60 protein-coding genes and 1 pseudogene (1 of these 61 running past the window's edge) are annotated in these 52,733 nt (G+C 69.3%); 37 read left to right on the top strand and 24 right to left on the bottom strand.

The genetic code is table 11. The features are described 5' to 3' along the window. Positions 1-113: 113 nt before the first annotated feature. From Q5H91_RS11630 to ribH, 4 genes and pseudogenes are all read left to right on the top strand, one after another. Positions 114-392: pseudogene (locus Q5H91_RS11630) on the top strand (dihydrofolate reductase family protein); the annotation flags it as partial. Then, positions 365-973, top strand: coding sequence for a riboflavin synthase (locus Q5H91_RS11625; RefSeq protein WP_305173570.1), 609 nt, complete (start codon positions 365-367; stop codon positions 971-973). The pseudogene Q5H91_RS11630 and the gene Q5H91_RS11625, both read left to right, overlap by 28 nt. Further along, a complete protein-coding gene (gene ribB / locus Q5H91_RS11620; RefSeq protein ID WP_370655258.1) occupies positions 957-2,108 on the top strand; it encodes a 3,4-dihydroxy-2-butanone-4-phosphate synthase in 1,152 nt (383 codons plus the stop codon). The genes Q5H91_RS11625 and ribB overlap by 17 nt, the downstream gene beginning before the upstream one ends. After that, positions 2,108-2,521, top strand: coding sequence for a 6,7-dimethyl-8-ribityllumazine synthase (gene ribH, locus Q5H91_RS11615; RefSeq protein WP_305173569.1), 414 nt, complete (start codon positions 2,108-2,110; stop codon positions 2,519-2,521). The genes ribB and ribH overlap by 1 nt, the downstream gene beginning before the upstream one ends. A 115-nt stretch (positions 2,522-2,636) precedes the next feature. On the opposite strand, the gene Q5H91_RS11610 is transcribed toward ribH, so the two are convergent. Beyond that, on the bottom strand, positions 2,637-3,725 hold the full coding sequence (locus Q5H91_RS11610) for an alkene reductase (protein WP_305173568.1): 1,089 nt from the start codon (positions 3,723-3,725) through the stop codon (positions 2,637-2,639). A 112-nt stretch (positions 3,726-3,837) separates the two neighbouring features. Here Q5H91_RS11610 and Q5H91_RS11605 point away from each other — a divergent pair, with 112 nt between their 5' ends. From Q5H91_RS11605 to Q5H91_RS11580, 6 genes are all read left to right on the top strand, one after another. Then, positions 3,838-4,746 carry a DMT family transporter gene (locus Q5H91_RS11605; protein WP_305173567.1) on the top strand — a complete coding sequence of 303 codons (909 nt, stop codon included), beginning with the start codon at positions 3,838-3,840 and terminating at the stop codon, positions 4,744-4,746. Further along, positions 4,743-5,423 carry a COQ9 family protein gene (locus tag Q5H91_RS11600; RefSeq protein WP_305173566.1) on the top strand — a complete coding sequence of 227 codons (681 nt, stop codon included), beginning with the start codon at positions 4,743-4,745 and terminating at the stop codon, positions 5,421-5,423. Before Q5H91_RS11605 ends, Q5H91_RS11600 begins: the two co-directional genes overlap by 4 nt. A gap of 70 nt (positions 5,424-5,493) precedes the next feature. Then, positions 5,494-5,748: a FeoA family protein gene (locus Q5H91_RS11595; RefSeq protein ID WP_305173565.1), complete on the top strand. Its 255-nt coding sequence runs from the start codon at positions 5,494-5,496 to the stop codon at positions 5,746-5,748. Position 5,749: 1 nt separating this feature from the next. Then, the gene (gene feoB, locus Q5H91_RS11590; RefSeq protein WP_305173564.1) at positions 5,750-7,612 is read left to right on the top strand and encodes a ferrous iron transporter B; all 1,863 of its coding nucleotides are present in this window, start codon (positions 5,750-5,752) and stop codon (positions 7,610-7,612) included. 15 nt (positions 7,613-7,627) lie between these two features. Next, the gene (ssb, locus tag Q5H91_RS11585) at positions 7,628-8,179 is read left to right on the top strand and encodes a single-stranded DNA-binding protein (protein WP_305173563.1); all 552 of its coding nucleotides are present in this window, start codon (positions 7,628-7,630) and stop codon (positions 8,177-8,179) included. 54 nt (positions 8,180-8,233) lie between these two features. Then, positions 8,234-9,709, top strand: a complete 1,476-nt coding sequence (locus Q5H91_RS11580; protein ID WP_305173562.1) for a sensor histidine kinase — start codon at positions 8,234-8,236, stop codon at positions 9,707-9,709. A gap of 50 nt (positions 9,710-9,759) precedes the next feature. On the opposite strand, the gene Q5H91_RS11575 is transcribed toward Q5H91_RS11580, so the two are convergent. The 4 genes from Q5H91_RS11575 to metX are packed head-to-tail and all read right to left on the bottom strand — an operon-like array spanning position 9,760 to position 12,359. After that, on the bottom strand, positions 9,760-10,161 hold the full coding sequence (locus Q5H91_RS11575) for a response regulator (protein ID WP_305173561.1): 402 nt from the start codon (positions 10,159-10,161) through the stop codon (positions 9,760-9,762). Between the two features lie 55 nt (positions 10,162-10,216). Further along, the gene (gene metW, locus Q5H91_RS11570) at positions 10,217-10,804 is read right to left on the bottom strand and encodes a methionine biosynthesis protein MetW (protein WP_305173560.1); all 588 of its coding nucleotides are present in this window, start codon (positions 10,802-10,804) and stop codon (positions 10,217-10,219) included. Positions 10,805-10,815: 11 nt separating this feature from the next. Next, on the bottom strand, positions 10,816-11,247 hold the full coding sequence (locus tag Q5H91_RS11565) for a GNAT family N-acetyltransferase (protein WP_305173559.1): 432 nt from the start codon (positions 11,245-11,247) through the stop codon (positions 10,816-10,818). Beyond that, positions 11,244-12,359: a homoserine O-acetyltransferase MetX gene (gene metX, locus Q5H91_RS11560; protein ID WP_305173558.1), complete on the bottom strand. Its 1,116-nt coding sequence runs from the start codon at positions 12,357-12,359 to the stop codon at positions 11,244-11,246. The genes Q5H91_RS11565 and metX overlap by 4 nt, the downstream gene beginning before the upstream one ends. Before the next feature lie 108 nt (positions 12,360-12,467). Here metX and hisC point away from each other — a divergent pair, with 108 nt between their 5' ends. The 7 genes from hisC to Q5H91_RS11525 all read left to right on the top strand — a co-directional run bounded on the left by hisC (position 12,468) and on the right by Q5H91_RS11525 (position 19,960). Next, complete coding sequence (gene hisC / locus Q5H91_RS11555) at positions 12,468-13,571, top strand: histidinol-phosphate transaminase (RefSeq protein ID WP_305173557.1); 1,104 nt, start codon at positions 12,468-12,470, stop codon at positions 13,569-13,571. Beyond that, on the top strand, positions 13,571-14,515 hold the full coding sequence (locus Q5H91_RS11550) for a prephenate/arogenate dehydrogenase family protein (RefSeq protein ID WP_370655257.1): 945 nt from the start codon (positions 13,571-13,573) through the stop codon (positions 14,513-14,515). Before hisC ends, Q5H91_RS11550 begins: the two co-directional genes overlap by 1 nt. Positions 14,516-14,522: 7 nt before the next feature. Then, positions 14,523-15,578, top strand: a complete 1,056-nt coding sequence (locus Q5H91_RS11545) for a type III polyketide synthase (RefSeq protein ID WP_305173556.1) — start codon at positions 14,523-14,525, stop codon at positions 15,576-15,578. Continuing rightward, positions 15,575-16,258, top strand: a complete 684-nt coding sequence (locus Q5H91_RS11540) for a methyltransferase domain-containing protein (protein WP_305173555.1) — start codon at positions 15,575-15,577, stop codon at positions 16,256-16,258. The genes Q5H91_RS11545 and Q5H91_RS11540 overlap by 4 nt, the downstream gene beginning before the upstream one ends. Continuing rightward, positions 16,237-17,325, top strand: coding sequence for an NAD(P)/FAD-dependent oxidoreductase (locus Q5H91_RS11535; protein WP_305173554.1), 1,089 nt, complete (start codon positions 16,237-16,239; stop codon positions 17,323-17,325). Before Q5H91_RS11540 ends, Q5H91_RS11535 begins: the two co-directional genes overlap by 22 nt. A gap of 31 nt (positions 17,326-17,356) precedes the next feature. Next, positions 17,357-17,758, top strand: a complete 402-nt coding sequence (gene msrB, locus Q5H91_RS11530; RefSeq protein WP_305173553.1) for a peptide-methionine (R)-S-oxide reductase MsrB — start codon at positions 17,357-17,359, stop codon at positions 17,756-17,758. 69 nt (positions 17,759-17,827) lie between these two features. After that, positions 17,828-19,960 (top strand): transglycosylase domain-containing protein, encoded by a 2,133-nt coding sequence (locus Q5H91_RS11525; RefSeq protein ID WP_305173552.1) that lies wholly within the window; start codon positions 17,828-17,830, stop codon positions 19,958-19,960. On the opposite strand, the gene Q5H91_RS11520 is transcribed toward Q5H91_RS11525, so the two are convergent. The 3 genes from Q5H91_RS11520 to Q5H91_RS11510 are packed head-to-tail and all read right to left on the bottom strand — an operon-like array spanning position 19,936 to position 21,652. Beyond that, a complete protein-coding gene (locus Q5H91_RS11520) occupies positions 19,936-20,628 on the bottom strand; it encodes a M48 family metallopeptidase (protein ID WP_305173551.1) in 693 nt (230 codons plus the stop codon). The two genes, Q5H91_RS11525 and Q5H91_RS11520, sit on opposite strands and share 25 nt — an antisense overlap. After that, the gene (locus tag Q5H91_RS11515; protein WP_305173550.1) at positions 20,625-21,074 is read right to left on the bottom strand and encodes a YcgN family cysteine cluster protein; all 450 of its coding nucleotides are present in this window, start codon (positions 21,072-21,074) and stop codon (positions 20,625-20,627) included. The genes Q5H91_RS11520 and Q5H91_RS11515 overlap by 4 nt, the downstream gene beginning before the upstream one ends. Beyond that, positions 21,071-21,652, bottom strand: coding sequence for an SCO family protein (locus tag Q5H91_RS11510; protein ID WP_305173549.1), 582 nt, complete (start codon positions 21,650-21,652; stop codon positions 21,071-21,073). Before Q5H91_RS11510 ends, Q5H91_RS11515 begins: the two co-directional genes overlap by 4 nt. 69 nt (positions 21,653-21,721) lie before the next feature. Here Q5H91_RS11510 and Q5H91_RS11505 point away from each other — a divergent pair, with 69 nt between their 5' ends. After that, positions 21,722-22,312 carry an ankyrin repeat domain-containing protein gene (locus Q5H91_RS11505; RefSeq protein WP_305173548.1) on the top strand — a complete coding sequence of 197 codons (591 nt, stop codon included), beginning with the start codon at positions 21,722-21,724 and terminating at the stop codon, positions 22,310-22,312. 57 nt (positions 22,313-22,369) lie between these two features. Next, the gene (locus Q5H91_RS11500; protein WP_305173547.1) at positions 22,370-22,639 is read left to right on the top strand and encodes a hypothetical protein; all 270 of its coding nucleotides are present in this window, start codon (positions 22,370-22,372) and stop codon (positions 22,637-22,639) included. A 38-nt stretch (positions 22,640-22,677) separates the two neighbouring features. Here Q5H91_RS11500 and uvsE read toward each other — a convergent pair whose 3' ends face one another. Then, entirely contained in the window at positions 22,678-23,832 is a 1,155-nt protein-coding gene (gene uvsE, locus Q5H91_RS11495) for a UV DNA damage repair endonuclease UvsE (RefSeq protein ID WP_305173546.1), read from the bottom strand. A 162-nt stretch (positions 23,833-23,994) separates the two neighbouring features. Here uvsE and Q5H91_RS11490 point away from each other — a divergent pair, with 162 nt between their 5' ends. The 8 genes from Q5H91_RS11490 (at position 23,995) to Q5H91_RS11455 (ending at position 31,875) form a co-directional block, all read left to right on the top strand. Next, a complete protein-coding gene (locus tag Q5H91_RS11490) occupies positions 23,995-25,077 on the top strand; it encodes an extracellular catalytic domain type 1 short-chain-length polyhydroxyalkanoate depolymerase (RefSeq protein WP_305173545.1) in 1,083 nt (360 codons plus the stop codon). Positions 25,078-25,391: 314 nt separating this feature from the next. Further along, positions 25,392-26,798 carry a DUF4153 domain-containing protein gene (locus Q5H91_RS11485; RefSeq protein WP_305173544.1) on the top strand — a complete coding sequence of 469 codons (1,407 nt, stop codon included), beginning with the start codon at positions 25,392-25,394 and terminating at the stop codon, positions 26,796-26,798. 17 nt (positions 26,799-26,815) lie between these two features. Next, positions 26,816-27,532: a response regulator transcription factor gene (locus tag Q5H91_RS11480; RefSeq protein WP_305173543.1), complete on the top strand. Its 717-nt coding sequence runs from the start codon at positions 26,816-26,818 to the stop codon at positions 27,530-27,532. Continuing rightward, positions 27,529-29,073 carry a sensor histidine kinase gene (locus Q5H91_RS11475; protein WP_305173542.1) on the top strand — a complete coding sequence of 515 codons (1,545 nt, stop codon included), beginning with the start codon at positions 27,529-27,531 and terminating at the stop codon, positions 29,071-29,073. Before Q5H91_RS11480 ends, Q5H91_RS11475 begins: the two co-directional genes overlap by 4 nt. Positions 29,074-29,082: 9 nt before the next feature. Further along, a complete protein-coding gene (locus Q5H91_RS11470) occupies positions 29,083-29,637 on the top strand; it encodes a septal ring lytic transglycosylase RlpA family protein (RefSeq protein WP_305173541.1) in 555 nt (184 codons plus the stop codon). A gap of 315 nt (positions 29,638-29,952) precedes the next feature. Next, positions 29,953-30,627 carry a PEP-CTERM sorting domain-containing protein gene (locus tag Q5H91_RS11465; RefSeq protein WP_305173540.1) on the top strand — a complete coding sequence of 225 codons (675 nt, stop codon included), beginning with the start codon at positions 29,953-29,955 and terminating at the stop codon, positions 30,625-30,627. Positions 30,628-30,658: 31 nt separating this feature from the next. Next, the gene (locus tag Q5H91_RS11460) at positions 30,659-31,267 is read left to right on the top strand and encodes a L,D-transpeptidase family protein (protein WP_305173539.1); all 609 of its coding nucleotides are present in this window, start codon (positions 30,659-30,661) and stop codon (positions 31,265-31,267) included. Positions 31,268-31,350: 83 nt separating this feature from the next. Next, a complete protein-coding gene (locus tag Q5H91_RS11455) occupies positions 31,351-31,875 on the top strand; it encodes a CAP domain-containing protein (protein WP_305173538.1) in 525 nt (174 codons plus the stop codon). 7 nt (positions 31,876-31,882) lie between these two features. Here Q5H91_RS11455 and Q5H91_RS11450 read toward each other — a convergent pair whose 3' ends face one another. The 12 genes from Q5H91_RS11450 to Q5H91_RS11395 all read right to left on the bottom strand — a co-directional run bounded on the left by Q5H91_RS11450 (position 31,883) and on the right by Q5H91_RS11395 (position 40,026). Beyond that, positions 31,883-32,539, bottom strand: a complete 657-nt coding sequence (locus Q5H91_RS11450; protein ID WP_305173537.1) for an RBBP9/YdeN family alpha/beta hydrolase — start codon at positions 32,537-32,539, stop codon at positions 31,883-31,885. 108 nt (positions 32,540-32,647) lie between these two features. Next, positions 32,648-33,145, bottom strand: coding sequence for an MmcB family DNA repair protein (locus Q5H91_RS11445; protein WP_305173579.1), 498 nt, complete (start codon positions 33,143-33,145; stop codon positions 32,648-32,650). 36 nt (positions 33,146-33,181) lie between these two features. After that, positions 33,182-33,874, bottom strand: coding sequence for a cell wall hydrolase (locus tag Q5H91_RS11440; protein WP_305173536.1), 693 nt, complete (start codon positions 33,872-33,874; stop codon positions 33,182-33,184). A gap of 153 nt (positions 33,875-34,027) precedes the next feature. Next, entirely contained in the window at positions 34,028-34,351 is a 324-nt protein-coding gene (locus Q5H91_RS11435; RefSeq protein ID WP_305173535.1) for a DUF1491 family protein, read from the bottom strand. Continuing rightward, positions 34,348-34,800, bottom strand: coding sequence for a PaaI family thioesterase (locus Q5H91_RS11430; RefSeq protein WP_305173534.1), 453 nt, complete (start codon positions 34,798-34,800; stop codon positions 34,348-34,350). The genes Q5H91_RS11435 and Q5H91_RS11430 overlap by 4 nt, the downstream gene beginning before the upstream one ends. Then, positions 34,790-35,260: a PTS sugar transporter subunit IIA gene (locus tag Q5H91_RS11425; RefSeq protein ID WP_305173533.1), complete on the bottom strand. Its 471-nt coding sequence runs from the start codon at positions 35,258-35,260 to the stop codon at positions 34,790-34,792. Before Q5H91_RS11425 ends, Q5H91_RS11430 begins: the two co-directional genes overlap by 11 nt. 93 nt (positions 35,261-35,353) lie before the next feature. Continuing rightward, positions 35,354-35,965 carry a ribosome hibernation-promoting factor, HPF/YfiA family gene (gene hpf, locus Q5H91_RS11420; RefSeq protein ID WP_305173532.1) on the bottom strand — a complete coding sequence of 204 codons (612 nt, stop codon included), beginning with the start codon at positions 35,963-35,965 and terminating at the stop codon, positions 35,354-35,356. A gap of 48 nt (positions 35,966-36,013) precedes the next feature. Beyond that, positions 36,014-36,709 (bottom strand): DNA polymerase III subunit epsilon, encoded by a 696-nt coding sequence (dnaQ, locus tag Q5H91_RS11415; RefSeq protein ID WP_305173531.1) that lies wholly within the window; start codon positions 36,707-36,709, stop codon positions 36,014-36,016. Positions 36,710-37,024: 315 nt separating this feature from the next. Beyond that, entirely contained in the window at positions 37,025-37,618 is a 594-nt protein-coding gene (coaE, locus tag Q5H91_RS11410) for a dephospho-CoA kinase (RefSeq protein WP_305173530.1), read from the bottom strand. 10 nt (positions 37,619-37,628) lie between these two features. After that, on the bottom strand, positions 37,629-38,441 hold the full coding sequence (locus Q5H91_RS11405) for a shikimate dehydrogenase family protein (RefSeq protein ID WP_305173578.1): 813 nt from the start codon (positions 38,439-38,441) through the stop codon (positions 37,629-37,631). A 167-nt stretch (positions 38,442-38,608) separates the two neighbouring features. Further along, on the bottom strand, positions 38,609-39,202 hold the full coding sequence (locus Q5H91_RS11400) for a Maf family protein (protein WP_305173529.1): 594 nt from the start codon (positions 39,200-39,202) through the stop codon (positions 38,609-38,611). Next, positions 39,199-40,026, bottom strand: a complete 828-nt coding sequence (locus tag Q5H91_RS11395) for a pyruvate, water dikinase regulatory protein (RefSeq protein ID WP_305173528.1) — start codon at positions 40,024-40,026, stop codon at positions 39,199-39,201. Before Q5H91_RS11395 ends, Q5H91_RS11400 begins: the two co-directional genes overlap by 4 nt. Positions 40,027-40,356: 330 nt before the next feature. On the opposite strand from Q5H91_RS11395, the gene hemE reads away from it, so the two are divergent. The 4 genes from hemE (at position 40,357) to Q5H91_RS11375 (ending at position 44,405) form a co-directional block, all read left to right on the top strand. Further along, positions 40,357-41,373: a uroporphyrinogen decarboxylase gene (gene hemE / locus Q5H91_RS11390; RefSeq protein ID WP_305173527.1), complete on the top strand. Its 1,017-nt coding sequence runs from the start codon at positions 40,357-40,359 to the stop codon at positions 41,371-41,373. 1 nt (position 41,374) lies between these two features. Beyond that, complete coding sequence (locus Q5H91_RS11385; protein ID WP_305173526.1) at positions 41,375-41,827, top strand: CopD family protein; 453 nt, start codon at positions 41,375-41,377, stop codon at positions 41,825-41,827. Between the two features lie 280 nt (positions 41,828-42,107). Further along, positions 42,108-43,364, top strand: a complete 1,257-nt coding sequence (rho, locus tag Q5H91_RS11380) for a transcription termination factor Rho (protein WP_305173525.1) — start codon at positions 42,108-42,110, stop codon at positions 43,362-43,364. 306 nt (positions 43,365-43,670) lie between these two features. After that, complete coding sequence (locus tag Q5H91_RS11375) at positions 43,671-44,405, top strand: TerC family protein (RefSeq protein ID WP_370655256.1); 735 nt, start codon at positions 43,671-43,673, stop codon at positions 44,403-44,405. A gap of 63 nt (positions 44,406-44,468) precedes the next feature. On the opposite strand, the gene Q5H91_RS11370 is transcribed toward Q5H91_RS11375, so the two are convergent. Then, complete coding sequence (locus Q5H91_RS11370; protein WP_305173524.1) at positions 44,469-45,191, bottom strand: dienelactone hydrolase family protein; 723 nt, start codon at positions 45,189-45,191, stop codon at positions 44,469-44,471. Between the two features lie 72 nt (positions 45,192-45,263). On the opposite strand from Q5H91_RS11370, the gene Q5H91_RS11365 reads away from it, so the two are divergent. Genes Q5H91_RS11365 through Q5H91_RS11340 form a run of 6 tightly spaced genes read left to right on the top strand, consistent with a single transcriptional unit; the run spans position 45,264 to position 50,973 of the window. After that, the gene (locus Q5H91_RS11365) at positions 45,264-45,500 is read left to right on the top strand and encodes a DUF6489 family protein (RefSeq protein ID WP_305173523.1); all 237 of its coding nucleotides are present in this window, start codon (positions 45,264-45,266) and stop codon (positions 45,498-45,500) included. 4 nt (positions 45,501-45,504) lie between these two features. Then, the gene (mnmE, locus tag Q5H91_RS11360; RefSeq protein ID WP_305173522.1) at positions 45,505-46,785 is read left to right on the top strand and encodes a tRNA uridine-5-carboxymethylaminomethyl(34) synthesis GTPase MnmE; all 1,281 of its coding nucleotides are present in this window, start codon (positions 45,505-45,507) and stop codon (positions 46,783-46,785) included. 54 nt (positions 46,786-46,839) lie between these two features. After that, positions 46,840-48,675, top strand: coding sequence for a tRNA uridine-5-carboxymethylaminomethyl(34) synthesis enzyme MnmG (gene mnmG / locus Q5H91_RS11355; RefSeq protein ID WP_305173521.1), 1,836 nt, complete (start codon positions 46,840-46,842; stop codon positions 48,673-48,675). Further along, positions 48,672-49,277, top strand: a complete 606-nt coding sequence (gene rsmG, locus Q5H91_RS11350) for a 16S rRNA (guanine(527)-N(7))-methyltransferase RsmG (protein WP_305173520.1) — start codon at positions 48,672-48,674, stop codon at positions 49,275-49,277. The genes mnmG and rsmG overlap by 4 nt, the downstream gene beginning before the upstream one ends. Continuing rightward, positions 49,274-50,059, top strand: a complete 786-nt coding sequence (locus tag Q5H91_RS11345) for a ParA family protein (protein WP_305173519.1) — start codon at positions 49,274-49,276, stop codon at positions 50,057-50,059. Before rsmG ends, Q5H91_RS11345 begins: the two co-directional genes overlap by 4 nt. Then, positions 50,056-50,973, top strand: coding sequence for a ParB/RepB/Spo0J family partition protein (locus Q5H91_RS11340; RefSeq protein ID WP_305173518.1), 918 nt, complete (start codon positions 50,056-50,058; stop codon positions 50,971-50,973). The genes Q5H91_RS11345 and Q5H91_RS11340 overlap by 4 nt, the downstream gene beginning before the upstream one ends. Before the next feature lie 280 nt (positions 50,974-51,253). On the opposite strand, the gene holA is transcribed toward Q5H91_RS11340, so the two are convergent. Both holA and lptE read right to left on the bottom strand, forming a co-directional pair. Beyond that, positions 51,254-52,273 (bottom strand): DNA polymerase III subunit delta, encoded by a 1,020-nt coding sequence (holA, locus tag Q5H91_RS11335; protein WP_305173517.1) that lies wholly within the window; start codon positions 52,271-52,273, stop codon positions 51,254-51,256. Continuing rightward, positions 52,270-52,733: the 3' portion of an LPS assembly lipoprotein LptE gene (gene lptE / locus Q5H91_RS11330; protein WP_305173516.1), read on the bottom strand. The gene runs 91 nt beyond the window's last position; the window shows 464 of its 555 coding nt (coding positions 92-555); its start codon lies off the right edge, out of view; the stop codon is at positions 52,270-52,272. The genes holA and lptE overlap by 4 nt, the downstream gene beginning before the upstream one ends.

Below are 52,733 nucleotides of genomic sequence, written 5' to 3'. Positions count from 1 at the left end.
GGGGCTGGAAGACCGGTCGCCGCAGCGTGTCGTGTTGAGTACGGCGACCACATACTGTTCACCGGCGGAGGCCGGGGAACAGGGAAGTGGGCGACTGGATCATCCTGCCCTCGCCCACCGCCATTGCCGAACTCCCCGGCGACCATCTCCTCGTCGAGGGGGGCGCGCAAACCGCCGCCGCGTTCCTTGCCGCCGATCTGGTCGACCGGCTGCTCCTCTACCGCGCGCCGATCCTGATCGGGGGCGGCGTGGCGGCGCTGGGGGACATCGGCCTTGCCCGGCTCGGCGACGCGCACGGGCGGTGGCGGGCGGTCGATGCGCGTCAGCTTGGCAGCGACCGACTGGAAGTCTACGAGCGTGCGCCATGTTCACCGGCATCGTCAGCGATATAGGCACCATCCGCAGCGTCGAGCACCGCGGCGACGCGCGGGTGACGATCGCCACCGCCTATGACACGGGCACCGTCGACCTGGGCGCGTCGATCGCCTGCTCGGGCGTGTGCCTGACCGTGGTCGAGAAGGGGTCGGGCTGGTTCGCGGTCGATGTGTCCGCCGAGACGGTCCGCCGCACCGCCGACCAGTGGCAGGCGGGCCGCGCACTCAACCTGGAGCGCGCGCTGAAGCTGGGCGACGAGCTGGGCGGGCATATCGTCACCGGCCATGTCGACGGCGTCGCCGCCGTGCTGGGCGTGTCGCCGGAGGGCGATTCGAAGCGGATCGGCTTCGCCCTGCCCGCCGACCTCGCCCCCTTCGTCGCGCCGAAGGGATCGGTGACGGTCGACGGCGTCTCGCTAACCGTCAACACGGTCGAGGATCGTGGGGACGTGACGCATATGAGCGTCAACGTCATCCCCCACACGCAAGGTGCGACGACGCTGGGCGCCCTGACCCAGGGCGACACCGTCAACATCGAGATCGACGTCCTCGCCCGCTATCTGCAACGCATGGAGCAACATCGTGCCCATTCCCGCTAAGGTGTCCCCCGCTGAGGTGTCCCGCCTGCGCCACGCGTTCCTGTCGACGCCCGAAGAGATCATCGACGAGGCGCGCAACGGCCGCATGTTCCTGCTGGTCGACGACGAGGATCGCGAGAATGAAGGCGACCTGGTCATCCCCGCGCAGATGGCGACGCCCGAGAAGATCAACTTCATGGCGCGCCACGGCCGCGGGCTGATCTGCCTGGCGCTGGCCAAGGCGCGGGTCGACGAACTGGGCCTGGACCTGATGAGCCGCAACAACGGCACCCGTCACGAGACCGCCTTCACCGTCTCGATCGAGGCGCGCGAGGGCGTGACGACCGGTATTTCCGCCGCCGACCGCGCGCGGACGGTGGCGGTGGCGATCGACTCGACCAAGTCGCGCGCCGATATCGTCACCCCGGGCCATGTCTTTCCGCTGATCGCCAAGGACGGCGGCGTGCTGGTGCGCGCCGGCCACACCGAGGCGGCCGTCGACGTGTCGCGGCTGGCGGGCCTGAACCCCGCGGGCGTGATCTGCGAGGTGATGAACGAGGACGGGACGATGGCCCGGCTGAACGACCTAGTCGCCTTCGCGCAGCTGCATGGCCTCAAGATCGGCACGATCCGCGACCTGATCGCCTATCGCCGCCGCCACGACCATCTGGTGCGACTCGAATCGCAGTCGGTCTTCACCAGCCGCTGGGGCGGTGAATGGTCGGTACGTGCCTATCGCAACACCGCGACCGGCACCGAGCAGGTCGCGCTGGTCAAGGGGCGGCTCGACGTGTCGCAGCCGGTACTGGTGCGGATGCACGCGCTGTCGCCCTTCGCCGACGTGTTCGCCGAGGACTCTCCGCGCGGCCGCATCCTGCAACGGTCGATGGAGATGATCGCGGCTGAGGGGTCGGGCGTCATCGTCCTCATCAACCGCCAGCGCGCCGACGCCTTCACCAGCGCGGTACGCGCGCAGGCGGGCGAGCGAGTCGAGGTGCCGATGGAGGAGCTGCGCGACTATGGCGTCGGCGCGATGATCCTGGCCGAACTGGGCGTGCACGACATGGTGCTGCTCACCAACACCCACCACACGCTGGTCGGCCTCGACGGCTATGGCCTGTCGATCGTCGGCGAGCGCCGCATCGAGGGAATCTGATGGCGAACATATTGATCGTCGAGGCGCGCTTCTACGACCATCTGAACGACCTGCTGCTGGCCGGCGCGCGTGCGGCGATCGAGGCGGCGGGACACACGCACGAGACGGTCACCGTGCCCGGCGCGCTGGAGGTGCCCGGCGCGATCGCCTTGGCCGCGGAGGCGTATGACGCGTTCGTCGCGCTGGGCGTGGTGATCCGCGGCGAGACCTATCACTTCGAGATCGTCGCCGGCGAGAGCGCGCGCGGGATCATGGCGCTGACCATGGATGGGCTGGCGATCGGCAACGGTATCCTGACGACCGAGAACGAGGCGCAGGCGCTGACCCGCGCGCGGCCGGACGAGAAGGATAAGGGCGGCGAGGCAGCCAAGGCGGCACTCGCGATGCTGGCGCTGCGGGCGCGATTCGGGTGAGCAGCGGCTGATCGCTGTTCCCCGGCGAAGGCCGGGGTCCAGTTGAGAAACGTCATGCCCTGTCGCGCAGACCTTCCCAACTGGGCCCCGGCCTCCGCCGGGGAACTGGGCTGGATCAGGCCGCCTCGGTCTCCAGCGCGGGATAGTCGATGTAACCCTCGGGTCCCTGGCTGTACCAGGTCCGCATGTCGCTCTGGTTCAGCGCGGCGCCGGTGCGCAGCCGCTCCGGCAGATCGGGATTGGCGAGGAAGGTGCGGCCGAAGCTGATCGCGTCGGCGGTGCCGTCGTCGAGCTTGGCCTGCGCCGCCTCCACCGTGTCATAGTCCGAGTTCAGCACCAGCGGCGGGGTGAAGACATCGCGGATCTGCGGGCTGAGCCGCGGCACGTCGGTCTTGCCGAAGGTGCCGTCCGGGCCGGGCTCGCGCAGCTCGAGGAAGGCGATGCCGAGGTCGGACAGCGCCTTGGCCGCGGGCAGGAAGACCGACGCGGGATCGCTGTCGTTCACGCCCTGCGAGTCGCCGTTGGGCGACAGGCGCACGCTGGTGCGATCGGCGCCGGCGACGCTCGCCACCCGCTCGGCCACTTCGCGCAGCAGGCGAATGCGGTTCTCGGGCGCGCCGCCATAGCGGTCGTCGCGGAAATTGGCGTTGTCGCGCAGGAACTGGTCGATCAGATAGCCATTGGCGGCGTGGATCTGCACCCCGTCGAACCCGGCGGCGAGCGCGTTGCGGGTGGCGTTGGCATAATCGTCCAGCAGCGCCGGGATTTCGTCGGTCGACAGCGGCCGGGCGACCTCGAAGTCCTGCTTGCCACTATAGGTGTGCGCCTGCCCGTTGGTCCGCGTCGCCGAGGACGATACCGGCTGCGCCTCATAGACCGAGGAATGGCCCTGCCGGCCCATGTGCCACAGCTGGGCGACGATGCGGCCGCCGGCGGCGTGGACCGCGTCGGTCACCGGCCGCCATGCCTCTGCCTGCTCGTCCGACCACAGGCCGGGCGCGAACGGCCAGCCCAGCCCGCCGCGACTGATGCCGGTCGCCTCGGAAATGATGAGCCCGGCACTGGCGCGCTGCGCGTAATACTCCGCCATGATCGGCGTCGGCACGGCGCGGCGGTCCGCACGGCCGCGGGTCAGCGGCGCCATCAGGATGCGATTGGGTGCGAGCGTCGCGCCGAGCGTGATGGGATCGAAGAGGCTGGGCATGGAAACTCCTGTGAACGGCCGGCATCTCCGACCTGTCGGGGCGGGAGATAGGGCGCTAAGGGGCGCCATGCACGACGACGCGCCCCCAAGATTTTCTGGTGCAGGGCCAAGTATGAGCGGCAGCGGCACGCGACTGGCGTTCCTCGCCGTCGTCGTCGCCAACGTCGCGCTGGCATGCGGCGGCTGGTTCGTGCGGGTGGCGGATACCGGTCCGGTCGCCTCGGCCTTCTGGCGGATTACCCTGGCGGCGCCCCTGCTGATCGCGCTGGCGCTGGCCGGCGGGGGACGGCCGCAGCGGCTGCCGTCGATGCTCTGGGGAATGCTGGCATTGGCGGGCGTCGCCTTTGCCGCCGATCTCGGCACCTGGCATCTGGGTATCCTGCGCACGACGCTCGCCAATGCGACGCTGTTCGGCAATTGCGCGACGCTGATCTTCCCCATCTATGGCTTCGTGATCGCGCGCAGCTGGCCGAGCCGGACGCAGGGACTGGCGCTGGGGCTAGCGGCGGCGGGCGCGACGCTGCTGCTCGGGCGGTCGTACCAGCTCGATCCGCGCAATCTGGTCGGCGACATGCTCTCGCTGGGCGCGGGGCTGCTCTACACCGTCTATTTCGTGCTGATGGCCCGGGTGCGCGACCGGATGGCGCCGCTATCCGCGCTGGCGGTGTCGACGGTCGCCAGCATCGTGCCGCTGCTGCTGTTCGCGACCGCGCTGGGCGAGCGGGTGTGGCCGGGGAACTGGGCGCCGCTGATCGGCATGGCGCTGGTCAGCCAGGTGATCGGCCAGGGCTGCATGATCTATGCGCTGGGCAAGCTGTCGCCGCTGGTCATCGGCATCGCGCTGCTGATCCAGCCGATCGTCGCTGCCGCGATCGGCTGGATCGCCTATGGCGAGCGGCTGGGCGCGCCCGACCTGGTCGGGGTGGTGATGGTCGCGGTCGCGCTGGTGCTGGTGCGCCGCGCGCCGCGGGTTGCGCCGGCGGCCACGGATGCGCATGTGACGGCGGAGGAGCCGCGATGACCGACCTGACCGTTCGCACCGATCCGACGCCCGATCCGACACTGGACGAGATCCGGCTGATGCTCGCCCCGGCGATCGCCACCAACGCCGCCTTCGACGGCTGGGGCGACGCGGCACGCGACCTCGCCGCCGAGGTGCAGGGGGTGGACACCGACATCGCCCGCCTCGCCTTTGCAGGCGGGCCGGTGGCGATGATCGACGCGTGGTTCGACGCGGTTGACCAAGCGATGGCCGCCGACCTGCCGCCCGAGCGGCTGAAGGCGATGAAGATCCGCGAGCGGATCACCGCGCTGGTCGAGTCGCGGCTGATCGCGCTGGCACCCGAGCGTGAGGCGCTGCGCCGCGCGCTGGCGATCCTGGCGATGCCGCAGAACGTCGCCACCGCGGCGCGACTCGGCTGGCGCAGCGTCGACCGGATGTGGCGCGCGGCGGGCGACACGGCGACCGACTATAACCATTATACCAAGCGGGCGATGCTGCTGGCGGTATATGGATCGACCGTCGCGGTGTTCCTGGATGACGGCAGCGAGGGATTGGCCGACACCCGCGCCTTCCTCAGCCGGCGGATCGACGGGATCATGCGGTTCGAGAAGGCCAAGGCGGGTTTCCTGCGCCGCACCGAACATCGGCCGAGCCTGTCGCGCTTCGTCGGGCGGTTGCGCTATCCGGCGGTGTGACTCGCCCCTCCTTGGGCGAAGATGAATCAAAGCAATTGATAATCGTTCGCAGGCCGCTTATCTGGCAGCCATGGCGACCATGATCGACAGCCTCGTCACTTTTCCCCGGCACCAGCGCGCGACGGTCGCGTCGATCGACTGGGACCGGCTCGCCGTGCCAGAGGCGCGGCGGCTGCGGGAGCTGGGGTTCGACGAGGGTGTCGGCGTCGAGGTACTGCACCGCGCGCGGCTGGGCAGCGGCCCGATCGCCTGCAGGATCGGCCGGATGACGGTGGCGCTGCGTCGGACTGTGGCTGCCGCGATCAGCGTCTCCGTCCGCAGCTGACGTGACCCCCGCGCCCCTGGTCGCGCTCGTCGGCAATCCCAATGCCGGCAAGAGCGCGCTGTTCAACGCGCTGACCGGCGCGCGGCAGAAGGTCGGCAATTATCCCGGCGTCACGGTCGAGCGGCACTCGGGCCGCCTCGCGCTCGACGACGGGCGGCCGGTCGAGTTGGTCGACCTGCCCGGAACCTACAGCCTGGACCCGGCCTCCGCCGACGAGCGGGTGACGTGCGACGTCGTCACCGGGCGCGGTGGGTATGAGCGGTTGCCCGACGCGATCGTCATCGTCGTCGACGCCGCCAACCTCGACAACCACCTGCGTTTCGCACTCCAGCTGCTGGCACTGGGCCTGCCGGTCGTGGTCGCGCTCAATATGATCGACCTCGCCGAGCGCGACGGACTGACCCTCGACGCCGCAGTGCTGGAGCGTGAGCTGGGCGTTCCGGTGATCCCCACGGTCGCCGTGCGGCGGCGTGGACTGGACGATCTGCGCGCCGCACTGACCGGCATCGTCGGGGGCAGCGCGGTGCGCCACCTGCCCCCGTCCGACGGCGTGGTCGAGGATATCGTGACGCTGCAGCGCCGCGCCCGCACCATCGCGCACGCCGCCGTCGTGGCGGAAACGCCGGGGCGGCGCTGGGGTCACATGCTCGACAGCGTCGCGCTGCATCCGGTATTCGGGCCGCTCCTGCTCCTGGCGCTGCTGTTCGTCATGTTCCAGGCGGTGTTCGCCTGGTCGGAGGCGCCGATCGGCTGGATCGAGGACGGTTTCAAGCTGCTGGAGGCAGGCGTGGCCGGGCTGATGCCCGACGGGGTGCTGCGCTCGCTCATCACCGACGGGCTGATCGCCGGCGTCGGCGCGGTGATCGTGTTCCTGCCGCAGATCCTGATCCTGTTCCTGTTCATCCTGGTGCTGGAGGCGACCGGATACATGGTCCGCGCCGCCTTCCTGATGGACCGGATGATGGCGCGGGTCGGCCTGTCGGGCCGCGCCTTCATCCCACTGCTGTCGAGCTTCGCCTGCGCGGTGCCCGGCATCATGGCGACGCGGACGATCGACGACGAGAAGGACCGGCTGACCACCATCCTGATCGCGCCGCTGATGACCTGCTCGGCGCGGCTGCCGGTCTACACGATCATCATCGGTGCCTTCATCCCCGACCGGACGATCGGCGGCTGGATCGGCTTGCAGGGGCTGGTGCTGCTCGGCCTCTACGTCATGGGCATCCTGGGCGCCTTCGTCGCCGCGCTGCTGCTCAGGCGAACGGTGACCAAGGGCGCGTCGTCGGGTTTCATGATGGAGATGCCGAAATATCAGCTGCCGCTGTGGCGCGATGTGGCGCTGGGGCTGTGGACGCGGACGGTGATCTTCCTGAAGCGTGCCGGCACGATCATCGCGCTGACCACGGTCGTGCTGTGGGCGCTCCTTTCCTTCCCCAAGCCACCGGCCGGCAGCGGCATCTCGCCGGTCGATTACTCGGTGGCGGGGCGGATTGCCGGCGGGCTGGAGACCGTGGTGCGGCCGATCGGCTTCAACCGCGACATCGCGCTGGCGCTGATCCCGGCGATGGCCGCGCGCGAGGTTGCCGTGGCGGCGATCGGCACCGTCTATGCCATCGACGATCCCGAGGCGGAGGGCGGACAGAAGGCGATCACCGAGAATCTGCGCAACCGATGGAGCCTGCCGACCGCGCTCGCGTTCCTGATGTGGTTCGTGTTCGCGCCGCAGTGCATATCCACCATCGCCGTGACCCGGCGCGAGACGAACGGCTGGCGATGGCCGGCGTTCATGGTTGGCTATTTGTTCGCAGCGGCCTACATCATGGCCGGCATCACATACTGGCTGGCGGTCGCCGTCGGCCTCTAGATTTCGGGGCAGTACATGGCGGGCAGCGTCAACAAGGTGATTCTGGTCGGCAATCTGGGACGCGATCCCGAAAGCCGGACATTCCAGAACGGCGGCAAGGTGGTGAACCTGCGCATCGCCACCTCCGAGTCGTGGAAGGACCGCAACTCCGGCGAGCGCAAGGAGAAAACCGAGTGGCACTCGGTCGCGATCTTCAACGAGGGGCTGGCGAACGTCGCCGAGCGATTCCTGCGCAAGGGATCAAAGGTCTATATCGAGGGCCAGCTGCAGACGCGGAAGTGGCAGGATCAGCAGGGCCAGGATAAATATTCGACCGAGATCGTGTTGCAGGGCTTCAACAGCGTGCTGACGATGCTCGACGGACCGAATGGCGGCGGTGGGAGCCAGGGCGGCGGCGGCGGTGGTCGCGGCGGTGACGACTGGGGCAGCGGCGGCGGCGGCAACGACTTCGGCGGCGGTCGCGGCGGTTCGTCGGGCGGCGGCAGCCGTGGCGGCGGCGGCTATGGCGGGGGCAGCAGCAGCGGTGGCGGCTTCGCCGACGATCTCGACGACGACGTGCCGTTCTAAGGTCGGCGGTTGAGCCCGGACCCCCTGCTCTGCTCCGGCGACGGAGCGCGTGTGATGTCGATCTACGACGCGCATGGCGTGGCCGCGTCGGGTGCGCTCGACGACCTGACGCACTTCGCGGCGGCGCTATGCGACGCGCCGGTCGCGCTCGTCACGCTGATCGAGGCGGAGTACCAGCATTTCCTGGCGCGCACCGGCATCGGGCTGGACGGAACGCCGGCCGATATTTCGTTCTGCATCCATGCGATCGCCGCTGGCGGACCGATCGAGGTGCCCGACACGCATCTGGATGCCCGCTTCGTCGACAACCCGCTGGTCACGGCGGAGCCGTTCGTCCGCTTCTATGCCGGCGCGCCCCTGCGCGGTGACGATGGAGCGATCCTCGGCACGCTGTGCGTCCTCGACACGGTACCGCGCGCCGGGCTGACGCCGCTGCAGTGGCAGGGGCTGGAGGTACTCGCACGCGGAGCGATGGCGCGGCTGGAAGGGCGGCGAACCGCGCGCGAGCAGGACGCGAGCGAGGCGCAGTCGCGCCGCGCGCTGGAAGAGAGCGACCTGCGCTTCCGCACCCTGGCCGACACGATGCCGCAGATGGTCTGGTCGACCCGGCCCGACGGCTTCCACGACTATTACAACGCACGCTGGTACGAATTCACCGGCGTACCCCAGGGAACGACCGACGGTGAGGGCTGGAACGACATGTTCCACGCCGACGATCAGGAGCGCGCCTGGACGATCTGGCGCCACAGCCTGACCACCGGCGAGCCGTACCAGATCGAGTATCGCCTGAAGCATTTCGACGGCACTTATCGCTGGGTGCTGGGCCGGGCGCTGCCGGTGCGCGACGCGGGCGGCGCGATCACGCGCTGGTTCGGCACCTGCACCGACATTCACGAGCAGAAGCTGGCGCTGGAAGAGCGCGAGATCATCAGCCAGGAATTGTCGCACCGGATCAAGAACATCTTCGCGGTGATCGCCGGGCTGATCCAGTTCGCCGCGCGTGCCCGGCCCGAGTTCGCGCCGATCGCGACCGACCTGCGCCAGCGCATCACGGCGCTGGGCCGCGCGCACGACTTCGTCCGTCCGCACAGCGCACAGTCGCGGCCGACCGCGCAGCAGGACAGCCTGAAAGGGCTGCTCGCCGACCTGTTCGCGCCCTATGCGCCCGCCGGCGAGAGCCGCGTGCTGGTGAAGGGCGACGATGTGGTGATCGACGATCGCTCGGCAACGCCCCTGGCGCTGCTGTTCCATGAGCTGGCGACCAATGCGAGCAAGTACGGCGCGCTCTCGGCGGAAGGCGGATCGGTAACGGTGACGATCGCGAGCGAGGAGCCGCAGGTCGTGCTTCGCTGGTCCGAACAGGGTGGCCCCTTGATCGCTACGACGCCGGCGGGCACTGGCGGGTTCGGTAGTCAGCTGATCGAGATGTCCGCGATCCGACAGCTGGGCGGCAGCGTGGAGCGCGACTGGCGGCGGGAAGGATTGGTGCTGACCGTGACCGTGCCGATGACGTCGCTGCGACGGCGGTAAGGGTGCGCCGCTAAAACCTGCGCGACATTTCGAGCGGAGAAGGGTTTGCTCTACGCCGGCTCGGCACGGTCGGCGAATGGAACGACATCGTCGTTCGCCGGCGCGTCGCCCGCGGTCGCCATCGCTGCCGCGGCGAGGATCGCGCGCTCGCTGAACGGTTTGCGGATATAGCCGAGCGCGCCGTCACCATCGCCGATCTGGGCGGGGTTGGCGGTGACGAAGACCACCTTGATGCCGTGCTCGGCGGCGATCCGGCGGGCGATGGTGGGCCCGGTCGGGCCGTCGCGCAGGTTGACGTCGACAAAGGCAAAGCCGCATTCCGGCGCGGCCGCCAGGGCGCTCTCGGCGTCGGCGGCGATCGCCGCGACATGATATCCCGCGTCGATCAGGATCCGTTCCAGGTCCAATGCGACGAAAATCTCGTCCTCGACGATCAGCGCGGTCTTACTCATGGTGCAACCTAGAAGTGATGTGGATTAACATCGCTGTCACGCACTTGTTCCGAAATTATCGCTTCAAAAGAAAAACGGCGTGCTCTGCCAACAGGTTGGCTCCTGTCGACGTCCGTGCACCGCCCTTCGAGAGGAACCACGCATCCTCGATCCGCACGGCGCGGCCGGCGAGAAAGGCACGAAAATCGTCGATGGTGACGTGATGGATATTGGGCGTGTCATACCATTGTTCGGGCAGCAGCCGGGTCACCGGCATCCGCCCGCCCCACAGCAGCGACAGGCGGACGCGCCAATGGGCGAAGTTCGGAAAGGACACGAAGGCGCGCCGACCGATCCGCAGCAGCTCGTCGAGCACCTGGTCGGGCGCGCGGCAGGTCTGGAGCGTCTGGCTGAGGATCGCATAGTCGAAGCTGGCGTCGGGATAGCCGGCAAGATCCAGGTCGGCATCGCCCTGGATGACCGGCAGCCCGCGACCGACCGCGCGCGCGACATTCGCCGGATCGATTTCCAGCCCGCGCGCATCGACCCCGCGCGTGTCGCGCAAAGCGGCCATCAGCGCGCCGTCGCCGCAGCCGACGTCCAGCACCCGCGCACCGGGATCGACATGGTCGGCGATGATCGCGAGGTCGGGGCGCAGGATCACGGCCTCCACACTCACAGGGCGCGCAGCCGCTCGGCGGCACCGGGGCCGAGCCGCTCCATCAGGAAGTCGGGCCGGATCGGCGCCGCGAAGCCGAGCGCGGCATAGACGCCGTGCGCGTCGAGCGTGTTGAGCATGATCCGCCTGATCCCCGCCAGATCGGGCGCCTCGATCAGGTGGCGGACCATCGACCGGCCGATCCCCTGCCCGCGCGCATCCTCGTCCACCACTACGTCGGCAAGCCAGCCGAAGGTCGCCCCATCGGTGATGAGCCGCGCGAAGCCGACCTGCCCGCCCGGTGCATAGGCGCCGACGCAGCGCGAATTGGCTGCCGCGCGTTCCACGGTCGCGCGGTCGATGCCGGGCGACCAGTAGCTGGTGGTCAGCCAGCGGTGGATGCGGTCGAAGTCGAGCAGCGCCCGGTCGTCGGAAATCGTCGCGGTCATCGCCCACCCTTCAGGAAGCCGTCGACCACGCGGTTCATCTCCGGCGCGTCGAGCAGGAAGGCGTCGTGGCCATAAGGGCTCGACAGCTCGACGAAGGTCGCCGCGCGGCCGGCGGCGTTCAGGGCATGGACGATGTGGCGCGACTCGATGGTCGGATAGAGCCAGTCGGTATCGAAGCTGACCAGGCAGAAGCGCGCGTCCGTCCGGCGAAAGGCGTTGGCGAGCAGGCCGCCATGCTCCTCGGCCAGGTCGAAATAATCCATCGCGCGGGTGATATAGAGGTAAGAATTGGCATCGAACCGATCGACGAAGCTGAGGCCCTGGTGGCGCAGATAGCTTTCCACCTGGAAATCGGCGTCGAAGCCGAAGCCCTTGGCCTCGCGCGCCTGGAGCTTGCGGCCGAACTTCTCGGTCAGCCCCGCCTCGGACAGATAGGTGATGTGCGCGGCCATCCGCGCCACCGACAGCCCGGCGGCGGGCGGGTCGTCATGCCCGTAATAGTCGCCGCCGCGCCATTTCGGGTCGGCCATGATCGCTTGGCGGCCGACTTCGTGAAAGGCGATGTTCTGTGCGGTATGGCGCGCGGTCGAGGCGATGACGACGCAGGCGCGCACCCGGTCGGGAAAGGTCGCCGGCCAGCTGAGCGCCTGCATCCCGCCCATCGATCCGCCGACCACCGCCTTCAGCGTGGCGACGCCGAGATGGTCGAGCAGCATCGCCTGCGCGCGCACCATGTCGCGCACGGTGATGACGGGAAAGCGCATCGCATAGGGCTGGCCGGTAGACGGATCGATGCTGGCCGGACCGGAGGAGCCCATGCAGCTGCCCAGCACATTCGCGCAGACGACGAAGTCGCGGGCGGGATCGATCGGCTTGTCCGGCCCGACCAGCCGCGTCCACCAGCCGGGCTTGCCGGTGCGCGGGTGGAACGAGGCGACATGCTGGTCGCCGGTCAGCGCGTGGCAGATCAGGATCGCATTGCCGCCGTCCGGCGCGAGGGTGCCATAGGTTTCGTAGGCGATCTCGACCGGCGCCAGCATCGCCCCGCCGTCGAGCCGGAGCGGCCCGGGCAGCGTCACGCGGCGCGAGAGCCCGAAGCGCTGGTCTTCCATGCCCGCCCGCTAGGGTGATGGCGCAGCGATGGCAAGGTGGGGGTGTACGTAGTGGACCCGGCACGACGGGGGGTTTTGCGGAACACCCGGCCCCGCTATGCGCGGACGATGACCCACCTCCCTGCCCCCAAGCCATGGATCGCGGCGATCGCTCCCTATGTTCCCGGCCGCGCGACGGCGGAGGACGGGCGCAAGGTCGTGAAGCTGTCGTCGAACGAGAACCCGCTCGGCACGCCCGAGGCGGCGCGCGAGGCCTATCGCAGCGCCGCGACCGAGCTGGAACGCTATCCCGATGCCGCCGCGACCCAGCTGCGTGCAAAACTGGCGGCGCATTACGGGATCGAGGCGGAACGGATCGTCTATGGCACCGGGTCGGACGAGGTGCTGCACCTGGCGGCCGGCGCCTTTGCCGGGGTGGGCGACGAGATCATCCATGTCCGCTACGGCTTCGCGGTCTATGACATCGCGACGCGGCGGGTGGGCGCGGTCCCGGTGGTCGTCGCCGACCACGACTATGCCACCGACGTCGACGCGATCCTGGCGGCGGTGACCGAGCGGACCCGGCTGGTATTCGTCGCCAATCCCAACAATCCGACCGGCACCTATACCCCGCATGCCGAGATTGCACGGCTGCACGCCGGCCTGCCGGTCGATGTGCTGCTGGTGGTCGACCAGGCCTATACCGAATATCTGGAGCCCGCGGACGACGACGGCGCGCTGGAGCTGGCGCGGACCGCGGGCAACGTGCTGGTGACGCGGACCTTCTCCAAGATCTTCGGTCTCGCTGCCGAGCGGATCGGCTGGGGTTACGCCTCGCCCGCGATCATCGACGCGATGCACCGCATCCGCGCGCCCTTCTCGTTCGGCATCGGCGCGCAGCGCGCGGCGATCGCGGCGCTCGACGCCGGTGACTTCATCGACGCGAGCCGGGCGCACAATCTGCGCTGGCGCGACTGGTTCGTCGGCGAGATCGACGCGATGCGCGACGCCGGGCTGCGTGCGGTGCCGAGCAAGGCCAATTTCGTGATGGTGCTGTTCGAGGGCGCGCTGACTGCCGAGGCGGCGTATCACGCACTGATGGCGGCAGGCTATGCGACGCGCTGGCTGCCCGGTCAGGGGCTGGCGCATGGCCTTCGCATCACCATCGGCGCCGAGGACGACATGCGCGCGGTGGCCGGGGTGCTGCGCGCCGAGACGGAGCGCGCCGGCTGATGGCGTTCAGGCACGTCGCGATCATCGGGCTGGGGCTGATCGGCTCCTCGGTCGCGCGGGCGACGCGGCGGGCGCTGCCGGAGGTGCGGATCACCGGCCACGACGCCGATGCCGGCGTACGCGAAACGGCGGCGCGGATCGGGCTGGCCGACGCGATCTGCGAGACGGCGGGCGAGGCGGTGCGCGGCGCCGATCTGGTGATGCTGTGCGTGCCGGTCGGCGCGATGGCCGCCGCCGCCGGTGGGATCGCGGACGATCTGGCCGCGGACGTGGTCATCACCGATGTCGGCGGGTCGAAGGAGAGTGTGCTGGCGGCGTTGCGCGGGGTGCTGCCCGACGCGGTCATCGTCCCGGGTCATCCGGTGGCAGGCACCGAATATAGCGGGCCGGAAGCGGGCTTCGCGACGCTGTTCCGCGGACGGTGGTGCATCCTGACGCCCGAGGAGGCGAGCGATCCGGCGCCGGTCGCGCGGCTACGCGCCTTCTGGGAGGCGCTGGGCGCGAATGTCGAGATCATGACGCCGCGCCACCACGACCTGGTGCTGGCGGTGACCAGCCATGTGCCGCACCTGATCGCCTATTCGATCGTCGGCACCGCATCGGACCTGGAAGAGGTGACGCAGAGCGAGGTCATCAAGTTTTCCGCCGGCGGTTTCCGCGACTTCACCCGCATCGCTGCGTCCGACCCGACCATGTGGCGCGACGTGTTCCTGAACAATCGCGAGGCGGTGCTGGAGATCCTGCAGCGGCTGACCGAGGACGTGACGATGCTGCAGCGGGCGATCCGCTGGGGCGACGGCGACACGCTGTTCGACCTGTTCACCCGCACCCGCGCGATCCGGCGGTCGATCATCGCCCAGGGGCAGGACGATGCCGCCGCGGATTTCGGGCGATCGCATGGGGAGACGGGCAATGCGGCGTCCGATTCCATGCTGACGCGTTGAGCGTCGCGTGCATGCCTGTCTCAACGCCGTCGGCGTCGCCACGCCCGACCATGACGTCCACCAAGCCTTCATCGCCTGGGCCAGCGAACGGGTAGCCGCGCCCCACCGCGCTTTGTTCGATCGGATGGCGCGCCGCGCGGGGATCGCGCATCGCTGGTCGGTGCTGCCCTCCGCCACCGACGGCGGGTCGCCAACCGGCAAGGGCGGTTTCTACGCCGGGCCGGTGCTGCCGGGAACCGAGGCACGGATGGCGATCTATGCCGAGGCCGCACCCGCGCTGGCGCTGGCGGCGGTGGCCGACCTCGCGACACAGGTGTCGCTCGACGGCATCACCCATCTGGTGGTCGCCAGTTGCACCGGCTTCGTCGCGCCGGGACTGGACCAGATCGTCGCGCGGGCACTGGGACTGGAAGGTTCGGTCGAGCGGCTGCTGGTCGGGTTCATGGGCTGCTACGCCGCGGTCGCCGCCCTGCGCAGCGCGCGGCACATCGTCCGGTCGGAGCCGGCAGCGCGGGTGCTGGTGATCGCCTGCGAGCTGTCGACGCTGCACCTGCAGGACACGCCGGAGCCCGAAGCGCTGCTGGCGCAGCTGCAGTTCGGCGACGGCGCGGCGGCGGCGCTGGTCACGGCCGATCCCCAGGGCTTCGCACTGGAACGGCCGTTCGCGGCGACCCTGCCCGACAGCGACACGCTGATCCGCTGGACGATCACCGACCGCGGCTTCGCCATGACCCTGTCGGGCGAGGTGCCACGGCGGATCGGCGCAGCGCTGGCTGAGCCGGCGTTCCGCGATACCGTCACCGGCGGACGGGCAGTCGATGCCTGGGCGGTCCATGCCGGCGGGCGATCGATCCTCGATGCGGTGCAGACGGCGCTCGCCCTGCCGACGGACGCGCTGGACGCGGCGCGCGGGGTGCTGAACGACTGCGGCAACATGTCCTCCGCCACGCTGATGTTCACGCTGGCGCGACTGTTGGCGGGGCCGCGGGTGGAGCACGGCGTTGCGCTCGCCTTCGGACCGGGGCTGGCGGCCGAGGGGTTCGGCTTCCGGAGCGTGGCATGACGCTCGCCCGCCGCCGGATCGCGCGCGAGCTGATGGATGCCGACGATCTGGACGCAGACACCTATGCCGCGGTGGTCGGCGACCTGGCGCGCGTCAACACCGTCACGCTCGCGGCGCGGCCGACCCTGAACTTCCTGTCGCGGATCGCCGAGGGGCGCGACTCGCTGCGTATCCTCGACGTCGGGTTCGGCGACGGCGACATGCTGCGGCGGATCGAGCATTGGGCGCGCAAGCGCCGGATCGCGACCGAGCTGGTCGGCATCGACCTGAATCCGCGCAGCGAATATGCCGCACGGCTGCACACGCCGGCCGACTCGACGATCCGCTATCGCACCGGCGATTACGAGATGATGGGGCGCGGCTGGGACGCGGTCGTCAGCAGCCTCGTCGCGCATCACATGACGGCACCCGAGCTGGTCGCGTTCCTGCGCTGGATGGAGGGGCATGCGAGCGCCTGGTTCGTCAACGACCTGCACCGCCACGGCTTCGCCTATCGCGGCTTTCCGCTGCTGGCGCGGATCGCGCGCTGGCACCCGATCGTGCGCCATGATGGCACCGTATCGATCGCGCGCGCCTTTCGACGGAGCGACTGGGCGGAGCTGCTGGAGAAGGCAGGGATAGCCGACGCGCGGGTGTTCCGCGCCTTTCCATTCCGGCTGTGCGTCGAACGGGCCCGCTGATCGTCGGCGGCGGCCCCGCCGGGGCGGCGGCGGCAATCGCACTCGCGGCGGCGGGGGAGCGGCCGCTGCTGCTGGAACGGACGGCGGAGACGGGCGACGCGCTGTGCGGCGGGTTCCTCAGCTGGCGGAGCCTGGCTGCGCTGGCGCGGCTGGGGATCGAGGCGGACGCGCTCAATCGCGAGCGGATCGGCGAGGTGCGGGTGTTCGCCGGCGGTCGGCGTGCGGTGGCGCCCCTGCCCTGGCCGGCACTGGCCGTGTCGCGAAGGACGCTGGACGCGGCACTGCTCGCGCAGGTCGACGCGGTCGAGCGTGGCGTGGCGGTGCGATCGGTTGAGGACGGCGCGCTGCGGCTGGCGGACGGGGCGGCGCTGATGCCCGCTGCACTGTTCCTCGCGACCGGCAAGCACGACCTGCGCGGGCTGGCCCGCCCGGCCGCGGCGCGGGGGAGCGACCCGACACTGGGGCTGCGAGTAAGGCTGCCCGGATCGCCGGCGCTCGACCGGCTGGTCGGGCCGGCGATCGAGCTGCACCTGTTCGCACGGGGCTATGCCGGGATCGCGCGGCAGGAGGACGGTGGCGTCAACCTGTGCATGGCGGTCCATCGCTCACGCCTGGACGCGGCCGGGTCGCCCGCGGCCTTGCTCGCGATGCTGGCAGCAGAGGCGCCCGACCTGGGCGAGCGGCTGAGCTTCATGACCTCGGAACCCGTGCAGGCGGTCGCCAACGTCCCCTATGGCTGGCGCGCGCGGGCGGGCACGGCGGGGCTGTTCCGGCTCGGCGACCAGGCGGCGGTGATCCCGTCGCTGGCCGGCGAGGGGATGGGAATCGCGCTGGCGAGCGGCATCGCGGCGGCAGGCGCCCATGCCCGTGGCGGCGGCGCGGCGGCGCGCGCGTGGCAACCGCATTTCGCGGCACGGGTACGGCGTCCGATGGCGGTCGCCGGGCTGCTCCGGCGGCTGGCGGAAGGCGCTGCGGCGCCGTGGCTCGTCCGTGCGGCGACGCCGGGGCTGATCCAGATCATGGCCGCCGCGACGCGGATCGATCACGATGCGCCGACAGGGGCTTGACCGCGCAGGGGGCGCTCACGAAATTATGGCCATGGATCAGCTGAACCTTTCCGAGGCCGAGTGGCGCAAGCGCCTGACGCCCGAGCAATATCATGTCCTGCGCGAGGCCGGGACCGAGCGGGCCTATGCCGGCGCGCTGAACGACAACAAGGCAGACGGCATCTATCGCTGCGCCGCCTGTGCCAACGAACTGTTCGACAGCGCCGACAAATATGACAGCGGCTCGGGCTGGCCCAGCTTCACCCAGCCCATCGCGCCCGATCGGGTGTCCGACCATACCGATCGCAGTCACGGCATGGTACGGACCGAAACGCGGTGCGCGCGCTGCGACAGCCATCTGGGCCATGTCTTTCCTGATGGTCCGCCGCCGACCGGGCTGCGCTACTGCATGAACTCGATCGCGCTGGATTTCCGGCCGCGCAAGGCGGGTTGACCCGAACCGCCGCCGGCCTGCGGTAACGCTTGTCGGCGGCAGGGTTAACGCGTATTTCGCTGGGCCTTCATGGCTCGCAAGCGTTCCGCAACCCGTTCGCCCTGGCGCCGCCGCCTGGGCCTTACCCTCAAGATCCTGATCGGGCTGGCCGTGATCGGCCTGGGCGCGCTGGTGATCGCGGTCTATGTCGCGCGGTCGCAGCTGCCGAGCTTCGAGGAGCTGAAGTCCTCGCCCAACGGCCAGATGATCCGCGTCCACGCTGCCGACGGATCGGTGATCGTGTCACTGGGGCCGAGCTACGGCGAGTGGCTGACCTATAACAGCATTCCGACCGTGATGCGCGACGCCACCGTCGCGGTGGAGGACAGCCGCTTCCGCTCGCATCCCGGCGTCGATCCGCTCGGCATCGTCCGCTCGCTCTGGGTCAATTACCAGCGCGGCCGGCGGGTGCAGGGCGGGTCGACCATCACCCAGCAGCTGGCGCGCAACGTCTTCCTGTCGAGCCAGAAGAAGTTCGGGCGCAAGTTCCGCGAGGCGATCCTGGCGCTGGCGCTGGAGCGGAAATTCTCCAAGGACCAGATCCTCGAGCTGTACCTGAACAAGGTCTATTATGGCGGCGGCGCGTACGGGATCGACGCGGCGAGCCGCAAGTTCTTCGGCCACGGCGCCGACCGGCTGAGCCTGGCCGAGGCGGCGGTGATCGCCGGGCTGGTCAAGGCGCCGTCCAACTATTCCCCCACCGCCGACGCCGACGCCGCCAAGGGCCGCGCCGGGGTGGTGCTTCGCCAGATGGTGCGCAACGGCTATGTCACGCAGTCCCAGGCCGAGCAGGCCGACCCCGAGGGGCTGAAGCTGGCGCCGGAGCCGCCGCAGAACAGCGCGCGCTACTTCACCGACTGGGCCCTGCCCCAGCTCGACACGCTGATCGACGAGACTCAGGCGCCGCTGGAGGTCTGGACGACGATCGACCCGAAGATGCAGCGCCAGGCCGATGCCGCGATCCGCGCGAACGTGCCCGCCGGCGCGCAAGGGGCGCTCGTCAGCCTCGACCGCGACGGTGCGGTACGGGCGATGGTCGGCGGCACCGATTACGTCTCGTCGATCTACAACCGCGCGACCCAGGCGCAGCGTCAGCCGGGCTCGGCGTTCAAGCTGTTCGTCTATCTCGCCGCGCTGGAAGCCGGGCACAAGCCCGAGGACGTCGTCGTCGACGAGCCGGTCACGATCGACGGCTGGAGCCCGCGCAACGACTCGCGGCACAATTCGGGCAACGTGACGCTGCGCACCGCCTTCGCCTATTCGCTCAACACCGTGGCGGCCAAGCTGGGGCAGGAGGTCGGCTTCGCGACCATCGCCGACATGGCGCGCCGGTTCGGCATCACCACCCAGATCAACACGCATCCGGCGATGGTGCTGGGCACCAGCGACGTGCGGCTGATCGACATGACCCGCGCCTTTGCCAGCGTCGCGGCAAAGGGGGTCGCGGTCGTCCCCTATGGCATCACCCGTGTGACCGCGAACGGCGAGACGATCTACACGCATGAGGTCGATCGCAGCCGCGTGCTGGTCGCGCCCTATGTCGCGGCGGCGATGACCGACCTGCTGCAGACGACGGTCAATACCGGCACCGGCCGCGAGGCGCAGATCGGCCGGCCGGTGGCGGGCAAGACTGGCACCACGACCTCACTGAAGGACGGCTGGTTCCTGGGCTTTTCCAGCGGGTTGACCACCGGCGTGTGGATGGGCCGCGACGATGCCAAGCCGGTGCGCGGGCTGCATGGCGGCACCGCACCCGCCCGCGCCTTCGCCGCGTTCATGCGCCCCGCCACCGCCGACCGGCCGATCGAGCAGTTCGACACGCAGGTCACCTTGCCCGAGTGGCAGCTGGAGCCCGACGAGGAGAGCTATTACGGCGCGCCCGACAACGCGACCTTCGTCGACGAGAACGGCAATCCCCTGCCCCAGCAGCCCGCCGATCCGGCACCGCCGACCGGCGCCGACATCGGTGACGAGGGTCCTGCGCCCGAGCGAACCGCGCCGGCACGCACGCCGCAGCAGCAGCTCGACGACCTGATCGACAGCGTATCGGGGCGCGACCAGCCCCAGCGCGATCCCGGTCCGGTCCCGCGGCGCGACACTCCGGCAACGGCGCCCGCCGCGCCGGCGGCGCGTCAGCTTCAGGACGCGCGCCCGACCCAGTGAAGGGCGGCGCCATGCTCGCGCAGCCAGAGGCGCGCGGGTGTGGGGTCTTCGCCTAGCAGCGTGGCGACGAGCGCGTGGAACTGCGCGCCGTGGTTCATGTGGACGCGATGCGCGACCTCGTGCGCGACGGTGGCGCGGCGGACCCATCCGGGGGCGAGCAGCAGCCGCCAGCTATAGCGGATGATCCCTGACGACGCACAGCTGCCCCAGCGGCGGCGCGGATCGCCGATGCCGACCTGGGCGACGGTGACGCCCGCCTTGACGGCGAACTCCGCGGTTTCGGCAGTGAGCAGGGCGAGCGCCTCGGCACGCAGCCACGCCTCGACCCGCCGCGCGATCGTTTCTTCCGGCCCGGCGATCAGCAGGCGATCGCCGTCACGGACCAGCGCGCGACGACGCCCCTCCTCGCGGACGAGGGTGACGGCGGCATCGGCGACGCTGAAGGTCGCGCCCGGCACGAACGGCCGTGCCAGCGGCAGGGCAGCGCGCTGCTCGGCCAGCCACCCCGCTTTCCCCTCCGCCCAGGCGAGCGCGGTCGACAGGGCGGCACGACGCGGCAGGACCAGACGCGCACGGCCGCTGGCGGGATCGATCGACAGAGTGCAGCGGCGCGCGCGCGGGTGGCGGACGATCTCGACCTCCGCGCCCCCTACCTGCGCGAGACTCACAACTCGCGCTCGACCAGATGGTCCTCCATGTCGCCCACATCATCCTCGCTGACTGTCCAGCCGCGCACCGACTGGCCGGCGCGGTGGACCGCCTCGCGGTCGCCGCTGACCAGATAGTGCCACTCGGGCAGCGGCTGGCCATTGGCGCGCAGGCGATAGGCGCAGGTCGACGGCAGCCAGTCGATGTCGCGGACGTTGCCGGCGGTCAGGCGCACGCATTCCGGCACATAGGCGCGGCGATGGCGATAGTCGGAGCATTGGCCGCTGCGGCGGTCGAGCAGGCGGCAGGCGACGTTCGTCGGGTGGACCTCTCCGGTCTCCTCGTCCTCCAGCTTGTGGATGCAGCACTTGCCGCAGCCGTCGCACAGCGCTTCCCACTGGCCGCGATCGAGCCGCTCGATCGGCACGTCTTCCCAGAAGCGTCCGGCCTTCTCTCCGGCTCTCATTTCACCCACTGCTCGACGGTGGCGGCGACCGCCTTCGGCCCCTGGTCCTGCGGGACCAGCGCGACCGGGCGATTGTCTGGACCCATCAGGTAAGCTTGGCGGCTGTGATCGACCATGTAGCCGCCGCCGGGCGTCGCCGCGCCTTTCGCCGCATAGACGCCATAGGCCTTCTTGACGGCATCGATCGCCGCCGGGCTACCGGTCAGCCCGACCGGATGGGGGGAGAAGGCGGCGGTGAACTGCTTCAGCACCGCCGGCGTGTCGCGCTCGGGATCGACGGTGACGAAGATCGGCACGACCTTAGCGGCGGTGGCGGGCGCGTCGGCGGCCACCTGCTTCAGTCCCGCGGCGATCGCGGCCATGTCGGTCGGGCAGACATCGGGGCAGAAGGTATAGCCGAAATACATCAGCCGGTACTTGCCCGCGAAGCTGCGGTCGGTGACGGTGCGGCCGTCCTGGTCGGTCAGGCTGAACGGGCCGCCGATCCTGGCGCCGGCGAGCGGCGGGGGGCCTGTGTCGGCAGCAGGCTTCTGACAGGCGGCGAGCGCGAGCGGCAGCAGGATCCAGCGCAGGTTCATGGCGCAGCCACCCTTGATCTGTTAGCGCCACCCGCGCAAGCAGCAGCGACCGAGCCCGAGGACGTTTCGATGAAGTGCAAGCCCCTAATTCTGGCCATGCTCGCGCTGGCCGCGCCCGTAACCGCGCAGCAGCAGTCGGAAAGCTACAAGTTCCTGCAGGCGGTGAAGGACGCCAAGGGCAACGAGGTGATCGACATGCTCGACCGCCCCGGCAGCAACCTGGTCAATGCGCGCGAGACCAGCTCGGGCGAGGGTGCGCTGCATATCGTGGTGAAGCGCGGCGACGACAAATATGTCCGCTACCTGCTGCAGAAGGGCGCCGACCCGAACCTGCGTGACCGGCAGGGCAACACGCCGCTGCTGCTGGCGACGCAGCTGGGCCAGCGCGACCTGCTGCCGATCCTGATCGCGGGCAAGGCGAACCCGAACCTGGGCAACCAGTCGGGCGTCACGCCGCTGATCGCCGCGGTGCAGAGCCGCAGCATCGACATGGTCCGCGTGCTGACCGCGGCGGGCGCCGATCCGGACCAGAAGGACGTGATCGCCGGCCTGTCGGCGCGCGACTATGCCGAGCAGGACGGCCGGTCGGGTACGATCGCCAAGCTGTTCGCCGAGACGCCGAAACGTGCCAAGCCGGCGGTGGCGGGGCCGCGGCTGTAAGCGTGCAACATTGCCCGGAGCGGGACGTTGGCGGCTGGGAACGAAGGAGAAACCGCCATGTCCCACTCGCCACCGGTGCCGCCGGGCAACCAGTCCCCGTTCCCGCGCGAAGAACCGCCGCACCCGCCGGCACCCGCCAAGGCAAAGCCTCCGCGCGATGAGCAGCGCGCACCCGAAGGCAACCGGCTGATCGTGCCGCTGGTCGCAGCGGTCGGGATCGGGGCGCTTGCGACGCTGGCCGGGGCGTTCTTCCTGCGATCGAAGAAGGCGGACAAGCCGCGGCGCAAGCGGCGCTCGGCAAAGCCCTCGCGGCGCGCCACCGACTGACCGACCTTCCCTTCCCCTCCTTATGGAGGGGACGCGGATCAGGCGGCTGACCGTCCCTCGTCGACATCCGGCTCGCCGTCAGCGTCGACACCCTTCTCCAGCCGCGCTTCGTCGGCGGCGAACTGGGCGGCGTCATCGGCCGTGATGCCGAAGCGCGCGGCGACGTCCGGGGCATAGCGGAGGAGGTCGGGGCGCAGGCGCAGCAGGCTGATGTCCTTCGACTTTCCTTCCATCATGACATCGAACACCAGCCCCTCGGCCATCCGCATGAAGGTGGCGAATTCGAACGGGTTGGTGAAGTCGGCATGGCCCGTCCAGATCGGCGGACGCAGCACCGTCTTCACCCGTGCGGTCGGTTTCATCGGCGCCTTGAGCAGTTCGGCCTTTCCCGGCCGCTTGCCCGCCTGGGCGGCGGCGCGCTGCTTCGGCGTGATCTTCTGCTTGATCTCGCGCAGCTCGGTGCGGGGCGAGGAAAAGTGGATCTTGGGCCGGACCCCTGCCCGCCAGGTCGCCAGGAATCGCTCCAGCGTGTCGCGCATGTCGAGCCGCTCGGGGTTGAGGCACCAGAAATGCTGGTAGTCGAAGACCAGCCGCACCCCTGTCCGTTCGTGAATCCACAGCGCGTCGGCGGCGCTGAAGCGGATATCGTCATTCTCCAGCACCAGTCGGCGGCGGACATGCTCCGGGCACTGCTCCCACCCCGCGATCCAGCGCGCGCGGCTGGCGTCGTGGTCGCCGTACACGCCGCCGACATGGGTGATGACCACCGCCTCGTCGTCCAGCTCCATCCGGTCGAGCATCTCGGACTGGCTGGCAAGGTCCCAGATGCTCTTGGCGGTCAGCTGAGGATCGGGGGCGTTGAGGAGGACGTATTGCGAGGGGTGGAAGGACAGCCGGATGTCGAGCGCCCGCGCCTTCGCCCCGAACGCACGCAGCTCCGCGTCGCTCTCCGCGACCATGGCGTGGAACTGCGGCATGTCCGGATGGGTGGCATAAGGCGCGATGTCGGAGGACAGGCGGTACATATCGAGCCGCTCTGCGCGCAGATAGTCCAGGACCGCGTCGAGCAGCTCGAGCGAGCATTTCAGGTGCGGGTTCTTCTGCCAGCGGCGCGTGTCCTGGCTCTTCAGCTCGGGACGGCCCATGACCTTGACCGGGAAACCCAGGCGGAGCGGACGGGCGGGATCGGTCATCAACGGGGCAGCTCCGGTCTGGGTAACCCCTTTGCAACGCAGCACTTGCCGCTCGGCTCCGCATCACGCGGCTTGCCATCGCGGCGCGAGAGACCATATTGTGCAGCGCAGCATTTGACTGTCGTCGGGCTGTGGCGGACCATCCGCTAAGGGAGTGTTCGCATGCGCCGACTGTCCGATACGCTGCAGCGCCTGGCCAAGGCCCGCACCGCCATGCCGATCATGCCGCCCGTGTCGGGTGCGGACCGGCTGCACGACCTGACCGGTTTCGGGTCGAACCCCGGCGCCTTGCGTGCGCGCATCCATGTGCCGAATACGCTGGCCGCGAAGCCGGCGCTGGTCGTGGTACTGCACGGCTGTACGCAGAGCGCTGCCGGGTATGACGCAGGGTCGGGTTGGTCGCGACTGGCCGACCAACACGGCTTCGTCGTGCTGTTCGCCGAGCAGGTGCGCGCGAACAATCCCAATCTCTGCTTCAACTGGTTTCAGCCCGAGGATATTCATCGGGACGGCGGCGAGGCGGAATCGATCCGGCAGATGACCGAGGCGGCGATCCGCGCACACGGCATCGACCGCGCCCGCGTCTTCGTCACCGGCCTGTCGGCGGGGGGCGCGATGACGGCGGTCATGCTGGCGACCTGTCCGGAGCTGTTCGCGGGCGGCGCGATCATCGCCGGGCTTCCCTATGGCAGCGCGACGTCGGTCGTGCAGGCGCTCGACCGGATGCGCGGCGCGGGCGTGGTCGATCCACGGACGCTGGCCGGCACGGTGCGCGCCGCGTCGAGGTATGCGGGACCGTGGCCGACCGTCTCGGTCTGGCATGGCAGCGGCGACACCACCGTCGACCCGAGCAACGCGGCGGCGACGCTGGCACAGTGGCAGGCGCTGCATGGCCTCGACGCGCGGGCGGCGGAGGTCGACACGGTAGACGGCGCGCAGCACCGCCTGTGGCGCGACGCCGCCGGACGCGCGGTGATCGAGGAATATCGGATCGCCGGCATGGGCCACGGCACCCCGCTCGACCCGCAGGGCAGCGACGGCGCGGAGGTGGCGGGTGCGCATATGCTGGATGCGGGAATTTCCTCGACCCGACATATCGCGGCGTTCTGGGGATTGACGGAGGCGGTGGCGCCCCGAACGCGGCGGCCGGCAAAAGATGCGGAGCCTGCGCGCACCGTGACGGCGCCATCGGGGCCGGCGCAGGTCATCGAGGATGCGCTGCGCGCTGCTGGGTTGATGCGGTAGATTCTTGGCGGAGTTTGATTTTCGCGCGAAGCCGCGAAGACGCAAAGACGTCTCGTGCGCGCGGCAGCGCACCTTACTCTGACAAACTCGAACCGGAGAGCTGCCGCGGAGGCAGACGCAACGCCTTCGCGTCTTCGCGTCTTCGCGCGAAAACATTGCCAACCCTGTCGAAACCGGGCCGCCCCCTTACCGGGGGTGATCGCTTCCGGAATGCACCGAAACTGCACCATATCTCTTTGCCGTCTCCCTCTCCGGCGCATCCCCGGTGGATGCGCGGTGACTAGATCCAGCCCTTCCTGACGAAGGGATGGGCGATGCGGTTCGGGTTTTGGGTGAAGGCGGCGGCGCTGGCGGGGCTGGTCGCGCTGGGGGACTGGCTGTTCGGGGACGACCCGGCGGGGACGATGCTGGGGCTGTTCGCGCTCGGCTGGCTGGCGGCGGTAGTGGTCGCCAGGCCCGATGTGCGGCGGAGCCGGCTGGCGCTGGGCGCAGTGGCGGCGGCACTGGTCTATGCCGCGATGCTGGTCGACGATCCGGGGCCGCTCGCGTGGCTGATGTTCTGGGCGGCGCTGGCGATGGCGGCGCTCCTGCCGCGCGTCACGCGGTTCGACGATGCCTGGCGCTGGGCATGGCGGCTGGGGCTGCACGCCGCGAGCAGCGCGGTGGTGCCGCTGCGCGACCTGCGCGCGCTCGCCCGGCCGCGCCGCGCGGGGCGGATGCCGGCGGGCGCGCTGGCAGGCGTGCTGGCGCTGCCGCTGGTCGGCGGGCTGGTGTTCGTGGCGCTGTTCGCGGGCGCCAACCCGCTGATCGGCGCGGCACTGGCCGATATTCGGTTGCCGAGCCCCGGCCGGCTGCTGTTCTGGACGGTGCTTGCCGCACTCGCCTGGCCCAGCATGCGCCCGCACGCCGCGGTGTTGCGCTGGGCGGCACGGCTGCCCGATCCGGAACCGCGACTGCCGGGCACGTCGCTACCCTCGGTGCTGATAGCGCTCGCGCTGTTCAACGCGCTGTTCGCGGTGCAGAACCTGCTCGACATCGCCTTTCTGTGGAGCGGCGCAGCGCTGCCCGCGGGCATGTCGCAGACCGAGTATGTCCATCGCGGCGCCTATCCGCTGATCGTCACCGCGCTGCTGGCCGGCGCGATGGCGCTGGCGATGCTGCGGCCGGGCAGCGAGAGCGCGCGCCACCCGCTCGCGCGGCGGCTGGTGACATTATGGGTGGCGCAGAACGTCGTGCTGGTCGCCTCCAGCGCGCTCAGGACGATCGACTATATCGCCACGTCGATGCTGACCGCATGGCGGATCGCGGCGCTGGCATGGATGGCGCTGGTCGCGCTGGGATTGGTGCTGATCGGCTGGCGTATCCTGCGGGACAAGAGCGCGCGCTGGCTCGTCAACACGAACGCAGCGGCGGCGCTGGCCGTGCTGACGGCGGCGGGGGCGGTCGATCTGGGCGCAGTGGCGGCGTGGTGGAACGTGCGCGCGGCCGATGTGCGGGGCATCGACCTGGAATATCTCCACGAGACCGGCGACGGCGCACTGCTGCCCCTGGTGACGCTGGAGGCGCGGGTGCGCGACCCCGAACTTCGCGCGCGGGTGCATGGGATACGGATGGACATTCAGTGCAGCCTGGCCGGGCGGCAGGCCCAGTGGCGCGCGTGGACGCCACGCGGCGCCCGGCGGCTGGCAGCGGCACCGCCCGTCGCGTGCGGTCGCGCTTGACCCAGGGAGGCGGAGCGATGATCCCCTGTCCCATGCCGCGCACCATCCTCGTCGCCGACGACGATCCCCATATCCGTCAGCTGCTAGTCTTCGCGCTGGGCAAGGCCGGGCTCGACACGATCGAGGCGGAGGATGGCGAGGCGGTGCTGGCAAGCGTCGCGCGCGCGACGCCCGACCTGATCGTGCTCGACATCAACATGCCCCGGATGGACGGGATCGAGGCATGCCGACGGCTGCGCGCGACCAGCGACGTGCCGATCCTGTTCCTGTCGAGCCGCGACGACGAGATCGATCGCGTGCTGGGGATCGAGTTGGGCGCGGACGATTATGTCACCAAGCCCTTCTCCCCGCGCGAGGTGGCGGCGCGGGTGATGGCGATCCTGCGCCGCACCGCCGCGCGCCCGCCCGCCGCTGCCGAGCTGGCGCACCCGCTGGTTCATGGGCGACTGACGCTCGACGCCGACGGCTGGCAAGCGAGCTGGGCGGGAACGCCGGTGGCGCTGACCGCGACCGAGTTCGGCATCCTGCGCACGCTGGCGGCGATGCCGTCCAAGGTGTTCAGTCGCGAGGCGATCATCGACCGGCTGCACGGTCCCGGTTTCGCGATCACCGACCGAACGATCGACAGCCATGTCCGCAACCTGCGCGCCAAGTTTGCGGCCGTCGGCGCCGATGACGTAATCGAGACGCGCGCCGGCATCGGATACCGGCTGGGGCTCTGCGGCGGCGGATGATCGCGCGGTTCAAACAGGCGGTGCGCGACCGCTGGCCGCGCTTGCGGCTGCGCACCATCCTGCTCACCACCTTCGTCTTCGTCGCGGCGCTGCCCGGCGTCGGCGCGCTCTTCCTACGGGTGTACGAGAACACGCTGGTCCGCCAGACCGAGGCGGAGCTGGTCGCGCAAGGGGCGGCGCTGGCGGCGGCGGGTGCGCTCGACTGGCGCGCGGACACTGTCGCACCGCCCGGCTATGTCGCCGAGCCGCCGACGATCGACCTGCGCCTGTCGCCGATCCTGCCCGAGCGGCCCCTGCCCCGCCCCGCCGCCGGGCCGATCGACGCCGGGGCCATCGCCTGGGCCGGGGCGCTGCGGCCGGTCCTGCGGCTGACCGCGCGGACGACGCTTGCCTCGATCCTGCTGCTCGACGCGCGCGGGCGCATCCTGGTCGGTCCGGGCGCGGGGGGCAGCGACGCCGATCTGCCGGAGGTGCGGGCGGCGCTCGCCGGGCGGCCCGCCACCGTCCTGCGCCGCAACGACGATTATCGGCCGCTCTACGCGTTCGAGTGGCTGAGCCGCGCGTCGAACCTGCGTATCCACCATGCGCGGCCGATCGTGGCCGACGGGCGGGTGGTCGGCGTGCTGCTGCTGTCGCGCTCGCCCAGGGCGCTGTTCGTCGGCATCTATGAGGATCGCGGCAAGATCCTGCTCGGCATCGCGCTGATCTTCGCGACGTTGGTCGTGCTGAGTGGGCTGTTGTCCCGCGGGATCGTCCGCCCGGTCGAGGCGTTGGGCGAGGCGACGCGCGCGGTGGCGGCCGGGGGCGGCACCGTGCCCCCGGTGCCGCCGACCGCGGCGGTCGAGATCCAGGCACTCTACCGCGACTTCGCGGTGATGGCGGCGGCGATCGAGCGGCGATCCCGCTACCTGCGCGATTTCGCCCATGCGGTCAGCCACGAGTTCAAGACCCCGCTGGCCGGGATCGGCGGCGCGGTCGAGCTGTTGCAGGACCATCCTGACATGGCCGCCGGGGATCGCCGCCGCTTTCTGGCCAACATGGCCGCCGATGCCGAGCGGCTGGCGCAGCTCGTCACGCGGCTGCTCGACCTGGCGCGCGCCGACATGGCAGAGCCGGTCGAGGGGCTCGCGACGCCGCTGATGCCAGTACTCCACCGGCTCGCCGACGCGCATCGCGGGGCGGATTTCGCGGTAACCGTCGATGCGGCGGGGGCGCTGGCCGTGGCGGTGCCGGCCGAGACGGTGGCGGCGGTCGTGACCGGGTTGATCGAGAACAGCCGCCAGGCCGGCGCGACCGCCGTCTCCCTTTCGGCGCACGCGGAGGGCGACGCGGTGCTGCTGGCGGTCGGCGACGATGGTCCCGGCATCCCGTCGGGTGACTGCGAACGTGTCTTCACGCCGTTCTTTACCAGCCGGCGGACCAGCGGCGGCACCGGGCTGGGCCTGCCGATCGCGCGCTCGCTGCTCCACGCCCATGGCGGCGCCATCGAACTGGCCGAGCAGGGCGGCGGGGCGCTGTTCCTGATCCGGCTGCCCGGGTAGGGCGGCGCGATGACACGGACAGCCGCATCGATCCTCGCCGCGCTGCTGCTATGGGGCTGCGCGGGCGGCCCGCCGGTCCGCGACCTGCCGGTCAGGATCGGGCGGCCATATCGGGTCGGCACTACCACCTATGTTCCCGCCGCCAATCCAACCTTCGACATGCTAGGCTACGCCAGCTGGTACGGGAACGAGTCGGGTAACCGCACCGCCAATGGCGAGCGGTTCCGTGCCCGCTGGCTTACCGCCGCCCATCCCACCCTGCCGCTGCCGACATACGTCGAGGTCACCGCGCTCGACAGCGGACGGCGGATCGTGGTGCGCATCAACGACCGCGGACCCTTCGCCGGGGCGGCGCGGATCATCGACCTGTCGAAGGGCGCGGCCGAGGCGCTGGGCTTTCGCCGGCAGGGGTCGGCGGCGGTGCGGGTGCGGCGGATCGAGCCGGACGACGCGGACCGCGCCCGGCTGCGCCGTGGCCGGGCCGCCCACACGCTGCCGCCGGTATCGGAGCGGGTGCTCGCGAACCTGCGCGGGCAACTGGCAGCGGCCCATGTGAAGGATTGAGATCGGGGCTGCGACTCGGGATATCGAACTGGGCGGTTCGGACAGGACAGCCGATCGGGACCGCCGGGCTATATCTCGCCTGTTTCTTACTATGGAAGTCCGTCGTACCAGTCCGATACGACATTTTCGGACCTTTTATCCTTAACTAGGATCAGCGTTTCACTTTGCGACGTGCTGTGGCTGAATAACATCGGAACTTTCTTTGGATTCTCCTGTAATCCATTCCGACAGCCAAACGTTGAGTCGAAAGCCCGTGGCCGCACGACAGATACAAGGGCCAGGGACGCCATCGGGGCGATGAACAGGGAGGAGCTCATGCTCTGGGACGACGCAAAGGGGATGATCGCCGATTACGGTAGCCGCATCGGACTGATGGTCCGATCGTCACCGCTCGCGCCGGTCGCCAAGCCGCTCGCCGCGATCGGTGGCGTTTCCGCTGCGGCGCTCGCGACGATCATGCTGTTCAGCACCAGCACCGCGGTGGAAAGCGCGCTGGCGTCAGCAATGGCCGATCCTGCCGCCATCCTGGCAGCCCGTTCACCGGGTGCCCGCGCGCCGGGTGCGCTGACCCAGACCAAGCTCGCTTATGCCCACAAGGCTCCAGTCGAACGGGCGCTGGGGCAGGAGCGGACGCGGCCCACCGCTGCGACACCAGCGGGCACGCCGGTCGCGGCACTGCCATCCGCGCTGCCGGTGACGCAGCAGGCATTGGGTGCACCCGTGGCCGAGGCGACCGATCCGCTCGTCACCAGCCCAGGGTTGGTGCCAACGACGCTCGCCCCCGTGTCGGGCGTGACCGGAGTAGGCGGCGGCGGTGGCGGTAACACCGGTGGCGGTGGCGGCGGCACAACGACGCCCGTGGATCCGCCGGTCAGTGCGGTGCCGGAACCGTCGACCTGGCTGATGACCATCCTGGGTTTCTTCACCGCCGGTCTGGGCTTGCGTCGTCGGCGCGGGGCGCCGCTGCCCCGGACTGTCGAGGCGCGCTGAGCCCGTCATGCGGTACGCCTGGGGCATAGCGATGTTCGGCGGACTCGCGCTGGCCGCGACCGTCGCCTTTGGCGGCGCGCGCGACAGGGCGGCCCCGCCCCCGCCCCTGCCCCAGTCGGCGATCGAGGGCGACCGGGTTCGCTTCTTGGCCGGCCATCTGCCCACCCTTACCATGCCCGACGGCGCCACCCGACAGGTGCGCAGCGTGCTGAACACGCCCGATGCCATGCATTACGGCGATTATCGCTGGAACGATGACGGCGTGGCGGACGGACCGGTATGGGTCCGCGTCGACCTGGCACAGCAGACCGTTTCGGTGTTCCGCGGCGGCGACGAGATCGGCACCGCCGTGATCCTGTACGGCACCGATGGCAAGCCGACGCCGACCGGCACCTTCCCCATCCTGGAAAAGGCGGCCGAGCATCGCTCGACCCTCTATGACGCCGAAATGCCCTTCATGCTGCGGCTGACGGGCGACGGCGTGGCGATCCACGCCAGCGCGGTACGGCAGGGTGCTGCCACCCATGGCTGCATCGGCGTGCCGCCCGCGTTCGCCGAGCGGCTGTTCGCCGTGGTCAAACGTGGCGATCCGGTGGCGATCCTCCCCGCCAGGACCGATCCGGCCCAGAATCGCACCTGATCGTCGCCGGACTTGCCCCCGTTAACCTGTTGATTACCTGTTGAACCGCATCGTCCTTCGCATCTGGCGGAGGAGGGTATCCGGTGCGGGGAGGTCGATCGACATTATGGCTGGCGCGGGTCGCGATGCTCGCCCTGTCGCCGCTGGTCATCGGGGCGACCGGGCTGACCTCGAACCTTGAAGGCCGGCTGCTGGCGGGGCATAACCGCGAGCGGGCGGTCGTCGGCGTGCCGCCGCTGCACTGGGACGCGGGGCTGGCGAGCGACGCAAAGCGCTGGGCCGATCACCTGGCGGCGAGCGGTGCATTTCGCCATTCGCCCGACGATCCCGGCAATCCACAAGGCGAGAACCTGTGGGCGGGCACGCGCAACGCCTTCGCGGTCGAATCGATGGTCGGGGCCTGGGCGCGCGAGCGGCGCTTCTTCAAGGCCGGCACCTTTCCCGACAACAGCGTGACCGGGCGGGTCGCCGATGTGGACCATTACACTCAGATGATGTGGCGCCGGACCAACGCGGTCGGCTGTGCCGTCGCCGAGGGTGCGGACGAGGACATCCTGGTGTGCCGGTACAGCCAGGCCGGCAATTATACGGGCGAGCGCCCCTTCTAGACGGGGCTCATGACAGCCGCTGCCCTGCACCCGAGCGATCATGCGACAGCATCGCTCTCGCATCGCCTGGCGCGCGGGGGCGGGCATGGCCGTCCAGCGCCGCCGCAATGACCCGGTCGAGCAGTTCCTCACCCTCCGGCCAATAACCCAGGCCGCTGGCCGCGTTGATGTGGCCGACCTCGCCGATATCGACGAAGTGGCTGCCCCAACCGGCAGCGTAGCTGTGGGCGCGCTGGGCCGAGATCCACGGGTCGTTGCGGCTGGCAACCACCGTTGAGGGGAACGGCAGCAGCACCGCCGGGCTGGGTGAGAAGCCGCGCAGTTCCTCCTGCACCGCCGGACGGTCGACATCGGCGGGCGCCACCAGCAGCGCGCCGGCGACCGGCCAGCCATAGGGCTGCGGCGACAGATGCGCCCACCACGCGACCGCCAAGCAGCCCAAGCTGTGCGCGACCAGGATCACCGGTGCCTGCGCGTTGGCGATCGCGCGATCAAGCGTCGCGACCCAGCTGTTGCGATGGGGAGTGTTCCAGTCACCGAAATCGACGACGCTGGTGTCGGCACGCCGCTGCGCCCACAGACTCTGCCAGTGCGACGGTCCGGAACCGCCGAGACCCGGCACCATGAGAATCGTCGGGCCGGTCGCTTCACCTGTGTGGAACATGACACCCTCCTGCGCTCGGAACGGGTCGGCGCCCGTTCGTGACGTCTAACGCATCGTGATTAACTCCTACCAGGTTAGTAGACAATCACTGTGCGGCGGAATGCCCCGTCAGCCCGCCAGGATCACGGCCTCCGGATCGAGCGCGGCGGCGACACGCCGTGCGGCGCGGCGGGCAAAGGCGAGCGTACAGCGCCGCCGCGCCGGGGCTGGCAGCGCGACCGTATGGGCTTCCCGCACGATCTCCGCGTCGTAGCGGTCGGCGACGATGATACCGGTGCGCGCAGGCAGGAAGGCGGACGTATCGAGCGGTCGCAGGTCGAAACCGGCCGGCACCGCCCAGAAAAAGCGGTCGCAATGGCCGAGATAATCGGGCCACTTGCCGTCGCCCATCAGATCGGCGCGCGAGACCTTGATCTCGACCAACACAATATTGCCGCGCGCGTCGAGCGCCATCAGGTCTGCGCGCCGGCCACCGTCCAGCGACACTTCCGCCAGCGGCGCAAGATCGTGGCGGAGCAGAAGCCGCGAAACCCCGCGCGCCACATCTGCGGCGCACAGGCCAGGGTCATCACCGGTCAGGCAGGATGCGGGAGCTTGATCGAGCATCGCCGAATTGTAGAACATCCGACGAACAAGGCAAGATCAGCGATAGAAGACGTGGTTCCCGATCGCGGCGATGCGGCGGATGTTGGAGGCGGGGCGGCGGTCGTTGGTGTTGAAGTAGAGCGCCTCTTCTGCCGGCGAGTCCCACACATCGGCCAGGGCGACGCGGGCGACGGCGACGGCGGTGTGCCACGGCGTGCCGTTCTCGTTGATCGAAGGGATGCGACCGCCGCGAACGAAGCCGAACTGGCCGCGCTGGGTGACGACGCCGCAGACGTCGGGAGGGAAGCGACCCGACTTGGCGCGGTTCAGGATGACCTGCGCGACGGCGAGCTGGCCCGACAGCGGCTCACCCTTCGCCTCGAAATAGATCGCACCGGCGAGGCAGCGGGTCGCCTGATCGGGAGAGTTGGCGTCGCCCTGCGCGGCAACGGCCTCTGCCAGGGTGCCGAAATCGTCGTCATCGTCGCCCTGCAGGGCGACGGCGGGAGCAATGACCTGATCGGCAGCGGCGGCGGGAGACGCGGTCTCGACCGTCAGCGGCTGTCCATCGACCAGAACGCCCTGATTGGCGGGAACAACATGAGGGGCCAGCGTGTTGAGCGTGGCGAGGGCAGGAGTGGCGATCAGCGACTGATCGATTCCGTTGGCCCAGCCGGGAGTCGTGGCAACCAGCCCGGCAAGAGAGAGAGTCATGGCCGCGACGGTCGCGACCCGGGAAAACAGAGTCATTCACTCAAAACAATATGCGGTTGGATCACGGACCCGATCGCGTGGTGGCGATCGTCCGGGCTTCCCCCCGACTGCGTAACCGACCGGATCGCACCCGGACGCGGCACAACGCGCTAAACGACGATCAGCGCCTCGCCGTTCGCCGCGCCTGCGTCAATTCGCCGCAATCGTTTCAGCGACGAGTCGTTGCGCACCCGGGACGTTCAGTTCGATCACCCACAGATCGGGATCGCGCTGGCGCCGACGATGCCAGTAACCGGTCAGGTCCTCTGCCGGAGTCGACTCGATCAGCGCGGGAGTACCGGCGGGACCGAGACCGCGCTCGAACAGCCGCTCGGCCCCGTCCTCGACGACGACGGCCAGGATCGCGCCGCCCTGCGGATCACCCCTGGCCAGCACCGCGCCGAAGCCGCCAACGTCATTGGCCCGGCGCAGCATCGCCGACACCAGCAGTCCGCTCGGCAGCCGGTCGGTCACGCCGGGACGTAACCGGGCAGACCGGCCAGCGGGATGCGCGAGCGCATGAAGGTGCCGGTGCCGCGTGCGACCTCCTCCCCCTCCCCATCGACCAGCCGCGCCTCGCCGACCAGCACGCGGCGGCGACCGCTGACCCAGCGTCCCTCCGCCACCACCGGCCCGGCGCCGAGCGGCTTGGTGAAGAGCAGGTTGAACGCGGTGGTCAGGAGGAAACGGTCGCTGACCAGGCTGTTGCACGCGTAGAAGGCCGCGTCGTCGAGCATCTTGAAATAGCTGGTGCCGTGCGCCGCGCCGGCGGCGTGGAAATGCCGCTCGTCGAGGGTGAAGCGGATCGTGGCGACCCCCTCGCGTTCGATCCTGAGCGAGGATTCGAAGAAGCGGTTGATCGGCGCGTGCGCGTAGAGCCCCTCCAGCGCGCGAAAATGCGCCTGCTCGCCTTCAGGCGGCATCACGACTCTCGGCCGTGGTGAACAGCGCGAACAGCGCGTCCCGCGATCCGGCGCCCCGCAGCTTGGCAAGGAAGCCGTGATCGCGCAATCGGCGCGACACACGCGCCAGCGCCTTCAGATGGACCGACCCGGCCTGCTCGGGCGACAGGAGCGCGAAGACGAGGTCGACCGGCAGGTCGTCGACCGCCTGGTAGGACAGGGGTTGGGCGAGCCGCGCGAAGATGCCGACCGGCACGTCGAGGCCGGGCAGCTTGGCGTGCGGAATCGCAACGCCACCGCCGAACCCGGTCGATCCCAGCTTCTCGCGCGCGGCCAACCGCTCGGCGACCAGCGCGGGATCGATCCCCTCGACACTCAGCGCGGCGGTGGTGGCAAGCTGTTGGAACAGAGCCTTCTTCGAAGCGACCGCCAGGCCCGTCAAAACGGCGTCGGGGCGCAGCAGATCGCTGAAATCGGTCATTCGATACTCTAACTGGCAAGCCCCCGCGCGGCCCTTACCGAAGGCGGCGCGGGGGTAGCAAGCCCGGAAGGGTCCCGGGTTAGCGTGCGACCTTCAGCTCACGGCGCCGGCGCTGACCCGCTCGCCGGCCCTTTGGGGCTCCACCCAGCCGATGGTGCCGTCGCCGCGGCGATAGACCATGTTATAGGCGCCGGTGCCCGAGTTGCGGAACAACAGCGCCGCCGTGTTGCGCAGGTCGAGCATCATCACCGCGTCGCCGACGCTGGCGTCGGGCACGTCGACGCGGGTTTCCGCGACGATCAGCGGTGCATCGCCCGCCTCTTCCTCCGAGGTCGATTCCGCGAACAGGGTATAACCGGCATTGTCGTAGCCGTTCGCTTCGGCCAGCTCGACCGCAGCGCTGGCGTTGTGATCGCGCAGGCGGCGGACATAGCGGCGCAGCTGCTTCTCGATCTTCTCGGCCGCGCCGTCGAAGGCGAGATGCGCCTCATACGCCTCGTGCCGGCCCTTCAGCACCAGCCCCTTCATGACATGGGCGACGATGTCGCACTTGAAACCGACATCGTGCGGGCCTTTGCCGAAGGTGACTTCGGCAGAGATGGCCCGACTGAAATATTTGTCGGCGATACCCTGGAGCCGGTCCGTGACATGGGCCTTGAGCGCATCGCCCGTTTCGACCTGGTGACCTGATACCCGGATATCCATTTCATTCTCCTTGGACGGGACGGTCCTGTTGGCTCCGTCCGTGCGGCGTCATCCGGACGCCACGGCCCCCCAGATCGGATCGGCGATCCCCTTCATGAACGCGGCATGCGCCGCAAGTTCTCCCTCGGGCACCGTGAAAAGGCGTGGGCTTCGGACGGGACGCGGCGCCGCTGCGACGACCGGCCCCGCGGACACGACCGCCACCTCGTCAGCCAGGCCCAGCCCGATCTGCCGGCCGCCCATCAGCTCGACATAGACCTGCGACAGCAGCTGCGCATCGAGCAACGCGCCGTGGACGACGCGGTGCGACCGGTCGATGCCGAAGCGGGTGCAGAGCGCGTCGAGCGTATGCTTGGCGCCGGGATGCTTCGACCGCGCGATCTGGAGCGTGTCGATCATCCGCGTGCGGTGGCAGATCGCGGGAAAGCCGAGCTTGCCTAGCTCGCCATTGAGGAAGCCGAAATCGAACCCGGCATTGTGCGCGATCAGCGGCGCGTCGCCGAGGAAGTCGAGCAATGCGTCCACCCCGGCGGCAAAGACCGGGAATTTCGACAGGAACTGCGCCGACAGGCCGTGCACCCGCTCCGCATCCGCCGGCATGTCGCGCTCGGGATGGTAATAGGCGTGGAAGGTGCGGCCCGTCTCGACCCGGTTGACCAGCTCGACGCAGCCGATCTCGACCAGCCGGTCACCCTCGTTGAACTTGAAGCCGGTGGTCTCGGTATCAAAGACGATCTCACGCATCGCAGGGGTCCAAACTCACTCAGAACAGGGTCGTGACGGAGCGGTTTCTGGTGCACAGGCAGGAGCAAGGAGGGAGCGATGCACAAGCATCGTGACCGACGCGCGGCCGGGCCCCCGCAAAGTAGTACTTTGCGGGGAGCCCCGACGCCGCTGTGCACCAGAAACCGCCCGCCGCTGCGCGGTCGCCCGTGGAAGACCGCCGAGCGGCGTCGCTTGCTTGCGCGTAGCGAATGCTACGCGTCTGCGCTGCGCTTCTTGTCGGCGGTCTTCCACGGGCGATCACGATCCCTGTTCTGAGTGAGTTTGGACCCCATGTTATCGACCTTCGTCCGCGCCCATGCAAGCGATCACCGCGCGCACCGCGGCGCGACTCTCGTCGAGCGGGACGTCGGTTGGGATGATGTGATCGGCGCGCGCGCACTTATCGGTGTCGGGCAACTGGCGGGCGAGGATCGCGTCGAATTTGGCCGGCGTCATGCCCAGGCGGGCGAGCACGCGGGCGCGCTGGACTTCGGGCGCGGCGGAGACGACGGCGACCGCATCGACCTTCGAGTCGCCGCCCGTCTCGAACAGCAGGGGTATGTCGAGCACGACCAGCGGCGCAGCCCGGTGCCGGTCGAGAAAGGCGGCGCGCTCGGCGGCGACCGCCGGGTGGACGATCGCCTCCAGCCGCTTCATGGCGGAATCGTCGTTCAGGACCGCCGCCGACAGCGCGGCGCGATCGACCCCGGCAGGGCCGGTGGTGCCTGGAAACGCCGCCTCGATCGCCGCCACGACCGCACCGGCCGGACCCTGCAACCGGTGGACCACGGCGTCGGCGTCGAACACCGGCACACCCTCGTCCGCGAACATCGCGGCGACCGTCGACTTGCCCATGCCGATCGATCCGGTCAGGCCCAAGAGGATCATAGCGGCACGATCATGCGGTCAGCAGCGCGCGCAGTTCGTCGTCGCGGTCACGCGGCGGCTCGACGCCGAACAGGATGGCAAACGCGACCGCCGCCTGTCCGACCAGCATCTCCAGCCCGTCGACCGTATCGAGGTCGCGCGCCCGCGCCGCCGCCAGCAGTGGCGTCTCCAGCGGGGCATAAACGATGTCATAGACGACGGCATCGTCGGGGACGGCCGACAGGTCGAGATCGAGCGGCGGCTGGCCGGTCATCCCCAGGCTGCTGGCGTTGACCAGCAGCGCGGCGGGGGGTGCGGCGGTGCCGAGCGGCAGCGCCTGCCCCTTCAGCCCGAACGAGGCGAGCAGCGCCGCCGCCTTCAGCACGTTGCGGTTGAGGATGGTGACCGGCCCGGCACCGACGCGGGCGAGCGCCCAGAGGATCGCCCGGGCCGCGCCCCCTGCCCCGACCACCGTCACCGGCCGGCCGGCCAGATCGAGCCCGGCGATCGGCGTCCAGAAGCCGGCGGCATCGGTGTTGGTGCCCGCCAGCGTGCCATCGGGCTGGCGGAACACGGTGTTGATCGCACCGATCGAGGCACGCACGTCGCCCGGATCGGCGACATGATCAAGGGCGGCGACCTTGTGCGGCACGGTGATGTTGCAGCCCCGCCATGCCGGGTCGGCGACGCGGGCGGCGAAATAGCCGGAAAGCTCCTCGGCCAGGACGCGGTGGCGGCGATATTCCACGTCGAGGTTCAGCGCCTCGGCCCAGAAGCCGTGGATGATCGGGGATTTCGACTGGGCGATCGGATCGCCGATCACCTCGGCATAGGGGCGGGTCATTACGGCGAGCCTCTCCTTCAATTTCGTCATTCCCGCCCTCCAACTTCGTCATCCCCGCGCAGGCGGGGATCCAGATGCGCTGACGCTGGAGACGAATCGCTGACGTCAGCGTCTATGGATCCCCGCCTGCGCGGGGATGACGGATTCTACCGGGAGAGCGGCCGTCATCACCCCATCATCACCCCCCGCTCGCGCAGGTAGCCGAGCACGGGGAGCAGCGGCAGGCCGAGGATGGTGAAGTGGCTGCCCTCCAGCCGTGAGAAGAGTTGCACCCCCCTGCCCTCGATCCGGAAACAGCCGACGCAGCCGCCGATCGCCGGCCATTCGGCGTCGAGATAGGCGTCGATGAACGCCGGTGACAGCGGACGGACGTGGAGGCGGGCGCGCTCGACATGGCGCCAGACGGCGCGGCCATTCTCGGCGATGACGGCGGCGCTCCACAGTTCATGGCTGCCGCCGCTCATGCGGGCGAGATGGTCGGCCGCCTCGGCGCGGCTCTCCGGCTTGTCCAGGCGGGTGCCGTCGGCGAGCGCGACCAGCGAGTCCGATCCCAGCACCAGTGCGCCGGTCACCTGGCTGGCGATCTTCAGCGCCTTCATCTCGGCGAGCGCATCGGCGAGGTCGCGTGACGTCAGATGGGCGAGTGCCGCCTTGGCGGCATCCTCGTCCACGCGCGCGGCGACGGCGGTGAAGGGCACGCCGGCGGCCTCCAGCATGGCGCGGCGCGAGGCGCTCTGCGAGGCGAGAACCAGATCGGTCATGCGGGCAGTTCGGCGCGACGCTGGTTGGCCAGCGACACGATCGCCGCCGCGGTTTCCTCGATCGAGCGGCGGGTGACATCGATCACCGGCCAGCCGTGATCGGCGAACATCCGCCGGGCAAAGGCGATCTCGCGCGCGACCGCCTCTTCCTCGACATAGGGAGTATCGGGCTGCTGGTTGAGCGAGAGCAGGCGATTGCGGCGGACCTGGATCAGCCGGTCGGCGCTGGTCGTCAGCCCGACGATCAGCGGGCGCTGGAGCCGGAACAGGACCGGGGGCGGGGGGCTCTCGACCACGATCGGGATGTTCGCCGTCTTGTAGCCGCGATTGGCGAGATAGATCGAGGTCGGCGTCTTGGACGAGCGCGAGACGCCGGCGAGGACGATGTCGGCCTCTTCCCATTCTTCCCAGGCGATGCCGTCGTCATGGGCGATGGTCCACTGGATCGCGTCGACGCGGGCGAAATAGGCGGCGTCGAGCGCGTGCTGGCGGCCGGGGCGCGCCTTGGCCTGCTGACCCAGCATCGCCGACAGCGCGTCGCTGACCGGATCGAGCGGCGCGACGGCGGGCAGGCCAAGGGCGCCGCAGCGCGTCTCGAGGATGCGCCGCGTCGCCGGGTTGACCAGCGTGTAGACCACCAGCCCGGGGTTCTGCGCGATCTCTGCCAAGATGCGCTCCAGATGCGCCTCGGTCCGGACCATCGGCCAGAAATGGCGCACTGTCTCCACGTCGTCGAACTGGGCGAGTGCCGCCTTGGCGATGTTCTCCAGCGTCTCGCCGGTCGAGTCCGACAGGAGGTGGAGGTGGAGCCGCGTGAGGGTCATGAAAGGGAGGCCATGAAAGGCGGGGTCTCGTGGATCTGTGGATAAGCCGGGGATGAAACCTAGCGTAACCGGCCCGGTCCGCCAACCGGCGCCGGACCCGTGGAAAACCCGGCATCCATCCACAGCGCCGTCCACAGCCGAACAGATTATCCACAGCCTGTGGGTAATGGGGACGGCCATGTCGAATCACGCGGTTTTCTGCGGGGTTCGCGGGGTCAAGCTGTTGGCATTTCCGGCACGGGCGAATAAGCCCCGGGACCCACGCGCCAACACCTTCATCATCCCTTTTTAGAATCTTCTTTTATAGGAAGAAGGACGCTGACCGAACTCGTGAACAAGCCGCTGCTCGCCACGCTGAAGGGCGTCGCCCAGCCCGTGCCGCCGTTATGGCTGATGCGTCAGGCGGGGCGCTACCTGCCCGAATATCGCGCGCTCAGGGCAGAGAAGGGCGGCTTCCTGGCGCTCGCCACCGATCCGGACGCCGCGGCCGAGGTGACGCTGCAGCCGATCCGGCGCTTCGGGTTCGATGGGGCGATCCTGTTCTCCGACATCCTGATGGTGCCCTGGGCGCTGGGGCAGGATCTGAGCTTCGGGGCAGGGGAGGGACCGCGACTGGAGCCGCCGCTGGTCGATCACGCGCTGGCGGCGCTGGAGCGGGTCCCTGAGCGGCTGGAGCCGGTCTATGCGACCGTGCGGCGGGTGGCGGGGTTGTTGCCCTCCACGACCACTTTCCTGGGCTTTGCGGGCAGTCCCTGGACGGTTGCGACCTATATGGTCGCCGGGCGGGGATCGAAGGACCAGGGCGAGACGCGGCGCTTCGCGTACAACGATCCGGTGGCGTTCCAGGCGATCGTCGACGCGATCGTGGCGATGACCATCGACTATCTGGTCGCGCAGGCCGATGCGGGGGTGGAGGCGGTGCAGCTGTTCGACAGCTGGGCCGGGTCGCTGTCGCCGGCGCAGTTCGAGCGCTGGGTGATCGCGCCCAACGCAGCGATCGTCGCGGCGCTGAAGGCGCGGCGTCCCGGGCTGGTCGTGATCGGCTTTCCCAAGGGGGCAGGGGGCAAGCTGCCCGCCTATGCCCGCGAGACCGGGGTCGACGCGCTGGGGCTGGACGAGACGGTCGATCCGGTCTGGGCGCACGCGAACCTGCCGCCGGACATGCCGGTCCAGGGCAATCTCGATCCGCTGGCACTGATCGCGGGGGGCGAGGAACTCGATGCGGGCATCGACCGTATCCTCGCCGCGCTGGGTGAGCGGCCGCATGTGTTCAACCTGGGCCACGGCATCGACCAGCATACGCCGATCGCGCATGTCGAGCGGCTGATCGCGCGAGTAAGGGGGTAGCATGATCGAACTTCTTGGCGCGGCCTATCTGTGGCTGGTCGCGGCGCATGTGATCTTCGTGATCTTCTGGATGGCGGGGCTGTTCATGCTGCCGCGCTACCTCGTCTACCATCAGGAGGGGCTGGCCGCGGGCCGCAGCGAAGAGGCCGCACTGTGGGTCGAGCGCGAGACCAAGATCCGGCACATCATCCTGACCCCGGCGATGATCGTCGTCTGGGTGCTGGGCCTGACGCTGGCGACCGTCGGCCAGCATTGGGGGGCAGGGTGGCTCCATGCCAAGCTGCTGCTGGTGCTGATCCTGTCGGGCTATCATGGCTGGGCGGTCGGCTATGCGAAGAAGCTGGCGGCGGGGCGGCCGACGCTGAGCGGGCGGACGCTCCGGATGCTGAACGAGGTACCGGCGCTGGCGGTGACGCTGATCGTGGTGCTGGTGTTCGTGAAGCCTTTGAATTGAAATCCTCCCCTGCAAGGGGAGGTGGCAGCGCACAGCGCTGACGGAGGGGTGTTGCGCTATCGAGAGGGGGTTACCCCTCCACCACCGCTTCGCGGCGGTCCCCCTCCCCTTGCAGGGGAGGATTTTAGAGGGTGCTTGACGCCGCCTCCAGTCCCCCTTACCTCCTGCCTTCGCGTAGAGCGGCGTCCTGCCGATCCGCGTTTCCTCCAGCACTGGCCGTTCGCGCATCTCAGTCGCCGGCCCATGCTTCTCCCCGACGACCCTGCATCCGGATATGTCCATGCATCTCAAAGACCTGAAGAAGAAGACCCCGGCCGACCTGGTGCAGCTGGCCGAAGAGCTGGGCGTCGAGGGCGCCTCCACGCTGCGCAAGCAAGACCTGCTGTTCGCCATCCTGAAGGAGCAGGCGGAGCAGGGCGACCAGATCATGGGGCTGGGCACGATCGAGGTGTTGCAGGACGGCTTCGGCTTCCTGCGCAGCCCCGAGGCGAATTATCTCGCCGGCCCGGACGACATCTATGTCTCGCCCAATCAGGTCCGCAAGCACGGCCTGCGCACCGGCGACACGGTCGAGGGCGAGATCCGCGGCCCCAAGGACGGTGAGCGCTATTTCGCGCTGACCAAGCTGACCGCGGTCAATTTCGACGACCCCGACATGGTCCGCCACCGGGTCAATTTCGACAACCTGACCCCGCTCTATCCCGAGCAGAAGCTGACGCTGGACCCGCACGATCCGACCCAGAAGGACAAGTCGGCGCGGGTGATCGATATCGTCAGCCCGCAGGGCAAGGGCCAGCGCACGCTGATCGTCGCGCCGCCGCGGGTCGGCAAGACGGTGATGCTCCAGAACATCGCCAAGGCGATCACCGACAACCATCCCGAAGTGTTCCTGATCGTGCTGCTGATCGACGAGCGGCCCGAAGAGGTCACCGACATGCAGCGCAGTGTGAAGGGCGAGGTCGTCTCCTCGACCTTCGACGAGCCGGCGCAGCGTCACGTCCAGGTCGCCGAGATGGTGATCGAGAAGGCGAAGCGGCTGGTCGAGCACAAGCGTGACGTCGTCATCCTGCTCGACTCGATCACGCGTCTGGGCCGTGCCTACAACACGGTCGTGCCCTCGTCGGGCAAGGTGCTGACCGGCGGTGTGGATGCCAACGCGCTCCAGCGGCCCAAGCGCTTCTTCGGCGCGGCGCGCAACATCGAGGAGGGCGGCTCGCTATCGATCATCGCCACCGCGCTGATCGACACCGGCAGCCGCATGGACGAGGTGATCTTCGAGGAGTTCAAGGGCACCGGCAACTCCGAGATCGTGCTGGACCGCAAGGTCGCCGACAAGCGCATCTTCCCGGCGCTGGACGTCGGCAAGTCGGGCACCCGCAAGGAGGAGCTGCTGGTCCAGAAGGACAAGCTGTCCAAGATGTGGGTCCTGCGCCGCATCCTGATGCAGATGGGCACGATCGACTCGATGGAGTTCCTGCTCGACAAGATGAAGAACTCCAAGACCAACGAGGACTTCTTCGACAGCATGAATCAGTAGGCGCGGGCGCGCCTACTGATTCATGCCGGCCGGCGGTGCGCGAGCACCGACCGACGACGCGGGCTTTGCCCGCGGCGGGCCGAGAAAGGCTTCCGTCATGCCGGGCTGGTCCCGGCATCCACGGCGCGGCAGGCGCATCAAGCGGCATTTACGCGGCCCGGTGGATGCCGGGACAAGCCCGGCATGACGTCGGGGAGGGGGGCGGCGCGTCCCCCCCATGACACCCCTGTCATCCGACCCCATATCGGCTAAGGAAACCGGATCGGCGGCGGACCGTTGCCGCCATGACAGCCGGGAGCCACGACCTTGATCCTCACCACCCTGCTCGCCGCTGCCGGTGTCGCCACGGCGGGGCCCGGATCACCGGCGGAAATCTGGCAGCACATCGTTAACGACTTCTCGAACCTGGGCGACCCTGCGGCACTGGCGGCGTTCGGGTCGGTGCTGATGATCGACCTGGTGCTGGCGGGCGACAATGCGATCGTCGTCGGGGCGCTGGCGGCGGGGTTGCCCGCCGAGCAGCGCCGGAAGGTCATCCTGATCGGTATTGGCGCAGCGCTGGTGCTGAGGATCGCGTTCGCGCTGATTGTGACGTGGCTGATGGGCGTGGTGGGACTGATCTTCGCGGGCGGGCTGCTGCTGCTGTGGGTCAGCTGGAAGTTCTGGCGCGAGATCCGTGCCGGTGCGCACAATCCCGGCAGCGAGGAGATCGAGGGCGACGAGGCCGCTGGCCTGAAGCCTGCGCGCAGCTTCGCCGCGGCGGCCTGGGCCGTGGCAGTGGCGGACGTGTCGATGAGCCTGGATAACGTGCTGGCAGTCGCGGGAGCGGCACGCGAGCACCCCGGCATCCTGGTCGTCGGGCTGCTGCTGTCGGTGGCGCTGATGGGGCTGGCGGCGAATTTCATCGCGCGGATCATCGATCGGTATCGCTGGATCGCCTATGTCGGGCTGGCGGTGATCGTGTTTGTCGCGGGCAAGATGATCTACGAAGGGTGGGTCGGCACCGGCGAGACGCTGGGGATCGTCACGCTGTTCGGCTGACGTACCCGCCGGGGGAGACAGACGGCCCGCCGTTCCGTGAAGGAGCGGCGGGCCGTTCTGCGTTCAGCCAAGATGGTCGGCGAAGAAGGCGGCGGTACGCTCGTCCGCCAGCCGCGCCGACGCATCGGAGCGGCGCGCGCCGAATTCGGTGGCGAAGCCGTGGTCCTCACCCGGATAGTCGTGGAGCGTTACCTTGGGGTGATTGTCCAGCCCGGCATGCATCCGCGCCTGTGCGTCCTTGTCGACGAAATGATCCTCCTGCGGGATGTGGAGCAGCACGGGGTTGGCGATGGCGTGCTTCTCGCCGAGCAGCCCGTCGATGCCGACGCCGTAATAGCCGACCGCCGCGTCCACGTCGGTCCGCGCTGCCGTCATGAAGGCGAGGCGGCCGCCCAGGCAGTACCCCACCACGCCGACCCGTGCAGCCAGGCCGCTGCCGCCCTGACCGTCGTTCAGCTGGGAGCGGGCGGTACGGATCGTCGCTTCGATGTCGCAGATCGCGGCGTCCTGATCGAGCTGCCCCATCAGGCCGAGCGCCTGCTGCATCTGGTCCGGCACGTCGGGATCCAGCTCGATACGGGGGGCAAAGCGCCAGAACAGGTCGGGTGCAATGGCGAGATAGCCGGCCTCGGCCAGCGTGTCGCACTTGCGGCGGATGCCGGCGTTGACGCCGAATATCTCCTGGATGACGACGATGGCGGCGCGGGGCGTACCCTGCGGTTCAGCGACATAGGCGTCGAACGTGCCGCTCTGGTCGAGCGTCTCGATCTGGATGGTCTTGCTCATGAGGTCCTCTCGCGCGGGGTGGCAGGCTTGGCTATGCAGGGCGGCACAGGGCCGCTCAAGGGACGAGATGCGATGAAGGTGACGATCGAGATCGACTGCACGCCGCAGGAGGCCCGCACGGCGATGGGATTGCCGGACCTGACGGCGGTGCATGAACGGTATCTGCAACTCACGACAGAGGCGATGGAAGGCAATGTCCGGCCCGAGATGCTGGAGGCGATGATGCGCAGCTGGTCGCCGATGGGGGAGGCGGGCCTGTCGTTCTGGCGACAGCTGATGAACAGTACGACGAAGCCGTCGGGCAGCTAGACGCATGGGCGACACGATCTTCGCGGTGTCCAGCGGCAGGCCGCCGGCGGCGATCGCGGTGATCCGGATCAGCGGACCGGCTGCGATCGCTACGGCGAGGGATTTGGCGGGATCGCTGCCTGACCCGCGAGAGGCGCGGATGCGGGCGCTGCGCGATCCAGACGGACGGCTGCTGGACCGGGCGCTGGTCATCGTCTTTCTGGCGCCGGCGACTGCCACGGGCGAGGATCTGGTCGAGCTGCACTGCCACGGTGGACGCGCGGTGGTAGCCGCGGTCGAGCAGGTCCTGACGGCAGTGGACGGATGTCGTCCCGCATTGCCGGGAGAGTTCACGCGCCGCGCGCTGGCGCATGGGCGCATGGACCTGGCCGAGGCGGAGGGGCTTGCCGACCTGCTCGAAGCGGAAACCGAGGCGCAGCGTGTGGTGGCGCTGAGTGCGGCGGAGGGGCGGGTCAGTCAGCAGGTGGGCCTATGGCTCGCCACCATCGCGGCGCTGTCGGCGCGGATCGAGGCGATACTCGATCATGATGACGAGGACGACGTCGTTGGCGGGGACGCCGAGATCGCGGCTATCGGTGCCGAAGCGGAGCGACTGGCGGCGGATATCGCGGCGGTGGCGGCCGCTCCGCCGGTCGAGCGGTTGCGCGATGGCGTGAGGATCGTGATCGCCGGCCCGCCCAATGCGGGCAAGTCGACGCTGCTCAATCTGTTGGCGGAACGCGACGTGGCGATCGTCACGCCAATCGCAGGGACGACGCGGGATCGGCTCGAAGCGGCGGTGGTGCGCGATGGGCTGCCGTATCTGTTGATTGACACGGCAGGGCTGACGGAGACCGCAGACATGGTCGAGGCAATCGGCGTGGAGCGGGCGCAGGCGGCGATCGCTGCGGCCGATATCCTGCTGTGGCTGTCCGACGAAGCGCCGCCACGATCGGACGCACTATGGGTTCATGCTCGAGCGGATCTGCCGGATCGTGGCGTTGTCCCTGCCGGTCGGCACATCGCAGTGCGGAGGGACGATGCGGCGAGTGTCGCGCTCTTATGGACGGGTATCGCGGAGAGGGCGGCGACGATGGTTCCGCGGGCGGATGCGTTGCCGCTGCGTGAGCGACATCGAGAGCTGTGCACCCGAGCGGCGACGTCGTTGGCGCGGGCACCCGAAGATCCGCTGCTCTTGGGGGAGGTACTGCGACAGGCGCGGGTGATTCTGGCGCAGATCACCGGGGTGGATGCGACAGAGATGATGCTTGACGCGCTCTTCTCGCGCTTCTGTATCGGGAAGTGATGTTCCACGTGGAACTATTTTGACGGGTCGATCGCGACTGGATAGGCGAAGGCCATGATCGATGTGGTGGTGATCGGTGGTGGCCATGCCGGCGTAGAGGCCGCGATGGCCGCAGCGCGATGCGGAGCGCGCGTCGCGTTGGTGACGTTCGACGCCAAGAACCTGGGGATGATGTCCTGCAATCCGTCGATCGGCGGACTCGGCAAGGGGCATATCGTTCGCGAGGTCGACGCCTTCGACGGTATCATGGCACGCGCGGCCGATGCCGCCGCGATCCACCATCGCATGCTGAATCGCAGCAAGGGGGCTGCGGTGCAGGGACCTCGAATTCAGGCGGATAGGCGACGCTATGCGGCAGCGGTGCAGGCGATGGTTGCCAACGAGGCGCGGGTTACCCTCGTCGCTGGTGATGCGGTCGGATTGGTGATCCGGCAGGGATGCACGGCGGGTGTGACGCTCGCGGACGGCAGCGAGATCCTGGCCCGGGCGGTGGTGATCGCAACGGGGACATTCCTGGGCGGTCGGCTGTTCCGGGGGCGGTATCGTGGTGAGGGAGGACGGGTTAGCGAGCGGGCGGCCGGGCCATTGGCGGCTGACCTGCGTGACCTGGACTTGCCGATGGCACGGCTGAAGACGGGGACGCCACCGCGGCTCGATGGGCGGACGATCGACTGGGCCTCGCTCGAGGAACAGCCCTCCGACGCAGACGGCTGGACCATGTCGACGCTGACGAGACAGCGGCGGCTGCCTCAGATCGCGTGCGCGATTACCCGCACGACCGGCGCGACGCACGAGATTATCCGCCGTGCGATCCCCGAATCGCCGCTATTTTCTGGCGCGATCGAGGGGGCAGGGCCGCGCTATTGCCCGTCGATCGAGGACAAGATCCACCGCTTCGGCGATCGGGATGGCCATCAGGTCTTCCTCGAACCAGAGGGACTGGACGACCCGACGGTCTATCCCAATGGCCTGTCCACCTCGATCGACGAGGAAGCGCAGGCCGCGATGCTGGCCACGATCCCGGGGTTGGAGCGGGCGCGGATCACGGTGCCTGGCTATGCGGTCGAGTACGACCATATCGATCCGCGCGCGCTCGATGCCACACTGCGGGTGCAAGCGCTACCGGGGTTGTTCTGCGCCGGGCAGATCAACGGTACAACCGGCTATGAGGAAGCGGCAGGGCAGGGGCTCGTCGCGGGGCTGAATGCGGCGGCTTTGGCCCTGGGCAAGGCGCCCGTGATCCTGGACCGCGCGTCGAGCTATCTCGGCGTGATGATCGACGATCTGGTGCTGCAGGGCGTGACCGAGCCGTATCGCATGCTGACCGCACGCGCCGAGTTCCGGCTGTCGCTGCGCGCCGACAATGCAGAGACGCGGTTGGGAGACATCGCGCGGGCGGCGGGATGCCTCGGGGCGGAGCGAATCGCGCATCTTGATCGGATAGCCGGGGCGCGGAGTGCGTTTCGAGAGCAACTGACGGCGACGCTGACCGCATCGCAGGTCGCTGATGCGGGCGGGCCGGTCAGCCGCGACGGCATGCGCCGGTCGATCTGGGAGTGGCTGCGGTTCGAGGGTGTCGACCTCGCTATGCTCGCGCCCGATGCAGCAACAGGCTTCGATATGGCAGTGGTCGCCGAGGTCATACAGGACGCGCGCTATGCACCTTATCTCGAGCGGCAGGCGGAGGAGGTAGCGCGGCTGCGAGCCGAGGAAGAGCTGCTGTTGGCCGAAGACATCGATTATGCAGCGATACCTGGCCTGTCGAACGAGATGGTCGCGCGGCTCAGCGCTAGCCGCCCGCGGTCTCTTGCTGCGGCGGCCCGGGTGCGGGGTGTGACGCCGGCTGCGCTGTCGGCGGTGCTTCTCCACAGCCGAAAGCTGGCGGCATGACTGAGGACGATGCCCGCGACTGGGTGCGGCAGCGGCTGAGCGAGGAGCAGTTCGCGCGGACCGAACGGTTCGTGGCGCTGGTCATTGCGGAGAACGAGCGGCAAAATCTGATCGCACCGGGTACGATTCCGACAATCTGGTCGAGGCATGTTCTCGACTCACTCCAGCTGCGGGAGTTTGCCGATACCGCTGATGGGGCGTGGCTGGACATCGGGACGGGCGGAGGTTTTCCCGGTATGGTGCTGGCGATCGCTGGTTGCACGCCGATGATGCTGGTTGAGCCACGACGCAGACGCGCGGATTTCCTGCGGGACTGCTTAGCGTGTTTGGGGCTGACCGACGTGAGCGTAGCCGACACGAAGGTCGAACAGGTATCGTGGAAGGCCGATGTGATTACCGCCCGTGCGGTGGCCTCGGTCGAAAAGCTTTTGCTTGCAGCGGCGCATTGCTGCACACCGACAACGCGATGGCTTCTGCCGCGGGGCACCCTAGACGCAGCGCTGTTGTCGAAGCTCTCCTCCCGCAAGCGGGTGTTCCACGTGAAACAAAGCCTTACCCAGTCGGAGTCGGCAATCTTGGTGATCGAGGGTAGCGGACGATGATTACGGTCGCGATCGCCAATCAGAAGGGTGGCGTCGGCAAGACGACCAGCGCCATCAACCTGGGCACCGCATTAGCCGCAACAGGCCAACGGGTGCTGCTGATCGATCTCGATCCGCAGGGCAACGCCTCGACCGGCCTTGGCATCGGCCAATCGCTGCGCGAGAAATCCAGCTACGACGTGCTGATGGGCGAGGCATCAGTGGAAGAGGCGCGGATCGCCACGCGCGTGCCGAATCTGGATCTGATCGCGGCGACTGTGGACTTGTCCGGTGCCGAGATAGAGTTGGTCGAATTCGAGGCGCGCACTCACCGGCTGGATCAGGCGCTGAACGCCGTGAAAGATGGCTGGGAGATCGTGCTGATCGACTGCCCGCCGTCACTGGGGCTGCTGACGATCAACGCGATGGTCGCGTCCGATGCCCTCCTGGTGCCGCTGCAATGTGAGTTCTTCGCGCTGGAGGGACTGTCGCAGCTGTTGAGCACGGTCGAGCGCATCCGCACGCGCTTCAATCCCGGCTTGTCGATCCTGGGCGTGGCGTTGACCATGTACGACCGGCGCAATCGGCTGACCGAGCAGGTGTCGGCCGACGTGCGCGCGGTGCTGGGCAAGGTGGTGTTCGAAACGGTGATCCCGCGCAACGTTCGCCTGTCGGAGGCGCCGAGCCATGGGCTGCCGGCGCTGATCTATGACCATCGCTGCTCGGGGTCGGAGGCCTATATGGCACTGGCACGCGAGATGATCGGGCGCCTGCCGCGAGCTGCGGCGGCGGCAGCGGCATGACCGATATCGGGCGGCGTCCGCGCGGCGGGCTGGGCCGCGGACTGAACGCGCTGCTGGGCGAGATGGCACGCGAGGCACCGGTCAACCCTTCGGCCGAGCAGCCCTCCGGCGTACGGATGCTGCCGGTCAGCGCTCTTGCGCCCCACCCGGACCAGCCGCGCCGCCGCTTCGACGAGGCGATGCTCGACGAACTGGCAGGCTCGATCGCGGCGCGCGGGCTGATTCAGCCCATCGTCGTGCGGCCGCACGGCCACCAGTACCAGATCGTTGCTGGCGAGCGGCGCTGGCGCGCGGCGCAGCGTGCAAAGCTGCAGGAAGTGCCGGTCGTTGTCCGCGAGCTGAGCGATGCCGAGACGCTCGAGATCGCGCTGGTCGAGAACATCCAGCGTCAGGACCTGAACGCAATCGAAGAGGCGCAGGCGTACCAGCGCTTGGCCGGCGAATATGGCCATACCCAGGAAGCGCTGGCCAAGATCGTCCACAAATCGCGCAGCCATGTCGCTAACCTGCTGCGATTGCTGGAACTTCCCGATCCGGTTCAGGCGCAGGTGGTCGATGGCAGCCTGTCGATGGGCCATGCTCGTGCGCTGCTGGGCGCACCGGACGTCGAAGGATTAGCGGGCGAGGTGATCCGTCGCGGCTTGTCGGTACGCGATACCGAGAAACTGGCGCGCGATAGCAAAGCGCCGCGGATCGGTGACGATGGTTCGCCCCGTCCAGGGAGCCGGGGAGGCGCAGGCAAGAGCGCTGGCGCCGATGGCGATATCGCGGCGCTGGAAGGGCAGCTGGCCGACCTGCTGGGGGTCGCCGTGACGATCGCGCACGGCGAGAGGGGCGGGACGCTGTCGCTGGGCTATGCGACGCTCGATCAGCTCGACATGCTGTGTCAGCGGCTGACCGGCGAAGGAATTTAGAGCGTGATCCACCGACACTGAAGCCTCCTCGGCGAGGGCGGGGATCGAGTTGTGTGGATGATGATGAAGCGCGGCACGTCGTCACGACGGCCTTCCCAGCTGGCCCCCGGCCTCCGCCGGGGAGACAGACCGGCTGGTTCAATCCGAGTGGATCACCATCTAGGATGGTTCCCATTCATCGTTAGACGGCAGTCAGGGCGAACGGAGCGTGTTCCGACCGAACACTACTCCTCAATCGAGAGAGGCCGCTGCTGTCGCACGGCGAGGAGGACCGGGGTGGTCAGCCCCTGCGCGCCAAGGCTCGCGCTACGCTCAACACCGCATCCTCCGCCAGCACGGTGCCGGCATTGGCAGGCGCCATGACCGCGCGTTCGGCGGCGCGGACGCGGTCCAGCGCGCGGGCGAGCATCGCCGGGGTCCAGCGGCGCAGGGCACGGCCGGTGGCGGGTTCGTCGCGGAAGAAGACGCGGTGACGCTTCATGACGGCGTCGGCGGCTTCGCCGGCGGCGATCTCGGCACGCATCTCGCCGAGCGCAACCAGGCGCCGGGCGAGTTGGCGGAGCCAGGGGATTGGGGAGATGCCGGCGTCGGACAGACGCGCCAGCTCCTCGGCAAGCTGGTCGGGGCGGCCCTCTACCAGCGCCTCGACCGCGCGGGTCGCCTCGGCCTCGTCAAGGTCGGCGCCGACCGCGTCGATGGCGTCGTGATCCAGATCGTGCGGACGATCGGGCGCGGCGTCCAGGTAGAGGGCCAGCTTGTCGATCTCGCGTGCCATCACGGCGCGGTCACCGCCGCTCGCCGCGACCAGCCGCGCGGCGGTGCCGGGGGCGAGGCGCAGGCCCTGCTCGCCGGCCAGCGTCGCCGCCAGCCGCTCGGCATCCTGCGCGGTGGGGGCGTAGCAGCCGAACGCCATCGCGTGTGGCGAGTCGGTGGCGAGCTTGACGATCTTGGCGGTGGTGCGGACCGTGGGCGCGAGGGCCACGACCGGGTTTGCCGCGCCGTCTGCCTCGAGCAACGCGGCAAGGGCGTTCAGGCTCTCCTCGCCGGTCTGGGTGACGCGGATCCAGCGCGGGTCGCCGAACAGCGACAGCGAGCTGGCCTCATCGGCGAGACGGGCGGGATCACCGCGCAGCGTGGCGCCGTCGAGATCGATGCGCTCCGCTGTGGCACCCATCGCCGTGCCGAGCAGTGCCGCCAGCGCTCCTGCACCGGCTTCGTCGGGGCCGTGGAGCAGATAGAGGCGGACGGTGGGGCGCGGTGCCGACAGCGCCTGGCGGATCTGGTTGGCGCTGGCCTTCACGGCTTTCCGACGACGGGCGTGGGGCTGTCGCTGGGAGTCGGCTGGGGTGGGGGTGGCGTGGGTGCCCGCGCGTAGAGCGCGATGCGCGCGACGATCTCGTCGGCGACGATGGTCGACAGGCGTTCCAGCGCGGTATTCTCGGCCGCGATCGTCGCATATTCGGACTGGACGACATCGATGCCGGCATCGGAACCGGCGGTAGCATCAAGCAGCACGGTATTGTTGCCGCTGGTCAGGTCGACCAGCTGATAACGCGCGCGCAGCACCCGCCGCTCCCGCGTGACACTGTCGTCGCGGCGCACGCCCAGGCCGCTGATCTGATCGTCGAGCCGCACGTCGATGCGATAGCGCGGCGTGCCCTGCGGCGCGCCGAGCCGGTCGCGGAGGGCGTTGCCGACCAGCCAGCCCGCCTTGCCCTGAATCGGGCCGACCTCGACCCCCGACAGGGTGGTGGCGACCG

The sequence above is a fragment of the Sphingomonas aurea genome (genome assembly GCF_030678875.1).
GTDB classification, from domain to species: domain Bacteria; phylum Pseudomonadota; class Alphaproteobacteria; order Sphingomonadales; family Sphingomonadaceae; genus Sphingomonas; species Sphingomonas aurea.
The sequence above is the reverse complement of the archived record's forward strand: the minus strand, read 5'-3'. Positions and strand labels throughout refer to the sequence as shown.

What these genes read in the sequence shown, in the direction of transcription:
- Q5H91_RS11625 (WP_305173570.1), top strand. Translation starts at nt 365, where the DNA reads ATGTTCACCGGCATCGTCAGCGATATAGGCACCATCCGCAGCGTCGAG.
- ribH (WP_305173569.1), top strand. Translation starts at nt 2,108, where the DNA reads ATGGCGAACATATTGATCGTCGAGGCGCGCTTCTACGACCATCTGAAC.
- Q5H91_RS11610 (WP_305173568.1), bottom strand. Translation starts at nt 3,725, where the DNA reads ATGCCCAGCCTCTTCGATCCCATCACGCTCGGCGCGACGCTCGCACCC.
- Q5H91_RS11605 (WP_305173567.1), top strand. Translation starts at nt 3,838, where the DNA reads ATGAGCGGCAGCGGCACGCGACTGGCGTTCCTCGCCGTCGTCGTCGCC.
- Q5H91_RS11600 (WP_305173566.1), top strand. Translation starts at nt 4,743, where the DNA reads ATGACCGACCTGACCGTTCGCACCGATCCGACGCCCGATCCGACACTG.
- Q5H91_RS11595 (WP_305173565.1), top strand. Translation starts at nt 5,494, where the DNA reads ATGGCGACCATGATCGACAGCCTCGTCACTTTTCCCCGGCACCAGCGC.
- ssb (WP_305173563.1), top strand. Translation starts at nt 7,628, where the DNA reads ATGGCGGGCAGCGTCAACAAGGTGATTCTGGTCGGCAATCTGGGACGC.
- Q5H91_RS11580 (WP_305173562.1), top strand. Translation starts at nt 8,234, where the DNA reads ATGTCGATCTACGACGCGCATGGCGTGGCCGCGTCGGGTGCGCTCGAC.
- Q5H91_RS11575 (WP_305173561.1), bottom strand. Translation starts at nt 10,161, where the DNA reads ATGAGTAAGACCGCGCTGATCGTCGAGGACGAGATTTTCGTCGCATTG.
- Q5H91_RS11565 (WP_305173559.1), bottom strand. Translation starts at nt 11,247, where the DNA reads ATGACCGCGACGATTTCCGACGACCGGGCGCTGCTCGACTTCGACCGC.
- metX (WP_305173558.1), bottom strand. Translation starts at nt 12,359, where the DNA reads ATGGAAGACCAGCGCTTCGGGCTCTCGCGCCGCGTGACGCTGCCCGGG.
- hisC (WP_305173557.1), top strand. Translation starts at nt 12,468, where the DNA reads ATGACCCACCTCCCTGCCCCCAAGCCATGGATCGCGGCGATCGCTCCC.
- Q5H91_RS11550 (WP_370655257.1), top strand. Translation starts at nt 13,571, where the DNA reads ATGGCGTTCAGGCACGTCGCGATCATCGGGCTGGGGCTGATCGGCTCC.
- Q5H91_RS11540 (WP_305173555.1), top strand. Translation starts at nt 15,575, where the DNA reads ATGACGCTCGCCCGCCGCCGGATCGCGCGCGAGCTGATGGATGCCGAC.
- msrB (WP_305173553.1), top strand. Translation starts at nt 17,357, where the DNA reads ATGGATCAGCTGAACCTTTCCGAGGCCGAGTGGCGCAAGCGCCTGACG.
- Q5H91_RS11525 (WP_305173552.1), top strand. Translation starts at nt 17,828, where the DNA reads ATGGCTCGCAAGCGTTCCGCAACCCGTTCGCCCTGGCGCCGCCGCCTG.
- Q5H91_RS11515 (WP_305173550.1), bottom strand. Translation starts at nt 21,074, where the DNA reads ATGAGAGCCGGAGAGAAGGCCGGACGCTTCTGGGAAGACGTGCCGATC.
- Q5H91_RS11510 (WP_305173549.1), bottom strand. Translation starts at nt 21,652, where the DNA reads ATGAACCTGCGCTGGATCCTGCTGCCGCTCGCGCTCGCCGCCTGTCAG.
- Q5H91_RS11505 (WP_305173548.1), top strand. Translation starts at nt 21,722, where the DNA reads ATGAAGTGCAAGCCCCTAATTCTGGCCATGCTCGCGCTGGCCGCGCCC.
- Q5H91_RS11500 (WP_305173547.1), top strand. Translation starts at nt 22,370, where the DNA reads ATGTCCCACTCGCCACCGGTGCCGCCGGGCAACCAGTCCCCGTTCCCG.
- uvsE (WP_305173546.1), bottom strand. Translation starts at nt 23,832, where the DNA reads ATGACCGATCCCGCCCGTCCGCTCCGCCTGGGTTTCCCGGTCAAGGTC.
- Q5H91_RS11490 (WP_305173545.1), top strand. Translation starts at nt 23,995, where the DNA reads ATGCGCCGACTGTCCGATACGCTGCAGCGCCTGGCCAAGGCCCGCACC.
- Q5H91_RS11485 (WP_305173544.1), top strand. Translation starts at nt 25,392, where the DNA reads ATGCGGTTCGGGTTTTGGGTGAAGGCGGCGGCGCTGGCGGGGCTGGTC.
- Q5H91_RS11480 (WP_305173543.1), top strand. Translation starts at nt 26,816, where the DNA reads ATGATCCCCTGTCCCATGCCGCGCACCATCCTCGTCGCCGACGACGAT.
- Q5H91_RS11475 (WP_305173542.1), top strand. Translation starts at nt 27,529, where the DNA reads ATGATCGCGCGGTTCAAACAGGCGGTGCGCGACCGCTGGCCGCGCTTG.
- Q5H91_RS11470 (WP_305173541.1), top strand. Translation starts at nt 29,083, where the DNA reads ATGACACGGACAGCCGCATCGATCCTCGCCGCGCTGCTGCTATGGGGC.
- Q5H91_RS11465 (WP_305173540.1), top strand. Translation starts at nt 29,953, where the DNA reads ATGCTCTGGGACGACGCAAAGGGGATGATCGCCGATTACGGTAGCCGC.
- Q5H91_RS11460 (WP_305173539.1), top strand. Translation starts at nt 30,659, where the DNA reads ATGTTCGGCGGACTCGCGCTGGCCGCGACCGTCGCCTTTGGCGGCGCG.
- Q5H91_RS11450 (WP_305173537.1), bottom strand. Translation starts at nt 32,539, where the DNA reads ATGTTCCACACAGGTGAAGCGACCGGCCCGACGATTCTCATGGTGCCG.
- Q5H91_RS11445 (WP_305173579.1), bottom strand. Translation starts at nt 33,145, where the DNA reads ATGCTCGATCAAGCTCCCGCATCCTGCCTGACCGGTGATGACCCTGGC.
- Q5H91_RS11440 (WP_305173536.1), bottom strand. Translation starts at nt 33,874, where the DNA reads ATGACTCTGTTTTCCCGGGTCGCGACCGTCGCGGCCATGACTCTCTCT.
- Q5H91_RS11430 (WP_305173534.1), bottom strand. Translation starts at nt 34,800, where the DNA reads ATGCCGCCTGAAGGCGAGCAGGCGCATTTTCGCGCGCTGGAGGGGCTC.
- Q5H91_RS11425 (WP_305173533.1), bottom strand. Translation starts at nt 35,260, where the DNA reads ATGACCGATTTCAGCGATCTGCTGCGCCCCGACGCCGTTTTGACGGGC.
- hpf (WP_305173532.1), bottom strand. Translation starts at nt 35,965, where the DNA reads ATGGATATCCGGGTATCAGGTCACCAGGTCGAAACGGGCGATGCGCTC.
- dnaQ (WP_305173531.1), bottom strand. Translation starts at nt 36,709, where the DNA reads ATGCGTGAGATCGTCTTTGATACCGAGACCACCGGCTTCAAGTTCAAC.
- coaE (WP_305173530.1), bottom strand. Translation starts at nt 37,618, where the DNA reads ATGATCCTCTTGGGCCTGACCGGATCGATCGGCATGGGCAAGTCGACG.
- Q5H91_RS11405 (WP_305173578.1), bottom strand. Translation starts at nt 38,441, where the DNA reads ATGACCCGCCCCTATGCCGAGGTGATCGGCGATCCGATCGCCCAGTCG.
- Q5H91_RS11400 (WP_305173529.1), bottom strand. Translation starts at nt 39,202, where the DNA reads ATGACCGATCTGGTTCTCGCCTCGCAGAGCGCCTCGCGCCGCGCCATG.
- Q5H91_RS11395 (WP_305173528.1), bottom strand. Translation starts at nt 40,026, where the DNA reads ATGACCCTCACGCGGCTCCACCTCCACCTCCTGTCGGACTCGACCGGC.
- Q5H91_RS11385 (WP_305173526.1), top strand. Translation starts at nt 41,375, where the DNA reads ATGATCGAACTTCTTGGCGCGGCCTATCTGTGGCTGGTCGCGGCGCAT.
- rho (WP_305173525.1), top strand. Translation starts at nt 42,108, where the DNA reads ATGCATCTCAAAGACCTGAAGAAGAAGACCCCGGCCGACCTGGTGCAG.
- Q5H91_RS11370 (WP_305173524.1), bottom strand. Translation starts at nt 45,191, where the DNA reads ATGAGCAAGACCATCCAGATCGAGACGCTCGACCAGAGCGGCACGTTC.
- Q5H91_RS11365 (WP_305173523.1), top strand. Translation starts at nt 45,264, where the DNA reads ATGAAGGTGACGATCGAGATCGACTGCACGCCGCAGGAGGCCCGCACG.
- mnmE (WP_305173522.1), top strand. Translation starts at nt 45,505, where the DNA reads ATGGGCGACACGATCTTCGCGGTGTCCAGCGGCAGGCCGCCGGCGGCG.
- mnmG (WP_305173521.1), top strand. Translation starts at nt 46,840, where the DNA reads ATGATCGATGTGGTGGTGATCGGTGGTGGCCATGCCGGCGTAGAGGCC.
- rsmG (WP_305173520.1), top strand. Translation starts at nt 48,672, where the DNA reads ATGACTGAGGACGATGCCCGCGACTGGGTGCGGCAGCGGCTGAGCGAG.
- Q5H91_RS11345 (WP_305173519.1), top strand. Translation starts at nt 49,274, where the DNA reads ATGATTACGGTCGCGATCGCCAATCAGAAGGGTGGCGTCGGCAAGACG.
- Q5H91_RS11340 (WP_305173518.1), top strand. Translation starts at nt 50,056, where the DNA reads ATGACCGATATCGGGCGGCGTCCGCGCGGCGGGCTGGGCCGCGGACTG.